Genomic DNA, 56,267 nt, shown 5'->3' with positions numbered 1-56,267 from the left:
GCTCCAGGCTTGGCGGGCCAACCAGAGTTCTGCGAGATCTCCAACAACCTTCAACCGATGCCCGGTGAGCTCTTCGGCGCGTCGAATACGATAGGCCAGGGTTTGCCGGTGAATTCCAAGTTGCTGCGCGGTTAGTTGCCAGTTGAGATCGTTGTCTAGCAGCAGGAACAACGAGTCCCGCAAGACTGAGATCGATTCCTTGGTTTCTCTGAGCGGACCAAGCACCGAACGAATAATCTCCATGGCTTCTGAGCGAGATCGCGCCAGCAGCGACACCCTTTCTCCCTGAAATTCAGACCAGGTTGAGCCGGATTTGAGTCCGGCATCCAGCGCGTTGACGGCCTCGGAAGCCGCCCCGGTGAGGTCTGCAAGGTCCAGGTGTTCGGAGGACAGGCCAGCTGCAACACCGAGTTCCCGATAGATTCTTTCGGCCAAACCAAGATTCCCGGTGGTGACCATCGTTAATGTCGCACCGTTCATTTTTCGCGAGAAAGGCTGCACACGGGAGAGGGCTAAGCCTAGAACCAGCCGCTGATGATCTTTGTCTTGCGAGGCAAGTACACGGTAGGTCCCGTTGGGCAACGCAGATTGTTGGGCAATCGACCGTGTGGCGAAGTCTTGGCGTCGCCGCTGAGCGGTGATGGCCGCTTCGCCGTTGGCGATAGCGGTCAGGGCTTCTTGAAGCACGGCATTCGCGTCCACGGTGAGTACCTGCTTGAGGTGGACCAAGGAGAGCGAGTCCAGATCCGCGCCTCGGGAAATCTGCAGGGTCGCCGGCCGAATGGTGCTCAGGGTGTGTGCGCGGAGGTGCGGTTGGGAGGCGATATGGTTTCCGATGACGACGCAGCCGGTCTCGGTATCCACCACGGCGGCATCGATATTAAAAAGTTCCTTGACCCATTGCCCGGCGCGGCGTTGTTCCGGCTCCTGCGCCCCGGCGACCTGGTAAATCCGGGAGAGGGCCAGGATGCTGCGCGACTGTTGGTTGCCGTTGGCCGCTGCCACCAATCGTGCGATGACAACAAACGGTGTATTTTCCCCGGTCATCAGGATCGGGAAGGACAGTCGATCCGCCTCGGCGAGCATCTCGGGCGTCAGGGGTGGTTGCATCCCATCCGCGCCGAAAGTAACTGCTGCGACCCCGGCGGCGTTGAGTTTGCTGATGTAACGACACTGTTCGGTGGGGTGCGCGGGGAAGGTAATCCCCATGGTCATCAGCAACTCGCCTTCACCGAGCCAGGTCCAGGGATCTGGCATTTCGCTGGTTTGGGCCCAGTCCAATACCCTGCCCAAACCTGCGGCACCTGCCAGCACACTGGTTTCAAGGCTTGGATCAAGTGTCAGGTCCCGTACGGTCACCGCTGAAGTCATGGCTTCATCATAGATGATAAAAGTTGCTTCAAATTCATCATGTATTACAGTATTTCAAGTCACATCTTGTTTGTACTCTATTTCACAACGAGACGAGTTCTAGGGCAACGGGGCCGATTGAACTTTCATACTTCAAGGAGGGGTAGCAATGTCTGAAGCTACTTCACGGCAGGACCTGGTTCTGCCGAAAACCACTCGCCGGCTGCGGCCCGAGGATTGTGTAGTTGCCGATCCCAAGGCCCTGCGCCAAGCTCAGATCGGTGCCGGTGTCGGCAACTTTATCGAGTGGTACGACATCGGAGTCTACGGCTACCTGGCGGTGACCATGACCAAGGTCTTCACCTCTGGCATGGATGAGACCTGGGGCCTGCTGGTCACCCTCTTCGGATTTGCGATCTCTTTTGTTGTGCGTCCCATTGGCGGCATGGTCTTAGGTCCGCTGGGGGATAGGATTGGCCGCAAGAAGGTCATGTTCTTCACCATCATGCTGATGGCCGTGGCCACTACGCTGATCGGCTGCTTGCCGAGTTCAAGCACCGTGGGCCTGTGGGTCATCATCCCGCTGTACTTGCTGAAGATGGCCCAGGGCTTCTCCACCGGCGGTGAATACTCCGGGGCTTCGACCTACATCGCCGAGTTCTCTCCGGATAAGAAGCGCGCGTTCATGACCTCCCTGCTGAACTCGGGTGCGATGCTCGGATTCGCCGTGGGTGCCGGCGTGGTTGCCGCCACCACCTTTATCACCGAAGCCAACTTCGGACCCGACGCCATGGTCAACGGCGGTTGGCGTATTCCGTTCCTGATCGCCTTGCCGCTGGGAATTATCGCGGTAGCCCTGCGCAGCCGCCTTCCGGAGTCGCCGGCTTTCGAGGCCGTCCACGAGATCCCGGACAAGGGCAACCCTGATTCAATTTTTGTCCGCCACTCGCTGGCCAAGGTCATCCGGATGTACTGGCCGCAGATCCTGATCGGCATCGCCATGATTGCCGCGGACGGCACCGCGTCCTATACCTTGACGAGCTACATTCCGACCTATCTGGAAACGAATGCCGGTGTCGCCGCGGCTCATACCGCAATGGCCTCCGTGCTGGTGCTTGTCATCCAGGCGATCCTGATCCCGCTGTTCGCCATTGTGGCCGACAGGTATGGCCGGCGACTGGTGTACCGGATCGCGACCATCGGCAACATCCTGCTGCTCTTCCCGGCCTTTATCATCATGCAGTCCGGAACCCTCGGTGCGTTGTACCTGGCGCTGACGCTGATCATGATTCCTTCGGCGGCGTTCTTGTCACTGACAGCTTGTTTTATGTGCGAGTTGTTCCCGACCGCGTCGCGGTACACCGGTGTTGGTTTTACCCACAACATCGCTATCTCGATCTTCGGCGGAACCACTCCTCTGGTGGCGCAGGCCCTGTTGGGTGCGACCGGCAATTCATACTCGCCGGCCATGTACGTGATGTTCTTCTCCGTGGTGGCATTGGCTGCGACCTTCTTCATGAAGGAAACCGCTCGCAAGCCGTTGCTTGGATCGGTTCCCGTGGTGGAGAGCTACGAGGAAGCGGTCGCCCTGTGCAAGGGCCAGGACCGGGACGACAATCTGGATACCAGCACCATGCTGCTGGCCCCGCTCTCTGCGGGTAAATAGTTAGGTTGCAGCGATTTCCCAATACTCTCGGGTGCTTCAGGCAAGGGGCTGGCGAGAGTTTTGGGAACCGGTAAAAACAGAACCGCCTCGGGCCATTGAAGTGCTCCCCAAAAGTTGGACTGTAAAAGTCAAAAACTTTTGGGGAGCATTTTTATGTGCACACGAAGCGCATCATTCAAGTATGGGCGGGAACACCTAGTTGAACTCTTAGAACCAGGTTCTGGATCTGGCGATTCGAGCCTTATGCCTGTGAGTTGCCGCCAGCATTGGCCGCTCGCGGTCACATCCGCTTCGTGTCGAACAGGCAGATCTGCCGTGGCTCGGTGCGGCGGGATTCCGCAAGCCTGTTCAGGGCGATGCTGCCTTGGATTGCTTGTCGCTGCGGGGTGTGTGCCGCAACGCGTCGTAGCCCCACCCGGTCGCACAGTTAGGTGCGGTGATTTGCGGATGTGCGTCACAGGTTCCCGATTGTCCAAGGCGCTTTCGTTTATCTGGGGTCACAATGCCGGGGGAGTCTCACCGACGTCATGCATGCTGCGTCGTTAGACAGCCGGCCATTCGGGCGGAAGGGGCAACTTGTTGGTTTTCGGTGGCTGCGCACTTCCTTGGACGCTGGCTCAAATAGTGCAATTGAGCCAGATTCGGCCCCGAGAAAATTCGTTTTCCATGCGGTCTGTCTCCAGGTTTCGAGTGATCTGCCGTGCTTTCCCGCATTGGCCTCGGCACGTGATCGGCCGCGCCCACGATGGCATTCGGAGCGCCTGTTTCTGAGCGGAAAAGCTGGCCTGATCCGGCACTGCGTACCCTGACGCCGCAGGTCGCTCAGACCCCTGCTGCGCGCCGGTGTTACGGCTTGGCCGCTGAACTAATTACTGCGCGAGTACTTCCAGGAAAACTACTGGAGCCAACGTACCGTCTCTGCGGCCACGGTGCAGCAATTGATGATTAGCCGGCGGGGTGAATACGCCGGTTGCGAGGCGATACGTTGGACTGCCCCGCCAACTTCTGCGTGCCCATTCGGCTGCGATGCAGGCGCCTGATCTGGCCATTTTTCAGTGGTGTGACGTGCAATCCACGCCCTAGTGATACAAATTTCATTTTCGGCTTGACGCTGTGGCTTGAAACACCATATGCTGTGATCACTAAATAAACACATAGTTCACCTAGTGAACGATAGTCCTAAGGAAATTGGCATGGCTAAGCAGATGCGCGTTTTCGCATTCGATTTCAACGGTCCAGCTCACCTGTCGGCTGGCACCTGGCGCCACCCGAAAGACCGCGGTCACGAGTACAAGAACCTGAAGTTCTGGACCGAGTACGCAAAGCTGCTTGAAAGTGCCAACTTCGACGGCATCTTCTTCGCCGACAACGACGGCTACCACGAGAACTACCGCGGTTCCGTCGCTGATTCCCTCAAGGACGCCGCGCAGATCCCGACCAACGACCCGGCCTACCTGATCCCGGCCATGGCCGCGGTGACCGAGAACCTCGGTTTTGGTGTCACCTCCTCCACCGCTTATGACATGCCGTACAAGCTGGCTCGGAAGTTCTCCACGTTGGATCACCTCACCGACGGCCGTATCGGCTGGAATGTTGTGACCTCCTATTCGACCGCCGCCGCCCGCAACCTGGCCAACCAGGAGCAGGTTGCCGCTCACGCCGATCGCTACAACCGAGCTGAGGAATTCATCGAGGTGTCCACCCGGCTGTGGGAAGGCTCCTGGGAGGACGACGCGGTAGTTGTCGACAAGGAAAACGGTGTGTATGTCGACCCGAGCAAGGTCCACGACATTAACTACGAAGGCACCCACTTCTCGGTCCCGGGCATCCACCAGTGTGAGCCATCCGCGCAGCGCACCCCGGTGATCTTCCAGGCTGGCGGCTCGCCGCGCGGTGTGGAACTGGCCGCAAAAACCGCCGAAGCGGTATTCATGAACGCCATCGACAAGCCAACCTTGAAGAAGCAGGTTGATGCACTGCGTGAGAAGGCCGTGGAATTCGGCCGCGACCCGGAACACATTGCCACCTTGCAGATGATCACCGTCATCTCCGCCGCCACGGATGAAGAGGCGCAGGCCAAGTACCAGGAGTACCTGGATCTGGTCTCCTATGACGGAGCCATGGCACGGTACTCGGGCTGGACCGGACTGGATATGTCCACCTTTGACCCGGACAAGCCGCTGAAGGATGTTGAGGCCAAGGGCACCGCCACGATGCTGACCTTCTTCCAGAAGGTCGACTCGGAAAAGGAATGGACCCCGCGTGATATCGCGGCCTACACCGGCATCGGCGGCACCTCCCCGGTGATCGTGGGCGGCCCGCAGACCGTGGCCGATGAACTGATTTCCTGGATGGAAGAAACCGGTGTCACCGGCTTCAACGTCGCCAACGCACTGAAGTTCCAAGACATCAAGGACTTCATCGATTTTGTGGTTCCCGAGCTGCAGCAGCGCGGGGTCATGCGCACCAGCTTCACCGGCTCGACCCTGCGCGAGCACCTGTTCGGAGAAGGTGTTGCCCGCCTGCCCGAGGACCACCCGGGTTCCACCTACCGCAAGCAGACCAGCGAAGTCCGTTAGGAGCACACACCATGTCAATCATCGTCACTCCGGAAACTCCGGATATCGATCCAGCCGAATACCGCAAGATTTTCGGCTCCCTCCCCACCGGCGTCACCGCCATCACCGGGATGACCGCCGACGGCAAGCCGATGGGCCTGGTGGTCGGAACCTTCATGTCCCTCTCGCTGGATCCGCCCCTGGTGACCTTCTGCGTGGACAAGGGCTCCAGCACCTGGCCGCAGCTGCGCTCATTGGGCCGGTTCACCGCCAACATCCTGTCCACCGAGCAGCTTCCGGTCTGCCGTGCCTTGGCCCGCAAGGGCGAAGACAAGTTTGCCGACATCGATTATGAAATCGGCGAGCACGGCACCCCGCACATCACCGGAACCACCGCGACCATCGACTGCGAGGTGCTCTCCGAGGTTGTCGCCGGAGACCACTACATGATCGTGGGCGGCGTGGATTCCATGAGCTCCTCCGACGCCGAAGCGCTGCTCTTCAGAGGCGGCAAGTTCGGTGATTTCAACCTGTGGCCAGCACCGGCCAACCCAGAGAAGAAGGGTTAACCCGCCATGTCTGCACTGTGCAACTCCATCCTCGATGCCTGGCAGCGTGCCTGGGGCAACGGCGAGGTCGAAGCCTTCACCGGCCTGGTCGCCGAGAACTACACCCGTCAGTCCAAATCCGGCCAGGAAACCCTGGATGAAGTGATCGATCAGATCAACTCCCAGCACAACGCCTTCAGCGACTACCACATGGACATCCTGCGTGCGGTGGAGGGCGAAACCGAGGTTGCCATCTACTGGCGCAGCATCGGTCGCCACACCGGCGAATACATGGGTGTTCCGCCAACCGGCCGCGAGGTCATCGTCACCGGTGCCTCATTCATCCGGGTCAAGGACGGGAAGATCACCGACGAAGACGTCGTGTGGGATCCGCGCGAGATGCTCTCCGCCATGAGCATCGTCCACCTCGGCGATACCCGCCGCAAGAAGTAGCCCGGCCGGCACGCCGGTGGTGCAGGGCCCAGAACCCTGCACCACCGGCGGCGGTCTTGAACCAGAAACTCTTTAAGGATTAACATGCCAATCAATATTGCCCACACCGCGCAGCGGCTCATCGAGGCCAAGTCCACCGGCACCCCGGTAGACCAGCTGATCACCGATGAGATGGGGCCAACCACCGAAGATGCCTTCAGGGTGCAGCAGGAATTGGTCCGCCGTGCGATTGAAGACGGCGACGCGGTGGCCGGCTTCAAGCTGGGCAACATCGCCAAGGCCATGCAGGACAAATTCGGTGTGGATGAGCCGGACTACGGTTATATCCTGGCCAGCCAGTTCTACCCGGAGAACCTTGCCATCAGCGAGTCCGAGTTCATTGAACCCTTTATCGAGCTGGAACCGGGTTTTGTCCTGAAAAAAGACCTGTATGGGAAACATGTCAACGCCGCCGACGTGATCGCCGCGACCGACTTTGTGGTTCCGTCCTTGGAAATCATTGATTCGCGGGTCAAGAACTGGAACATCAGCCTCTTTGACACCCTGGCCGACAACGGGTCGATCGGTGGAATCCTGATCGGCGGGCAGCCCCGCAAGCTCAGCGAAGTGAACCTGGCCGATACCGCCGGCGTGATCGAATACGACGGCCGGGAAGTAGCCCGGGGCAACACCAACGCCGTCTACGGCAACCCCATTGGCGCCATCGCCTGGCTGGTCCGCCGCATCTCCGCCTACGGCGTGGGCCTGAAAGCGGGGCAGTTCATCCTGCCTGGCAGCTGCCTGGCTGCCGAGAAAATGATTCCGGGCACCTCGATCACCGGCCGTTTTGAAGGCTGGGGCGAGATCTCCTTCGACTACACCGCCGCCGTATAAAGGATGGAAACCATGGTTGAAAACACCACCGCGCAGCAGATTGAAACCTACCTCGGCGCCGCCGATGCGGCCTTTGCTGCCTGGTCGGCAACCCCGGCCGGGGTGCGGGCCGACGTGTTGGACGTCGTCGCCGACGCCTTGGATGCGGCCTCCGGTGAACTGGTGCCGATCGCAATGGCCGAAACCAACCTGCCCGAAGCCCGGCTGACCGGCGAGCTGAAGCGCACCACCTTCCAGCTGCGCCTATTCGGCCAGGTCCTGCGCGACGGCACCTGGTACGACGCCCGCATCGATCACGCGGATGCTGAATGGCCCATGGGCGCCCCGCGCCCGGATCTGCGCCGCACCCACATCCCATTGGGGCCGATCCTGGTCTTCTCCGCCTCCAACTTCCCGTTTGCGTTTTCGGTAGCCGGCGGCGACACCGCCTCGGCGCTGGCCGGCGGCAACCCGGTGATCGTCAAGGCGCACTCGGGCCACCTGGAACTGTCCCGGGCAACCGGTGAAGTGGTGACCCGCGCGTTGGCTGAGGCCGGAGCGCCGGAAGGCCTTTTCCACGTTGTGTACGGAACCGAAGCGGGGAAAACCGCGCTGCTTGATCCCCGGGTCAAGGGCTCCGGATTCACCGGGTCCATCCCTGGCGGACGCGCCCTGTTCAACCTGGCGACTTCCCGCGAGGAGCCCATCCCGTTCTACGGCGAGCTGGGCAGCAACAACCCGGTTTTTGTCACCAGACAGGCCGCCGCGCTGCGTGGCGAGAGCATCGCAGCGGAGTTCGTCGCCTCCTTCACCATGGGCGCGGGCCAGTTCTGCACCAAACCAGGCACGCTGTTCATCCCACGCGGTTCGGGTATGCGTGAGGCGCTCGCTTCCGCGGCGCTGCCCAACGGCGCCAAACTGCTCAACGACCGTATCCAGGCCGGCTACCTTGAGGTGCTGCAGCAGCTCTCGGGACATGCGGCAACCGAGGTCCTGGTCCAGGGCTCGGACCCGCTGGCCGATCCTCCATCTCCCACCTTGCTGGTGACCGGAGTCGAAGACCTGCTGGCCGATCCGTCGGCACTGCAGACCGAATGCTTCGGACCGACCGCCATGGTGGTTGAATACGACGACGAGGCGCAACTGGTCCAGGCGGCCAAGACCTTTGAAGGCCAGCTCACCGCCACCTTGCAGGCGCAAGATGACGACGATGTCGCCGAGCTGGTGCGCATCGCGGCGGGCAAGGCCGGCCGTGTGTTGTGGAACCAGTGGCCCACCGGGGTCTCGGTGACCTACGCGCAGCAGCATGGCGGCCCGTACCCGGCAACCACTGCGGCCGGTTCAACCTCCGTTGGAACCGCGGCAATTGCCCGCTTCATCCGTCCGGTATCGTTCCAGAACTTCCCGCAGCACCTGCTTCCGGCAGAACTGCAGGATGCCAACCCGCTGTCGAACCCTCGTTTGGTCGACGGCAAACCTGTGGCCTGATGAGTGTGGCGGCTGCACCGGCCCGCACTGCGCCGCCCGCGTGGGCGGTGCAGCGGGTCAGCACCGTGCTTGAACGTCAGGGCGAGCGGGTGGGAAACGACCCCAAGGTGATCGCCCAGAAGGCCGGACTGAGCAAGTCCCTGGCCAAAAGCTGCATGTTTTTTATCTCCAAGGGCGGCTAGCTTCCACGCCGCAACGAAAGGAACACCCCATGAGCGCTGAGACCAGCACCATGCCGCAGGTTCAGATTCTGAGTTCGGTTGGCACCGCACTGCTGGCCGACCTGGTGCTGAAACCCACGGCCCTGAATGGCACCACGCCCTCGGATGCCACCGACAATGCGATTACCTTGAACGCAGGCACCGTCGACATCGGTTTTTGGGCCTGTTCGCCGGGGACCTTTAAAACCGCCCGCAACGGGGTCAATGAAGTCATCTTGGTTCTTGAAGGATCGGGCACGCTGGTGGCCGATACCGGTGAGCGTGTTGACCACGCGGTTGGTGACATGGTGTTGATTCCCAACGGCTGGTCCGGCGTGTGGGAAATCCACGAGCAGTTCAAGAAGCAGTACATCACGCTGAGCGTGTAATGGCGTTGTAGATCTTGCCCGCTCCCCAAAGGAGCGGGCTTGATCTATTTAAGAGGCAATGATCAGTCTGGAGGGCAGATCCAAGCGGTGACTGATGCGATGCTGGGCTCGGCGTTATTCTGAACAAATTTTTTGGTCAAGTTCCCAACCCCGGTGGCAGCCCGCCGCATCGGTGTGCGCCGCCATCAGCGTGCGGATCTGTTTTCAACAATAGGCCCAGAGGTGAGCAGCGTTCGCCCTGCTGTTCAGTGCAACCTCTTCCATCAGCTCTCTTGCGGTGGCCGTGGCTTTGGCCCTGAGCGGAGGGTAATTACCTTTGTGCATAAAGCAGTGCCTTCAAGCATGGAAACTGATCTGCCTGGGGCACCCAACCGGCATGGAACAGCCGGGTCGGGTAAAGAGCGGTCGGCTAAAGACCAATAGGGGAGCGCTGCACAGGATGAGTTGTGTCGGTTAACGCCGCTATCCTTGGTGCCATGGATGTCCACTTGGCAGCAGGCGTTTATGAAATCACCACCGCAACGGGATCACTGTATGAGCTCATTGTGGCTGAGCGGAGCACTCTTCGCAGACTGCCGCGAGCCGTGACACCGGAAGCTAGCCACGCTGATCTATCTACTGCGCTGCGTCGAGACAACGAGCCGATTTCTGTCCTTAAAATTCTCCGTCTTGAGGTTGGCGCAAAGGCGGGGTTCCTTCTTGATCTGCGAGGCGATGGAATCATCACCGTGCGTGAGACCAGTGAGGTTCTAAGGATTCAACGAACCGCAGATGCTCCAGCCAACGTCACGTCGTTTAACTGAGCGAATTCTGAGATTTGCTCTGGGCGAAGCGGTCGCCATGGCCTCTTGGAGTCCAATTTTGAGGACTTGTGTCAACGCGGCAACTGCGCACCGATTCGTCCTGGGTATGTTGGCGAAACCTCGCGCGTGAGCCCAAACCTTGTAACCAATCGCCGGCACAACAGTCAAGCCGTGTAACGCAAAAACTATCCACATGGGCCGACGCTGGACAGGCTTTCAGTGTCTCGTGTGGTGATCGAGCAACTGGCGGATGCCAAGCGAGCCACCGATATGTGGCCGACGCACTTCACTGGCTATGCCCGGGCTGACGGATTGAATCTTTGGTAGGTGCGGCGGGCAGTGCCGCCGTACCTCGGAGCCGTTTCTTGTCAGATCATTGCTGTGGAGTTGTCCCGCGACAGGTTGCCCCTGCCGAGTTGGCCTCACCGTGTGAAATGTGAGCCTTGACACGCAGTAATGAATGGCGTTCTAATAGTTGAGGGTCTTTATTGGTATGAACACCAATAGTTGACGGGCTGGCAGTTGGACAATGTGGTCCTGCTGCTCTCAGGGAAGGAACAGGCTAGTGGGCAAGACCGAGAACACTGCTGCGGCGGGGGAATTGGCGACGCACGTTGAAGTGCGTGGCATTGAATTCATTGCCGCTGAAAACAGGCATGGCAAACCCCGGGAACTCTTTGCGGTCTGGGCCGCACCAAATATCAGCGTGCTCAGCTTTACCATCGGAGCGACGCTCACCATGGTGTTGGGGCTTGAAATCTGGCAGTCAATCGCCGTGATCCTAGCCAGCAGCCTGCTGTGGATACTTCCAGGCATCGTAGCCATTTCCGGCCCGTCGGCTGGCACCAGCGGTTCGGTGATTACCCGCGCCGTCTACGGGATTCGTGGCAACCGATTCATCATCGCCATTTACGGCTGGTTCGTCTCCGGGATCTTTTTGGCCCTGAACTGGGTGGCTTCCACCTTTATGGGAGCGGAGCTGCTGCGCCGGCTTGGTCTGGGCAATGAGACCGTGGGCAAGGCGGTGGTCACCGTGGCGATCTCCACCATCACGGTGTTGGTGGCCGTTTACGGGCACGGCCTGATCCTGAAGAGCTACACCGCGGTTACGGCGGCATTGCTGGTGATATTTGTGCTGGTCACTGCTTATATCCTGCCCCAGGTGAATCTGGGTTTTGTGCAACCTGAGCCGTTGGCCGGCGCCGAGGTGTGGATCTCGGTGAGCATCGGCTTTGCGATCCTGTCGTCCACACCGTTGTCCTATTCCAACAGTGCCGACTTGGCTCGCTACCTGCCGCATGAAACCAAGCCATGGCGCATCGTCGCGGCGACGGCCTTAGGTGGTGCAGTTCCCGGCATCATCTTCACCACCGTGGGAGTGCTGCTGGGTACCGTGCTCTCGGGGGCGGCCTTGGACGTTGGCATCGACTTCGCACTGATGGACATGTTGCCAAACTGGCTAGGTATTCTCCTGGTGGCTGGGGTGGTGCTGAACACCGTGGCGCTGAATGGCATGACCACTTACTCCGCGAGCATGGTCTTCCAGTCAATCGGCGTCCCGATAAAACGTATTCCCTCGGCCATCCTGATCGGCGTGCTCGGCACCATCTTCACCTTCGCGCTTGCCATGTCCACCTCGCTGATTTCCGCGGTGAACTTGATGCTGCAGTTCTTGCTGATCATCTCGGTGCCGACCATGGCGATCTTTGTTGCAGACATTGTGTTGCGGCGCAATCGTTATGATTCCCTGCAGCTGTTCGAGCAGTTCCCCTCGGGCAAGTACTGGTACACGAACGGCTTCAGCGTGGCAGGTCTTGGCGCGGTGGTGGCGGGCGGCGCCGCCACCGCCCTGTTCCTCTCCACCGATGTGTGGGCAGGTCCCTTTGCGGTCATGATGGGCGGCATCGACGTGTCGGTGCCTGTCGGATTGGCAGTTTCCATTCTGGCCTATGCGGTGCTGGTGCGCTTGAGAGGGGTGCAACTGGAATTGGTCCCGGTTAGGGCCAAGAGCTAGTTGGGCAGCGTCAAAGACGTCGTTGATAGCGGGTTCACCAATTTCTAGTCGAAGGCTGGACGCCACCGCTTCAGATTCGGCCACCAGAACGAAGCGGGGCTGGATAGCCGGAGTAAACTCTTCGTGGAAGGCCTCCAGGTCTCGATGCAAAACGTATTAAGGACCAAGCCGCGTCCAATTTCTACGGTCCCCTGCGATTAAAGCCGGTAAAGAGAAGTCGGGCCGGTGAACAACCCATCCGGTGGATGCGGCAGTCTTCGCCTTTTGGGGATCAGAATGATTCGCGGCGTTCTGTGGATAACTGATGTCCGATTCCAGTTCGAAATTTAGACTGGAGGAATGCAGTTACCACTCAACCGGTTGATCTACATAGATGATTCCGGGCACCCGAAAAGTGGGTTGGTTGTGTACGGGTGGATCGATATTCCGCCCGATCGCTGGTCTACGGTGCTCAGAAACTGGCTGGACCTGCGAAGAAAACTTTGGCGTGAATACCGGATCCCTGTAACGAGCGAGCTCCATGCAACTGACTACGTCAATGGGCGTGGTCGAGTATCTACGAGAGTTCCAGACGCATTTGTCCATCATGGCGTTGAGTATTGGAAAGATTTCGGAAGGGCCGTAGCTTGTGAATGTTTAGATTCTCTGAGAAGTACCGAAGGGTTGAGTCTTGGCGCAGTCTACAGTCGTGGAGCACCGAGGGACCTGGCTCGCACGAAAGAGAAAACTTACCGGGCACTTGTTAATAGATTCGAACGGGAACTGGAATCTTCGCGGTCATTGGCGATGATCATTATGGATGGAGATGGTAGTGATAGTTCGTATCGGGATATCCATCGAAGCCTCGCACTGAGTAAGAGACATGTGATCGAGGATGCTATCTATCTAGATTCCAAGCACTCGCAGTTGGTTCAAATGGCAGACCTCGTGGCATGGACCGCCAACGCTTTTGTAGACCAAAACCCGAAAAATGAATTCGCAAAAGAATGGTATCCGCAGTACCCATCGGAACGGGACAGGCACAGGTACCCTCAGGAAATCTGAAGTCTTAAACAGCGAGACCCCCTGGATCTCAAGTGTATGAGGGAGGTCTGCACGTCCCATGTTACCAGCGTGCGTTAGGGTGTGGAAATTTTTCGTGCTGCACTTTTTGGGGAGTTGTTTGGAACCTGGAGAATGAGCATTCTGATTGCTGACGTGGGGTACATGGCGTCGGTCAGCTAACCGTAGCCAAAAGGTACGTAGAATTCCTTGTAGGCCTCGACTCCGTGAACGTCGAGGCTTGAAATCACCGTACGAGGAGGAATTTTATGGCCATCTTCGCAAAAAAGGGCGATGACGCGGTAGCCGCAAAGCTCGAATCTGCCAGCGCCCCCTACCGGGAAATCGGGTTGCGCCTGCATGAAATCATCAAGGAAGAGGCTCCCTCGCTGCAGCCGGTATTGCGCTGGGGGATCCCGTTTTACACCCGTGGCAAAGAGGACGTCTGCTACATCAAATCCGGGGACGACTATCTGGTTTTCGGGTTCGGTGAAACTATCAATCCGGCCTACAGCGAGGGTGCTGCACTGCACCCGGTGGTGTGGAGCATTACCAGCCTCGACGATGCGGCGGAACAACAGCTTCGTGCCTTGATCTCCAAGGCGGTGGCCTGATCTCTTGCTTCACGGTGTGGTGCGCCCCGGTCAAGGGGCGCACCGCACCGTACGCTAATGGGCGCCGAGCTCATACCAAGGACGCAGCTGGCCTTCGGCCGGGGTGCCGTCCAACACCCGGGCGGTTCCGGCCGCCGGGTCCATGATCACGGTGGCCAGGCTGGCCCAGCGCTGGCCCATGGGAAGCGTCATGTCCGGGATGCAGGTCACCGCAGGCTCGCCGGTGGCGGTGCACATCGAGGCGACGGCTTCTTCCGGGGTGTCGGGCAGGTCCGCCCCCAGCCGTTTGGCCAAAAAGTCGAAACGCTGAGAGGAATCGGGCTGGTAGAGCCAGTTCTTCTCCTGGGCCTTCGGCGTTTCGGTCAGGAAATGGTTGGTGCGCAGGTGCAGCCCTTCGGCCAGTTGTGGAACTTCAAAAACGCCGACCGGGGTGATTTCCAGCAGGGCGGTGGACTGCCTATCAAACAAGGCGAAGGAGCCGGAGGAGGCAATGGGGCAGCTGCGCATCAGCTCGATTGCCTCGGCCACGCTGCCGGCGTTTTGCAGCACGTAGGCGGAGAGCACGTGCATCGGGATGCCGCCGACACCGTCTTGTTGGTGGCCCAGGATGTTGAAGTGCAAGGCAAGACCGGCGTCATTGATGCCGATCTTGCTCAAGATCCCGTGTTCGGTGATCCCTGCGAAGTTGTGTTTGGCGCCGCGCACCTGCTGGGTGTGCCAGAACTCGGCCAATTCCACATGCCAGTCCCAGGTCTGGGCACCGAAAATCCGCGGGTTACTCCCGCCGGTGTTGCGCACAATGGTGGAGCATTCGCCCGGGCCGGTGACCTTGGAAGCTGCCAGGATCTCGGTGCGGGCGTTCAGCGCCGCCAGTTGCCAGTGCTCCACGCCGGCGCCCACTGCCGTGCCCACAATTTCCTGGGCGAGGGCGGGGGAGAAGGTGTTGATGTCTTCCAAGGCGCGTTCTGCCATGGAACGCACCTGGGTTTCGCTGATCCCGCCCAGGGTGAAAAAACGCTGATAGGTTTCAAAGGCGCGCACCAAGCCGTCACCGAGCTGCTCGGCGCGCTGTGCGCCGCGTTGCGCGGGGTCGGTGGAGTTGATCTGCAGGGCCAGACGGTGGGCCGGGCGTGCTGCGGGGAATGAAGTCATGGGTTTTCCTATGCGGGGTAGTGATGCAGCTGGCCGGTGACGACGGTCGCCAGCACCGGATTGGCGGCTTGTTCTTCTGGCGTGAGGGACAACGGATTATTGGCGAAGATGCTTAGATTCGCGGGGGAGCCGGTGGCAACCTGGCCGCCGGCGGGGTTGCCGGTGACCAGCGCCGGGATACGGGTCATCGCGTAGTAGGCTTCGGCGGAGCTGATGGCCTGTTCGGTGTGCAGGGCGGCCCGGCCGGTTTCCTCCACCGGGCGGCGCAGCTGGGCGTCGGCCAGCGCCACACGGGGATCTGCCACGCCGATAGGCCAGTCGGAACCCAATGCCAGCGGTGCCCCGGCGTCCAGCAGGTCGCGGGTGCGCCAGCCGTGGCGTGCCCGTTCGGCGCCCAGCCGGGTGGACCAGTTGTCATCACCGTGCGGGCTGATCAAACGTGTGCCGTGCACCGGCTGCACCGAAGCCACCACGTTCAGTTGCGCAAAACGATCCAGCAACTCATCGCCAATGGACTCTAGGTGCTCGATGCGGTGGGCTCCGCCGGTGGCCGGGCCGGCTGCTTCGATGGCATCCAGGGCAAAGGCCACCGCGGCGTCTCCGATTGCATGGGTGGCGGTCGGCACCCCATGGGCGGTGAAAAAGGTGACCGCCTGCGCATAGGCCCGCGGATTGCGCCACAGGCTGTGTGCGTTTTCGCCCAGGCAGTCCGGGGATTGGAACCAGGCCGAACCGTTGTCCGCGGTGCCGTCCAGCATGAACTTCACCCCGGACACCTTCCAGCGTGTGCCGCCCAGCTTTTGCTGCTCCAGCGCCTGCTGCCAGATCTGAGGTGTCGAATCGGCCGGGATCAGCGGCGAGGCGTGCACGAACAGCGGCAGCAGGTTGCGTTCATCCAGGTATTCGTAGACTTCCTGGGACGGATCGGCGAAGTCCAGCGCGTGCACGCCGGTTAATCCGCTGGCGGCCAGGGTGCGCAACTCGGCGAGCACGTAGTTGGCGGCCTGCGCAATGGATGGCACTGGGTACTGGCTCATGACCAGGTCCATAGCTTGTAATTCCAGGATATATCCGGTGGGTGCGCCGGTGCGGTCAACCACAATCTGCGAGGCATCGGCGAATTCTTCGGTGCCGGTCAGCCCCAGCTGGGCCACCACCGCCGGGCTGATCACCAGGGCATGCGCGTCCGCGGTCAGGTAGCTGATCTTGATTCCGGGGAAGTGCTCTTCAAAAAATCTTCCGTCGACCTCGGAACCAAAGACATTGAGATCCAGATTGAATCCGGTGATCCATTCGGCCCCCGCCAGCTGGCTGATGCGTGCGGCGGTGGCGGAGATCAGTTGCTCGCGGGTCTTCACTTCAGCCAGATCCAACGAGGTGCCCCGTTCAATGGAACCCCAGATCGGGTGGGTGTGGATGTCAACCAGTCCGGGCAGGATCACCCCGTCGAGTTCGATGACCCGGGTGGACTCACCGGCCTGCGCGCGCAGTTCCGGTCCGCCGACGGCGCTGATGATTCCGTCGCTGATGGCCACGGTGGTTTCCGAGGTTTCTTTGGCCAGCGGGTTGATGATGGCCCGTGCCGAAATGATCAGGTCCGCGTTCACTTGGCTTCTCCAACGTATCCGTTATTGGTGTTGACACCAATAGACTCTGCATCCCAAATCTAATAGGGTTGCCGCATGAGGTCAAGCACGGCAAAGCCGCGAGTACGAAAAAATCCCGACGACCGGCGCCATGAAATTCTCACCACCGCCTCCCAGCTGGCGCTGCGGCTGGGACTGGAAAAAGTGACCATGAAATTGGTGGCTGAGCACCTTGAGGTTCGCCCGGGATTGATCAGCCATTACTTCCGCACCATCGATGAGCTGTTGTGCGCCGCCTTTGAACAGGCCGCCACCACCGAGCGGGAGGTGCTTTTCGCGCGGGATGAGGACATGGCCCCCGGGCTTGTGCCGCTAGCCGCCTTCCTGCAGCGGGTGAATGCCCCGGAGTTCGTGGACTTGGGCAAACTCTGGCTTGATGCACGCCACCAGTCGCGCTACCGCCCCGCCCTGCGTCAGGTGGTATCCGAGCAGGAGCAGCTCACCCAGCAGAAGCTGACGGACGTGATTGAAGAAGCCATGGAGCACAAGGACATTCCGCGCGGCGACGCTTTCGGGGTGGCCACCCAGATTCTTTTGGTGGTGGACGGGGCGGGAAGCTACGTCAACACCTCCGAACCCCAAGCGCTCGCCGAACTGGCACCGATCATGCAGCGCATGGCCGAACAAGCCCTGGGTCTGCCGGAAGGAAGCCTGGGCTAAGGGCCTGCATATGGCTTTCGGGCGAGCTCGACCAGGGTGGAAAGCACCCGCCGCACCGCCACCCGATGCAGGGCTTCGGGCCGGGATAGCGCGTCGATTTCGCGCGCCAAAGGCAAATCGTGCAGCGGCAACAACACAATTCCATCCAAGCTCGCGGCACTCATGGTGTGCCGCGGCATCAGCCCCACGGCCTGACCGGTGCGGATGATTGTGGCGGCGACAAAAAATTCGTTAACCCGATGGGCGATATCCAGCGGTTGGCCATGGCGTACCGCGATTGGTGCCAGCAACTGGGACAGCGGGAAACCATCATGCACGCAGATCCAACGTTCGCTGGCCAAATCGAGGGTGCTGATGCTCTGTCGCGAGGCCAGCGGGTGGTTCCTGGCCACGGCGACATCTAGTGGCTCGCTCACCAAATGGGTGGGGACCACGCGCCCGGGCGGCCACGGGTCATCATGGGGCAGGCGATGGGCAATCACAATATCGTGGTTCAAGGTCAGCGCCGGGAAATCCGCCCGCGGCACGTCTTCATCGGAAAGCCGGAGGCTGGGAGTGCCGCAGGTGGCTTCCAGCAAGGGTGCGAACCAGGCAAGCCCGGCACTATGAAAAGCCGAAACGCTGACGGGCTCAGATGGATCTGCAAGGAAGTTGTCCACCGCGCTTGCGGCGTCGGCCATGGCGGTGGCGACCTTCGTTCCGGCCGTCGCCAAGGCCCGCCCGGCTTCGGTCAGTTCCAAGCGGCGTCCGCGGCGGACGGTCAGCGGGGTCCTGAAACCTCGTTGCAGGGACGTGAGTTGCTGGGAAATCGCCGATGGCGTGACCATGAGAGCCTCTGCGACAGCCGCGACGCTGCCGCGCTCGCCGAGTTCACGCAGGACACGAAGCTCATAGAGTTGCATTAGATAATTCTAAATATTTAGTTCAGTAAGTAAAGATTGTTCTTTATTCTTGGTGCCGGAAGCATGGTAGGTATGCAAGAAAAATCACCGTTGACTTCTTTGGCTCCCGACCTGTTGCTGATTGCCGTTGCCGTCACCTGGGGCGCAAGTTATCTTTCCGCGAAGAACCTCGTAGCGGCCACCGACGTCACAACCGCGCTGACGCTTCGATATGCGGTGGCCTTCGCCGGTATGCTGTTTTTCCTTCTCTGCCGGCGCGGCTGGCGGATGACTCGGCGAACCACCGCGGTGGGCGTGGTTTTGGGACTCAGCCAAGCTGCCGTCCTGTGGCTGGAAACCGCAGGTGTGGGCATGACCAGTGCCAGCAATGCGGGGCTTCTCATCAGCCTGAGCTTGATCTTCACCCCGTTGCTGGAAGTGTTGGTCTTGCGGCGCGTATTGCCGGTCGCCTTTTACGCCATGGCCCTGGTGGCCATGCTCGGCGCGCTGCTGCTGGCATCCGGGCAGGGTTTGCGGCTCCCCGGCACAGGGGACTTGTTGGTGCTGGCGGCGGCGGTCATCAGGGCGGTTCACGTCATCGCTACCGCCAAATTCCTCAAGCCCACCGATGATCTACCGTTGATTGTTGGTCTTCAACTCTTCGCCGGGCTGCTGATTTTCCTTTTTCTCGGCGCTCCGAATCTGGGTCAAGGGCTCGGCTCAATGGGGCCGGCGGCCTGGGTTGACGCAGTGTTCCTCGGCTTGGCCTGCAGTGTCTTCGCATTCCTAGTCCAAGCTTGGGCGGTACGCCGCAGTTCGGCGGCGCGTGCCAGCCTTTTAATGGGCACTGAACCGGTTTGGGCTGTGGCGATCGGGGTGACGTTGGGTGGGGATCACATTGCGCCCGTGCAGGCAGCGGGGATGGTGTTGATCGTGCTGGCGACACTGGTTGGTGCCCGGATTGAACGTCGGGCGAGGGAAAGACGGAATTCCGCGTTCGAGGCGGATCAAGGGCGGCGCGATGAGCAACTTATGATGGAATCATGAACCTCCAGCAGCTGCTGCAAGAACTTGCAGGCAAAGCCAGCGAGAAGCACAAAGCCAATGTGGTTCGGTTGGGAATCCCGGAAGCCAACAGCCTCGGTGTTCCGGTCCCCGCCATTCGGGCACTGGCGCGCAGTACATCGAAGTCGAATGACCTTGCCTGGGAGCTGTGGGGCACCGGGTTCCACGAGGCTCGCCTGCTGGCCTGCCTCATTTTTGAACCGGCGACGCTGAGCCATGAGCAGCTGCAGTTGCTGGTGAACGACGTGCGTTCCTGGGATTTATGCGACCACCTGTGCGGGTCGGTTTTCCTGCACGACCGGCACTACCCGGAGCTGATTTCCCGCTGGGCGGACGCCGAGGCAACCTATGAAAAACGCGCGGCCTTCGCCCTGATCGCCACCGCGTCCACGCATGCGCGCAACCTCGATAATTCCCTGGTGACCCAGTGGCTTGAACTCATCGAACAACAAGGCGCCGATGACCGGCTGCACGTCAAGAAGGCGGTTTCCTGGGCTTTGCGCGAAGTGGCGCATCTGGATCTTCGAACCCGGGACACCGCGCTGGCCGTGGCCACGCGGATGCTTGGTGGACCGGGCAAGGCCGGACAGTGGATCGGCAGGGACGCGCTCAAGGAAATCAAGGATCTGGTGTCTGTGCCGGGGCGCCGCCGGCTGGTCTCGGCGCAGTCAAAAGCCGCGCAGGCTGCCGGTTTCTAGGCGGAGGCGGCGGGCGCCACACGGAACTCGTTGCCATCGGGATCGGCACTAAGCGCGCCATGCCGCCCTGCGCGACTGCGCACCCGTGCTCCCAGGTCCACCAGCTGCGTTGTTTGAGCATCCAAGTTGCCAGGAGGTTCTGCGCCCACAAGCTGCACAGTGCCTTCGGGCTGGCCGCAAGAAAGCTCACGGCACTCAATGTTGAAATCATCGGTATGATCTGCAGATGCAAGAGATTTTTGTGGTGACCCATCCTGAATCAACCCATCATGTGCAAGGTCTGGTCGGCGGGTGGTACGACAGCTCGCTGACCGAGCTCGGGCAGCTTGATGCGCAACTGATTGCCAGGGAACTGGCCAGCAGGGTGGATGGCACGGCAGCGCTCTTCAGTTCCGATCTCACCCGGACCTTGCAAACCGCGAAGCCCATTTCCGCGCGGCTGGACCTCGCGGTCCAGCCGCTACCGGGCTTGCGCGAAAAATCCTACGGGATCGCAGGAGGCAAACCCGACCGGTGGCTGCGTGAACACTTCATTGCCCCGCCGCGCGATGGTGAACGGCTCAAACATGACGAAGGGATTCCCGGGGCCGAAACCAAATGGGCTGGGTGCAACGAATTTATGCCTCGATGGACAGCATTCTCCAGGACCCCGCGCGCCACAAGATCATCGTGACCCACGGCGGAACTGCGCAGGTAGTGATCGCTTATTGGCTGGGCATCCCGGCCAAGTCCCTCACCCATGCGGCATTCCACCTGGAATCCGGCAGTATTTCGCACCTGATCCAGGACGATTACTTCCATAACCGCTCGATCCGCACACTCAATTCGGTCAAGCACTTGGCCACGAGCTAGCAACAACGGATCAAACCCGGTCAGAACACCGGGCGGCCGCGTCATAGAGCATTTTATGTGAAATGCAGGCACCGCGGGCCGTGCTGGTGGCCGTGCTGCAGGTCGGCCGGATCTTCGGCAATGGGGCATGCTCCCGCCGGTTTTCGCCCATTCGCGGCAGGTGGTGTCTGTCGTCGGGAAACCTGGACTTCGGTGCGAGCCGAATCGACGCTATGTCCCTGATTCCACCAGCACCGCGAGTTTTGCCGCGGCTTGCTGGAGCCGGTTGACGTAATCCACCCCGCTCTTCGTCATTCTCAAGGACAGCCCCGAGACGGACAACGAGGCTACGACTTCACCGGAGCCGTTGCGGACCGGAACCGCGATGACATAGAGCCCCTCTTCCAGTTCGCCGTCCAGCACGGCAAAACCAGCTTTTTTGATCTCCTGAAGCTGTTCCAGGAGCACTGGGCGGCTGGTGACAGTGTTTTCGGTCAGCGCCTCCAGCTCTAGGGGCAATGCGGCCGCTAAGGCGGCGGTATCCTGTTCTGCCAGCAATACCTTGCCGGTGGCCGAGGCATGTAGCGGAAAGCTGCGCCCGACGTATTGGTGGGACGGTGCGAGCAGCCGGTTGCCCGAGGCCTGGGCGATTGTTTCCTGCGTTGAGTTGCTTGTGAACATCACAAATTCAACCGATTCGTTGAAGGTGTTCGCAAGCTCGTCCAAGAAAGGCTGGAGACGGGGTGCCAAGTCCCTCCAGGGGTCAGCTAGCCGCCCCAGGGCACCGGTTCGCCAGCCGAGCCGGAAATTCCCGCCCTCGCGGCTTAATAAACCGGTGTGAGCCAGACTCAACAGGATGCGGAATGCGGTGGGCCGCGGGATGTTGGTCTGTTCCGCGAGCACCGCCGCGCTGGCCCCGCCCGGGTGCTCGCCGGCGGCGATCAGTAGTTCTGCCGCGCGCAGCGCTGAGCGGTTGAGCTGTTCGAGGTCGTGGTCCATATCCCGCCTTGGGTGAAGCTGTCACTTTTCAGTCATCTTATCGGTGCCCTTGCGTGAAGTGCGAGTCGACGTGTATAAAAATGAACATAATGTCCATCAATTGAACAAGGGAGATCGACTCATGGCATTACCTCAAACAATGGAAGCGGTGCTGCTGACCGGCCACGGAGGCTTGGAGAAGCTTGAATTCCGCACAGATGTACCCGTTCCGACACCTCAGGCGGGCGAGGTTTTGATCCAGGTTCAAGCCGCCGGGGTGAATAACACGGATATCAACACACGTATCGGCTGGTACTCCAAGGCCGTCAGTTCGGATACCAACACCATGGCTTCGAGCGAACACACACAAGCAGATGAGGACGACGCCTCCTGGGCCGGGGTGCCGCTGTCCTTTCCGCGGATCCAGGGTGGGGACGTTTACGGACGCATTGTCGCCTTGGGCGACGGGGTGGCGGATTCGCGCCTGGGGGAAGCTGTTATTGTCCGCAACCTGATGCGCCACTACGTCCAGCGCCGCCCCTATGAATGCTGGACCTATGGCAGTGACTGCGATGGCGGATTCGCCCAATATGCGGTGGCGCCGGACAGCGAGTCGTGGGCCGTGGATTCCACAAAACTGTCACCCGTGGAATTCGGGGCCTTGTCCATCGCTTACTCAACTGCCGAGGGTTTGCTGCATCGCACCGGCGTGGGCGCAGAGAAGATTGTGATCACCGGGGCTTCGGGTGGTGTGGGAATGGCAGCCGTCCAGCTGGCCAAGCTGCGCGGAGCCGAAGTTATTGCTATCTGCTCGGCCTCGAAATTTCCTGAGGTACGTGCCGCAGGCGCTGACCGCGTGGTGGAGCGCGGCGCGGATCTCGCCGTGGAAATCGGTGCTTCCGGAATTGATGTGGTGATCGATGTGGTGGGTGGAGACGGTGTGGGTGAGCTGCTGAACTTGCTGCGTCGTGGTGGACGGTACGGGATTGCCGGGGCTATTGGCGGGCCGCTGGCCCAACTGGATCTGCGGACCATTTACCTCAACGACCTATCGCTTTTCGGCTGCACCTTCCAAGAAGATGAGGTCTTCACCAACCTGGTGCGTTACGTCAACGCTGGTCAGCTTAAACCCTTGGTGTCCAAAACCTATCCGCTGCACGCTATTCGCGAAGCCCAGCAGGACTTCATCAACAAAACGTACCCGGGCAAGCTTGTGCTTGTTCCGTCGGCACCTAACGCTTAGGGGTTCAAATGAAAATCAGCAGCATTGCCATTTATGCCCACGAACTACCGGTGCACAACGGGCCGTATCGGATGTCCCACGGAGAGGTGTATTCCCTTGACACGACGCTGGTGAAAATCACGACCGATACTGGCCTGGTCGGCTGGGGAGAAGCCTGCCCGGTGGGGCCGGTGTACGAGCAGCACCACGCGGCCGGCAACCGGGCGGCCCTGAGCGAACTCGCCCCACGGCTGATCGGCACCGATCCGACGAACATGGTGCTGTTGCACCGGAAAATGGACACCGTGCTTTTCGGGCACAACTATGCCAAGGCTGCGATCGACATCGCCGCCCACGACATCGCCGGAAAACACCTGGGAGTACGTGTGGCGGACCTGCTCGGTGGTGTTGCGACCGAGCCGGTCCCGTCCTACTATGCGTTGGCGGTTGATGAGCCTGAAGTGGTTGCGCAACGTGCGGCCGCGAAGGTGGCCGAAGGGTATCCTCGCCTGCAATTGAAGGTCGGCGGCCGTCCGGTCGCCCAGGACATCGCCACGGTGCGCGCGGTGTGGAAGCGTATTGGTGGGCACGGGATCAAGCTGGCAATCGACGCCAACCGGGGGTTGAACACCAGGGACGCCCTGCGGTTGAGCCGGGAATGCCAGGACATTCCATTTATCATGGAGCAGCCATGCCATACGGCGGAGGAGACAGCTTCGGTGCGTGAACGGAGCAATCACGCGATCTACCTGGACGAAATCACAACGGACCTCTCCAAGGCCGTCGCCCCGGTGGTCCGCCGCGAATGCGACGGGCTGGGGCTGAAAGTCACCCGGCTTGGCGGATTGCATCCAATGAGCGTCCTCAGGGATGTCTGCGAGGCGTTTTCGACCCCGCACACCACCGATGACTCCTGGGGCGGGGATATCATTGCCGCAGCCTGCACGCATCTGGGAGCCACCGTGGCACCTGACCTCAATGAGGGAGTGTGGATCGCCGCCCCGTATATCGACGGCCACTATGACCGTCACGGCGGAATCCGTGTGGTTGATGGCCACATCCAGCTTCCTGCCGGTCCGGGGCTGGGCCTGGACATCGATGAAGAAATGTTCGGTGAACCGGTGGCGGTATACACCGCCTAGGGCCGCCTCAGGCCAGCTCGTGATTAAAACCTTGGAGGCCAGCTCATCATCGAGCTGGCCTCCAAGGGGCTTGGGCAGTGTTACTCCGTCGGGGTTATTTGGAGTCAGCCTTCGCGAAAATCGGGAAGGTATTGGTGTCGATGTCAGGATTTGAATCCTGGGTACCAGCCAGCACCTTGGCCTCCTCGAAGGTGGAAACGACCGGGAATGAGCCAAGCAGCGGCTTGCGGGCGGTTTCCCTCAGGAAGAAGGTGGCAATGAAGGCCACCAGTGAGAAGAACATGACATACAGGGCCGGGACATACCAGAGGCCGCCGGTTGCCTGAAGCAATGCCTGGGAGACCAGCGGGGTGGTTCCGCCGAAAATCGAGATGGCGATGTTGTGGGTGAAGCCCACGCCGGTGTACCGCGATGCGGTGGGGAACAGCTCTGACATGGCGACCGCGGTCAGCGACAAGAAGGCGGAGCTTGGTACGGCGACGAGGAACAGGGCCAGGTACAGCGCACCCATGGTGCCCGACTGCATGATCCAGAATGCCGGGATCAGCAGGACCAGGTTGCCAATGGTCGCCATGAAGTAGACCTTCTTGCGTCCCCATTTGTCGGCAATCAGCGCGAAGAGCGGAATCATCGCGGCCTGCACAAACAGGATGACCACGGCGGCCAAGGCGGTGTGCGCGGCGGCGACTCCCACCTCGGTCTCCAGATACGTTGGCATGTAGCTGGTCAGGGTGTAGGACGCGGTGCCGTCCGCGGCAATCAGTGCGACACCAACCAGGATGTAAGGCCAGTAGAGCTTCAGGACCTTGGGCAGTGAGTGACGGATGAAGATCGAGTCGGGATTTCCCGGATCCGGGATTTCCTGGGTGACTTCAAACGCGGGGGATTCCGGCAGGCGGCTGCGCAGGCTGATGGCCACGATGCCCAACGGCAGCGCCAGCAGGAATGGGATACGCCAGCCGCCGTCGACCATGGCGGTCTCGCCCCACTGCGACTCAACGATAAATGTTGTCAGTGCCACCACGCCGGCGCCGACGGCGAAGCCCAGCTGGGAGCCGACGTTCAGCAGGGAGGTCATGAACGCGCGCTTTTTATCCGGCGAGAACTCGGCGATGTAGGTGGAGGCGCCGGAGTATTCGCCGCCGGTGGAGAAGCCCTGGGCCATCTTCAGCAGGTACAGCGGGATGATGACCCACAACCCGACGGTGTTGGCACTGGGCAGGCAGCCGATCAGGGTGGTTGCGATCGCCATGAGCATGATGGTGAAGAACATGACCTTCTTGCGGCCGATCTTGTCTCCCAGCGGACCCAAGACCATGCCGCCGATGGGGCGGACCACAAAGGAGACCGCGAAGCCGAGCAAGGTCACCAGCAAACCCCAGCTCTCATCCATGCCGGCGGTGAAAACCTTGGTCATGGTCACGGCCAGGTAGCCGTACACCCCGATGTCGTACCACTCGATGAAGTTGCCGACACCGGCACCGATCTGAGCTTGGCGCAGGGCCTTGGGATCTGCGACGATGCAGTCTTCGGCGCGCAGGCGCCGGCTGCCGCCGGTGATCCTGTTGCGATTAGTTGGATTCTGGGACATGTTTCCGCCTTATGGAGGGTTGCTGAAGCGACAGGCTCTGGTGTGCACCAGGTGCCGCGGCACGGCCTGAGGGGCCGGATTTCCAATGCTTCGGGTGCGAGGGATGGATCTGAGCTACGGTCATTGGCCAACCCCCACTTCTTTTTGATGTTCATTAGATGAACGACTTGTTTACTGACTGATCAATAGAATAAGCTCGGAATGTGAGCCAGTCAACTCTCGGGTGTAATGAGGCACTCATTTTGTTTCAAGGCTCTATAACTGTGACTATTGCGAATCCCTAGGGGAGTGAAAATGAAGATCTATGGCACCAGCGGGCGAACCAGCGGACACGTCTTGCCCAATTTCGAGCTGGATAGTGAAAATCCGTTGTTCGGTTTATGGAGCATCTTCCGTGACCCGGCCATCGTCGAGGTCGGCGCGGCCGAAGGTTTTGACTGGGTGTGCATCGATGGACAGCACGGCCACGCCGAACTGGCCGATTACAAAACGATTTTTGAAGCCGCCCACAACTTCGGTGTCCCTGCGGGGGTGAGGGTTCCCAGCCACGAGGTGGGCCACATTGGCCGGGCCATGGATGCCGGGGCCAGGCTGATCATTGTGCCCACCGTGGAAGACGGGGAGCAGGCTACAACGTTGGTGGAAACCTGCCGCTACGCACCGCGCGGAAAACGCAGCTACGGCCCGACCCGTACCATCCCGCGGTACCCCAGCGGTGTGGTGGGCGAGGTGGATACCGATCCGAAGGTCGCCTTGATGATTGAGAGCGTCAAGGGATATGAAAACCTCGACGAGATCCTGGCCGCCGGCCCCGACGCGATTTTTGTTGGCCCCTACGACCTGGCAATTTCCCACGGCTGGTCGCTGGAAGAGCTGACCCGCGGGGACAAGCAGCATGTCCTGCGGGATATCGCTTCCCGTGCCACCGAGGCCGGAGTAGTCCCCGGGCTCTACGCCGGTGACATTTCCCTGGCGAAGGAGATGGTTCAGCTCGGTTTCAAATTCATGCCAATCTGCACCGACGGTGCCCTGATCACCACCGCAGCCCGCCGCCTGCTCGACGCCCGCTAAGGAAAAACAGTGCGTATAACTGAGATCGCGATTTACTCGCACAACCTGCCGGTAGCCAACGGCCCCTACGTCATGTCCCATGGCGAATTCAGTGATGTGGACACCACCCTGGTCAAGATCACCACCGACACCGGACTGGTCGGCTGGGGAGAAACCTGCCCCATTGGTCCCGTGTACCAGCCGCACCACGCAACCGGAGCCCGTGCGGCCCTGGAAGCCATGGCGCCAGGGCTGATCGGTGAGGATCCGAGCGAAATCAAAAAGCTGCACCGGAGGATGGATTCCTTGCTCGCCGGGCACCGCTACGCCAAGGCCGCCATCGATATTGCCGCCTATGACCTGACGGGCAAGCACTTCGGGGTGAGTGTGGCTCAACTGCTGGGCGGGGCTACCGTGGACCGGGTGCCGTCCTACTACGCGCTGAGTGTTGGCGAGCCTGAGGTGATCGCGCAGACCGCGGCGGAGCGTGTGGCCCAAGGGTACCCGCGACTGCAGATGAAGGTCGGTGCCCGCCCGGTGGAGCTGGATATCGAGACGGTGCGCAAGGTGTATGAAAAGGTGGGCAATCGTGTCAAGCTCGCGGTGGATGCCAACCGCAGCCTGAACAGCCGGGACCTGTTGCGACTGAGCCGTGAATGCCAAGACGTTCCGGTGATCATTGAGCAACCCACCAACACCATTGAAGAGATCGCCCGGGTGCGCCCCATGCTGCATCATGCGGTGTACATGGACGAGGCGGCCGATTCGCTGTCCACCGTCATGCGGGTGATCGGTGACGGCCTGGTGGACGGTTTCGGCATGAAGGTGACCCGTTTGGGCGGGATCCAGCCGATGACCGCTTTCCGTGATGTGTGCGAGGCGGTCAACCTGCCGCACACCGTGGACGATGCCTGGGGCGGGGACATCATCAACGCCGCCTGTGTTCAGGTAGGCGCCACGGTGAATCCGAAAAACCTTGAAGCGGTCTGGATTGCCGAGCCGTATCTTGCCGAACACTACGACGAGCTGAACCCGGTGAAGGTCATCGACGGGCACATCAAGGTCCCCACCGGACCCGGCCTGGGGGTAGTTCCGGACGAAGCGAAGTTCGCCGCCCCACTAGCTGTGATCGGGTAGTTTCCACGCCCCGCCGCCTTCTTGATCCGAAGGCAGCGGGGCGACAGTCTTTTAAAGACAAATCTTAGAGGCCCAGCATTCGCCAGGCGTTGCAGGCCAGATGGAAATCGGAAATATCCGCCACCTTGCGCACGCTGCGGCCGGTGCTGGCCTCCACCTGCCGGATGCGGTAGGCCAGCGTTTGACGGTGGATGCCCAGCGCGGTGGCGGTCTGCTGCCACTGCAGGTCATGCTCCAGCAGGGCGAAGAGCGTCTGGCGGTACATCTTCGCCTGCTCGGTCTGGGTGGTCAGTGGTCCGAGCACCCGGGTGACAATAGCTTGCGCCTCACTGGCCGAGCGGGCCAGCAGCGACACTTGCAGACCCGAAAACTCATGGATCCCCGGGGTGTTCCCGGCGGACTCCGCCAACGCGCTCAGCGCTTCATCGGCGGCCCCGGGCAGGTCGGCCAGGTTGTGCTGCACCGGGCTTGAACCGAGGGTGATCTCCAACGCGGCGGCGATCTGCCGCACGGCGGGAAGATCCGCTTCGCGTACCGCGGCAACGGCATGCCGTTTCCAGCTGGCAACAAGCGGCAGCAACCCGTGCAGCGCCAGGGACATGGCCAGGCGATCCCGGTGTTTATCGGCGGTGGCGAGCACCCGATACCCCTCGGCTTCCTTCAGCCAGGTGCCCCCGGAAAGCTGCGCTGGTTCCAGCCGCCCGGCCAGTCCCAGCTGCAGTGTTGCTTCCCCGTCGGTGATGGCACCGTGCGCCACCTGCAGCAGGGAGTTGGCATCCACCGAAAGGATTAGCTTCAGGTGCACCAGCAGCAACGAGTCGATCGGAGGCTCGGCCGGGACCAGCAGCTGCGTTGCACGCAGGGTGGACAGCGAATGCCGGCGCAACGCGCCCTGAGGGGTCTGCCCGATCACCACGCAGCCCGTGGCGGTATCTTCCACCGCCACCTGCACCCCGAGCAGCTTGTGCGCCCAGTCGCCGTTGCGTTTAGCCGCCCTGGATTGCGAGCCGGCCTCCTGATACAGCCGGGACAGCACCAGCACCCCGCGGTTGAGCTGATTGGTGGTGACCGCCGCGACGGTGCGGGCAATCACCACAAAGGGAGTGCTCGTGCCGGTGGAGAGCAGGGGCAAATCCAGCTCATCGGCCTGGGTTTTCATGGCCTCGGTGATAGCCGGAGCCAACCCGTCCGCGCCGATGGTGATCCCCGGAATGCCAGCCGCATGGACCCGACGGACGTACTCGGCCTGGGCGTGGGCCTCGGCGGGAAGATTCAGTCCCAGGGTCATAAGCAGTTCCTCAGAACCCAACCACAGCCAGGGCTCGGCCGACTCGCTGGTCTGCGCCCAGCGTACGGTTCGACCCAGCCCGCCGGCACCGGCCACCACGCTGGTATCCAAGGTGGGGTCGGCTATCAGGTCGCCCACGGTCAGCAGTGAAGACATCATTATCCCTCTGTATAAAAATCCTTCAATTATCATACAAACGAATGACTGCAACGTGCATCAAATGCTCCTAGGCTGAAAACAAGAAAAAAAGAACTCCCATTGTTCCCCAGGAAGCAGGCAATCATGAGTGAGAATTTTGACACCGACGTCATCATCATCGGCGCAGGCCTAGCCGGCGCCACCGCAGCGCGTGAGCTGGGAGCTCGCGGGGTGGACACCATAGTCCTTGAAGCCCGGGATCGTTTGGGCGGGCGCCTGTTCACCGAGAAGCGTTTCGGCAAGTACCTGGAACTCGGCGGCAACTGGATGCACTGGACCCAGCCTCACGTCTGGGCCGAGATCACCCGCTACGGGCTGGAAGCCGACCGGCTGGCCCGCGCCGAAGAGACCTTCTGGTTTGCCAACGGCCAGGTGCAGAAGGGCGATCTTCCAGGGTTCATGGAATTGATCGACCCCGGGATGGAAGCCCTGGTGGGCAACTCCGGCAAATTGCTGCCGCGCCCGGACCAGCTTGCCGACAGCGAGGAATTCAAGGCGGCCGACCAGCTGACCTTGCAGCAGGCCCTGGACGCACTGGACCTGAGCGACGACGAACGCCAGGCCAACGAGGCAGCTTGGATCGGGCACTGCAACGGCCCGCTGGACCAGGTAGGTTTCAGCGCCGCCATCCGCTGGACCGCGGCAACCTCCGGTGCCTGGAAGGTCATGCACGAGGCAAGCTCCGTGTACCGCCTGAAGGACGGCAACGACCAGCTGGTGAAATCCATTGCGGGGGATATCAAGGGAGAAATCCGCCTGAACACTCCGGTGACCAAAATCGAGCACGATGAAACCGGCGTGAGTGTCACCGTGGACGGCGGGCAGCAGCTGCGCGCCCGCAAGGTGATCCTGACCGCCCCGCTGAACATCCTGCACGAACTGGACATCACCCCGGCACTCTCCGCGGTGAAACTCGAAGCCTCCCAGGCCGGCACCGCCTCCCAGGGAGTCAAGCTCTGGATTCGCGTGAAGGGCCCCATCAAGCCATTTTTCGCCTACTCCACCAAGGACCACCCGCTCTCGGTGGTGCGCACCGAATTTGTGGGTGAAGAGGACGCGGTCCTGGTGTCCTTCGGCGGCGACGCCTCCCGTATCGACGTGACCAACATTCAGGAAGTCCAAAAGGCCCTCAGCGTCTGGCGCGACGACCTGGAAATCCTGGAAGTGGCGGCACACGACTGGAATGCAGACCCCTACGCCAAGGAAACCTGGCTCATCCACCGCCCGCAGGCCTACACCACCAGCCAAGCCGAGCTGCAGCGCCCGGAAGGGCACCTGCACCTGGCCGGGGGAGATATTGCCAACCTCTGGGCTGGTTTCTTCGACGGCGCCATTGAAAGCGGCCTCGTGGTGGCCCGTGAAGTCGCGGAAAAACTGACCAGCGAAGCGGCCCAAGCGCTCGCCGTCAAGTAGATCACGCCAGGCAGCAGTGGCGGGGCACCAGATGCGCCCGCCGCTGACTAGTGACGTAATTGCACAGGTGATAAACATTACTGTCGAGAATTTGCGCTACTGAAAACATTGCTCTGACTAGTACTGTTATTGGTTTTGAGCAGCTTGGGCCAATTTTTGATTTTTGCCCGGATCTGCGTATGATTATCTACGTTGCAAAGACCGGTTCAAAAAATAACTAGTCAGAGTGAAGTTAGCGCCTCTAGCTCAATTGGCAGAGCAAATGACTCTTAATCATTAGGTTCCGGGTTCAAGTCCCGGGGGGCGCACGGTAGATCCGGTCTGATTCGTCAGGCCGGATTTTTTGTACAGCAACGAAACGAGGTTAACCGATGAGCACCGCCGCACCATCAACCGCTCGACTCTCTGTCGGAGATCAGGCCCCGAGCTTCACCCTGAACGACGCGCACGGGAAAAGCGTCTCACTCTCGGACTACCTGGGCAAAAAGACCATTGTGTACTTCTACCCTGCTGCCTCCACCCCGGGCTGCACCAAGCAGGCTTGCGATTTCCGCGACTCCATCGAGTCGCTGATGGGACATGGCTACCAAGTCCTGGGAATTTCCCCGGATGCCGTGGCGAAGCTCGAAAAGTTCACCACCAATCAAGAGCTGAACTTCCCGTTGCTTTCCGACGAGGACCACGCTGTTGCCGAATCCTATGGCGCCTGGGGCGAAAAGAAGAATTATGGACGCACGTACGAGGGCCTGATCCGCTCAACGATTGTTGTTGATGAAGAAGGAAAAGTGCAGGTTGCCCAGTACAACGTGCGCGCTACCGGGCATGTTGCCAAGCTCCGCCGTGACTTGGGCATTGACCCCAAGTAACAACACCATTGGTCGATTTCTTATCGGCCTAATCTTCCGCTACACTAAATGAGGTCGCACTTCGGGAAGCCACTTTCCGGTGTAGCGCGAGCGAGTATGGCGGAATTGGTAGACGCGCTGGATTTAGGTTCCAGTGTCTTCGGACGTGAGAGTTCAAGTCTCTCTACTCGCACCAAGAAAAACCCTGCGAACCACCCACGGTCGCAGGGTTTTTGTTGTCTTAAAGTAAGCCGAGGCGTAACGCCTTGCATCAAGGGTTTAGTATCAAAGAATCGTCCTGTGAGCGGGCGGGTGTTTGCAGTGGTGCCGGAACTGATCCGGGAGAGGGGCAGTGGTGAACGAGCGAAAGCTACCCACAATGTATGGTTTGGCCGAATCCGATCCGGAGCAGAACCTCATCAAACCCGAGGGACTGAGCCCCACTGCGCTGGAGCAAATCGACCGGATCATGGCCGAGATGGGCCGAATGCGGCAGCTGGAACGCCAGATCATGCGCAATTCGCAGAACTTCATGAAACTGAACGAAACGGACATGCGCGCCCTGCGCATGCTGATCTCTGCCAAACATGCTGGCACCGCGGTCACCCCTGGACAGTTGGCCCGCTACCTCGGGATCTCCAGCGCTTCGGTGACCAAAATGATCGACCGCCTGATCGACGGTGAACACGTTGCCCGCCGGCCGCATCCCACCGACCGGCGTTCCTGGTGCATCGAGATCACCGAGCAAACCCACCTGATGGCTCGGGACCAGGTGGGACGCCACCACGCCAAGCGCTTTGAGGTCGCTCACGAATTCACCGATTCAGAGCGAGAGGTCATCATCAGGTTCCTGGCCCGCACCTCGGACGCCATGGAGAACAGTCTTAATGGTGTCGCCTCGGCAGATCAGCCGAGCGCAACGGCGGGGGACTAACTCACCTGAGATCCTGTTTTTCGGCCTGCTGGGCAATGCTTTTGAGCATGCCGGAGAAGATGAACGAATGAAACGGGCTCACCGACCACCAGTAACAACGCCCGGCCAAACCCCGCGGGATAAAAATCGCCCGCTGGGTGAGGCGCACGTGATGCGCCGTCGGTGATTCCAGCCGGAACTCCAGCCAAGCCTGGCCCGGAACCCGCATCTCGGCGCGCAACCGCAGCAGCTGCTTAGGTTCCAATGCCTCAACACGCCACCAGTCAACGACGTCACCCAGTGCCAAACTGTTGCGTGAGCGCCGGCCGCGCAACAAGCCCACCCCGCCGCTGAGTTTGTCCATGAGTCCGCGAAGCCGCCAGAGACTGGGCAGCACAAAGTATCCGGATTCTCCGCCGATCCGACCGATCACGTCGAAAACAGCGGTGGAATCCGCATGGATAAGCATGGACCGCTGGTCAACGAAGATTTTGCGCCCGGACCACTGCGGGTCCGAGGGGAGCGGTTGGGCCGGGGCCAGCACGGGGTGGGCCGTGGCCCAGCTGGTTTCCACCGAATCCGCGGCGATTTTTTCCAACGCCAAACGCACCGCCTCGGGGTAGTCGGTCAGCCCGCCGGCGGGCGGGGCAATCAACTCACCGATATCCGGGGGACTCACCAGGCAGTCGTGCTGCAGCGAGCCCACCAGGGCGGTAGCAAGCGTGTGGGGCAGGGGAGTGACCAGATTGACCCAGTGCGCCGCCAACTGCGGTGTGAGCACCGGAAGCGCCCAAATGCGCGGCTCGCGTAATCCCGCCACCCTGGCGTAGCAGCGCATCAACTCCGCGTAGCTGTAGGCGCGCGGCCCGCCGATGTCATAGGTTGCGTTGACCGGCTGATCCAGGTCCGCGCAGGCCGCCAGGTAGTGCAGGGCGTCGCGGACCGCGATCGGCTGGACCTGATTTGTCACCCAGCGGGGCGCCGGCATGACCGGCAGCACGTCGCTGAGGTGACGGATCATCTCAAAACTGGCTGAACCGGATCCGATCACCAGCCCGGCCTGCAAAATCAAGGTGTGCACCCCGGCCGCACGGGATTTTTCGGAGTCCAGGATTTCTCCCACCTTCACCCGGGATGCCAAATGCTCGCTGAGTTCACCGTCTGGGTGCAAGCCGGAAAGGTACACCAGTTGGGCCACCGATTGATCCTGGGCGCAGGCCGCCATGATCTGGGCGCATTTCTCCTCTTGAGCCATGAAGTTTTTGCTGCCAGACATCGAGTGCACCAGGTAGTAGGCGGTGTCCACGCCGCGCAGGAACTTGGCCACCTGCTCGGCATCCTGCAAACTTCCCTCGATGACCTCGACGTTTCCGCGCCAGGGCACATCTCGCAGGCGTTGGGCATCCCGAGCTAGCACCCTGACGCGGTGTCCGCGCCGCAACAGCAGCGGGACCAGTCTCCCGCCGATGTATCCGGTGGCTCCGGTGACTGCAATCAGCGCCATGACGTGCTCCGTGTCTTGCGGTGGTACACCGTGACGGCGAGCGCCGCCGCGAGCAGGAGCCCTGCGGTGATCAGTGCCCAGGTCCCCACGAGCGTGGATTGGTTGGGTCCGGTGAGCCTGCTGATTCCGATCCAGGCCAGTCCCCAGCTGATGGCGGCTGCCGGGCTGAGTTGTCCTTTGCTGTAGATGCTCAGGGCCAGGCCCAGGCCTGCGGCGGCGATCAGCAAGATGACTGCCGTGGTTGCGGTCATCGTGGTATGTTCTGCCACTCCCAGTGAGCTGATCCAGGCGGCGGTGTTGGCCACGCTGGCCACGCAGACCCAGCCCAGGTAGGTGCCGAAGGTGACCCAGAGGATCCACCGTTCGGTGCGTGTGGTGCTGCCGTGTTCGCGCAGCAGCATGAGGAGCCAGATGAGCGAGGCGAGCAGGGTGAAAATGACCAGGACGCTCAGGCCGAGCCAGCCGCGTTGGGCGGTGAAGATCCACAGCGCGTTCAGTAGGGCGGATGCGCTGGCCGGGGTGCGCAGTGTCCGCAGGGTCGCCGAGTGCGCGCCGGCGGGGATGAATTGGTAGATGGCGAAGACTGCCAGGCCGAGGTAGATCAGTGTCCAGATGGCGAAGGCCGGCCCAGCGGGGGCGAGCAGGGTGGCGTCCGCGCTGAGGTATCCGTCGGAGGCGTCCTGGATGGGTGTTCCGCCCAAGGCGCCGCTGCCGATGGCTGAACCGATGATGGCCAGGGTGATGGCGCAGGCGGTTGTGAGTTGGGCCATCAGCGGGGTTCTGCTCTGGTGCTCTGGTGGTTGTTTCATGGGTGCTGTCCTTGGGAGGTGAAAACTTTCTGGCAAGAGTCGACAAATGAGAATACTTAAACCATGATGTATCTAGATAGGCTAAATATCAACCAAGCGAGATAATATGCCAGTAAACTCAGATCCATCCTCCGGTGACACTCTCACCGCCGCGGAGCTTTTCCGCCTGACCCAAGAGTTGTTCCTCGCCTACGACGTGGCTCAAAACCACTACCGCGCCGAGTTGGACATCAACGATTCGGACTTGCGCGCCCTGAACGTTGTGCGAGCGGTCAGCGAACTGAGTCCCGGGGTGTTGGGACGCTATTTGGGTCTCTCCTCGGCCGGCTGCACCACCATGCTGGACCGGCTGGAAACCGCCGGATTCATCTGCCGCCACCCGCATCCTGCAGACCGCCGCCGGACCTTGGTGGTGCCCGGACCAAGCTTTCCCCGCACCATGGGCCCGGGCCTGCAACTGGTCCGAATCATCTGCGGACTGTGGCAGCAACTCGACCAACAGACCCGGGCAGCAACCGCCGAGATGCTGCGCCAAGCCACCACCGAGCTCATCACCAGTTCCCAATCCACCGTAAAACCCGAGAAGTAGGACCCCATGACCACACATGCAAACCGCTCGGACCCCCAGTCGGTACAACACACCCTCACCTTTGCCGACGCGCAGACACAGGCAGAGATTTATCGGCATCTAGAGAAACTCACCACCGCGGCCCAGGAACGAACCGCCGCCTACTCCGGCCTCGGTGCGCAGCTGTGGGAACAGCTCGCCCAACGGATTGCCGGCGGAAAACTGGCCCGCCCCGGACTGGTGATGCTCGCCTTTGAGGCGTTCGGCGGACAGCACCGACGCCAAGCCTTGGACCTGGCGTGCGCTTTCGAGCTACTGCACAACGCGCTGGTCATCCACGACGACATCATCGATCGAGATTTTGTGCGCCGCGGGCAACCAACCATCTCTGCGCTGTACCGCGAAAAGGCACTGAGCTGCGGGAGCAGCCCACAAGACGCCGAGCATCGCGGCAATAGCGCCGCGCTGATTGCAGGGGACCTGCTATTGAGCGAAGCGATCAAGATTGCCGGACGGGCAGCCTCCGGGTTGGATCACGAAACACAGATCGAGGCCTGCTTTTTCCAGGCCATCGAACAAGCCGGCGCCGGAGAACTGGAAGACCTGTTGTATTCCCTCTACCCGAACCCGGTCACCACGGCCGAGGTGCTGCACATGGAGGAACTCAAAACGGCCGCCTATTCCTTCCAGCTCCCGCTGCAAGCCGGCGCGCTGTTGGCCGGCGCCGACACACTGCAAGCGCAGCTGCTTGGCACCGTCGGCTCCAAACTCGGGGTCGCCTACCAGATCATCGATGACGTCTTGGGAACCTTCGGCAACCCGCAACACACCGGCAAACCGGTCGACTCGGACCTGCGCGAATTCAAAAACACCATCTTGCTGTCCCTGGCCTCCGAGAACGCGGACTTCATGAGCTTGCTGCACAAATTCCGGACCGGGCAGGTGCCCGCCCAAGCGGTCCGCCAAGCACTGGCCGCGCAGGACGCTGAATCCTTCGCGCGCCAGCTGGCCCACCAATTGTGCCTCTCGGCCACCGGCTCCGCGGCCTTCCTCCGGCTGCCGGATCTGGCGCAACGCAGGCTGCAAAAATGCACCGAACTGATCCTTGAAAGGAGCTGGTAAGCAATGGAATCCGCCCAGCGAACCGCCTTGCAAACCTATTCCCGTACCGCCGCCCGCAGCTCACGGCTGGTGCTCGGGCAATACTCCACCTCCTTCTCCCTGGCCTGCCGGATGCTGGATGCCGCCAGCGCGGCGCACATTGCAAATATTTACGCCCTGGTCCGGCTCGCCGACGAGGTGGTGGACGGAGTTGCCAGCCAGGCAGGGCTGAACCCGCAGGATGTCGGCGACTGCCTGGATGAATTGCAGGTCCAGACGGCCAAGGCCCTGCGCTGCGGCTACAGCACCAACCTCGTGGTGCACGCCTTTGCCCAGACTGCCCGGCACAATGCCATCACCAGCGAATTGACCGACCCGTTTTTCGACTCCATGCGCGCAGACCTGACAATCCAGCACCACAACGAGCAGAGCCTGCGAGACTACATCTACGGTTCGGCCGAAGTGGTGGGACTGATGTGCCTGCAGGTTTTTCGTTCAATGCCAGCGGCTCCCGCGGAAAACGCCCAGCAGGCGGAACTGTTGGACAATGCCGCGCGCAGCCTGGGTGCGGCATTCCAAAAAGTGAACTTCCTGCGCGATCTTGCCGCCGACAGCCAGCAGCTGCACCGGGTGTATTTCCCGAATGTGGATCCCGAGCACTTCACCGAATCCCAGAAACTGGCATTGGTGGCGGAAATCAACACCGACCTGGCACACGCCCGGGCAGGAATCCCGTATTTGGCCCCGCCCGCCGCCCGCGCGGTACTTATGGCCCATGAGATTTTTGCCCAGTTGAACCGGCAGCTGGCCAAGGTTCCCGCAGCGCAGCTGCTGCGCCGGAGAATCTCGGTCTCCACCCCGCGCAAGGCGTTAATCGCCACCAGGATTCTGGTGATGAGATCCCATGAACGGACACCGGCACCGGCGCAAGAACAGCAAACAGGGGGAACCCATGCAGCCTAAAGCCAAACGCGTGGTGGTCATTGGTGCCGGATTCTCCGGTTTGGCCAGCGCCGGCATCCTCGCCGCCCGCGGGCACCAGGTCACCGTGATAGAACGCCAGCAGCAGGTGGGTGGACGCTCGGGGAGGATTGAACGTGCAGGATTCCGTTTTGATACCGGCCCCTCGTGGTACCTGATGCCCGAAGTATTTGAACGCTACTACAACCTCATGGGGACCTCGGCCAGTGAGCAGCTCAGCTTGCGCCGGTTGCCGGTGGGCTACCGGACCTTTTTTGAACAGCTCACCGAACCGGTAGACGTGAGTCCCGGCGTTCAGGCACGTGAGCTGTTCGAGCGGCTGGAGCCAGGCAGCGCCGCAACGCTTGAAAAATATCTTGAGCGCGCCAAAACCAGCTACGTCCTGGCCTTGGAAAACTTTCTTTACACCGACTTCCACAGCCCCGGTTCCTTCCTGAAGCCCGGCTTGCTCAAACACCTGCCCCAACTGATCCCGCTGCTCGGAGGCAACCTGCACAACTACGTCGCCAAACGTTTCTCTCGAACACCCACACGGCAGATCCTGGGCTATCCGGCGGTGTTCCTCGGCTCCAGCCCTAGGCGGACCCCGGCCCTGTATCAACTGATGAGCCACCTCGACCTCACCGAAGGGGTGCTCTACCCCATGGGAGGATTCGCCGCCGTGGCGGATTCCATGGCGCAGCTGGCGCAAGGCTACGGGGCGCAGATCCACCTGGGCGCATCGGCCACCGGGATCATCACCGGCCAGTGCGCGGAGAGAAGTACTGCACGCGGTGGCGGACGCAAACCCGCGGTGCAAGCGGTTCGTTGGACCGATCGCCACGGAGAGGAGAAATTCACCAAGGCCGATTCGGTGATCGGCGCGGCAGACGCCCGGCACCTGGATTCAACCTTGCTCCCGGAAAGTTTGCACACCCACACCGCCACAAAGTTTTCCGCGGTGGACCCCGGCCCCAGCGCCGTGCTGGTGTGCCTCGGGATCGCCGGCACGTTGCCGCAACTTGAACACCACAACCTGCTGTTCACCGAGAACTGGGAGGAGAACTTCACCCGGATCGAGTTGGGCAAGCCGTTGGCCGAGGAAACCAGCATCTATGTCTGCAAACCCAGCGCCACCGACCCCCAGGTAGCACCCGAAGGGTGCGAGAACCTGTTCATCCTCATCCCGGCACCCGCCGCCGCGGCCTGGGGCAAGGGAGGGGCCGACCGCGAGGGGGATGAAGTTGTGGAGCGGATTGCCGACGCGGCCATCAAGCAACTGGCGAGCTGGGCGAAAATCGAGGACCTGCATTCACGAATCCTGGTGCGGCACACCATCGGGCCACAGGACTTCGCACACCTCTACGGAGCATCCCAAGGCGGCGCCCTGGGTCTGGCGCACACCCTGCGCCAAAGCGCCATGTTCCGACCCGCCAATCGCAGCACCACCGTCAGCGGGCTCTACTATGCCGGCAGCACCGTCCGCCCCGGGGTCGGGGTGCCGATGTGCCTGATCAGCGGCGAGCTGGCAGCCCAGGCCGTCGAGGGGAGCGGCAGCTTCGAGGCCCGGACTTCAACCAACAAAAACTCACAGTGGGCTGCCTCATGATCTACCTCCTCGTGTTGTTAGTGCTGCTTGGCTGCATGGTGTTGTGCGATGCCCGGGGCAAGCTGATGATTTTTCGGCACCCCGTGCGTGCACTGATCTGCCTGACGCTCGGTACCGGATTTTTTGTTCTCTGGGACGTGGTGGCGATTCGCCAGGGAATTTTTCTCCACCGGGACTCGCCATTGATGACCGGAGTGATGCTCGGAGACCAATTCCCGCTCGAAGAGCTCTTTTTTCTGCTCTTCCTGTGTTACTCGTCAATGATCGTTGTCACCGGAACCCCGGTTCTCGCAGCGTGGCTGCGCACCACCCGGTCGGGAAAGGGGAGTACCCATGTTTCTTAACTTAGGACTGATCTTTACCGCCGCCGCAGTGCTGGTGTTGGGTGCCGCCCTGCTCATCCGCAGGATTCCGCTGCGCCGGGTTGTTCTCCAGCTCGGTGTGGCCCTGGTTCTCATGCTGGGACTCACCGCCATCTTTGACAACGTCATGATTGCGGTGGGCCTCTTCGATTACGGCAAACACACCCTCTCGGGGCTGTATATCGGGTTGGCGCCCATTGAAGACTTTTTATATCCACTGTGCGCGGTGGTGTTGATGTCGGGACTGTGGTGGCTATGTGGTGCGGCACCCACTGCGTCTGAGCAGAAAACCACTGCATCCGCGGAGGAGTCCCATGATTAAAGAATTGTTGCTGACCTCTCGACCCATTTCCTGGGTGAACACCGCTTACCCCTTCGCGGTAGCTTACCTGCTCTCCGGCGGCGGGTTTGACTGGAAGCTGGTTCTCGGAACGATCTTTTTCCTGATTCCCTATAACTTGTTGATGTATGGGGTCAATGATGTATTCGACTATGAATCCGACCTGCGCAACCCGCGCAAGGGCGGGGTGGAAGGCGCCCTGCTCGATAGAAATTCACATATCCTGGTGCTGCGTTGCTCGCTGCTGCTGACCCTTCCGTTTGCGCTGGTGCTGTTTGTTGCCGGTTCCGCCGTCTCTGCGGTGGTTTTTGCCGTCAGCCTGTTCGCGGTTCTGGCCTACAGCGCTCCCAAACTGCGATTCAAGGAACGCCCTGGACTGGATTCGGTGACCAGCGCGGTGCATTTTGTCTCCCCAGCGGTGTACGGCTGGGTCCTGGGAGGTGCTGAACTTCAGGCGACTTCGTGGCTGGTGTTTGCCGCGTTTTTGCTGTGGGGGATGGCCAGCCATGCGCTGGGCGCAATCCAGGACATCATCCCGGACCGCGAAGCAGGGTTGGGCTCCATTGCCACCGTCTGCTCGGCGCGGGTGAGCCTTTACCTGGTGCTCGGAGCCTATATCCTGGCCGGGGTCGTGCTGTGGGTATCGCTGGACGGAGTGGCCGCGGCCACCGGGTTGCTGGCGCTTCCCTACATACTGAATGTGCTGCCGTACCTCGGCGTCACCGATGAAACATCGGGGAAGCTAAACACGGCCTGGAAGAGGTTTTTGTGGATCAACTACGTCTGCGGTTTCTTGCTGACGATGCTGTTGCTGCTGATGTGGTGGAACGGAGGAGCAATTGGGTTTTAGAACACTCAAGATCGATGGCGAGCCCGAAGCAGTGGCTGGCAACGCCTCGGGTACGGTGGAGAGCATGGACGTAATCCTGCTTTCCGAGACCGGGCAACCTATCGGCACATGTCCCAAAGAGCTTGTACACACCACCGACACCGCACTGCACCAGGCATTCTCCTGCCATGTCCACAATGCGCAGGGCCAGGTGTTGGTGACCCGCCGGTCACTGGATAAAAAAACCTGGCCAGGGGTATGGACCAATTCATTTTGCGGTCACCCACAGCCAGGCGAATCCTTCGAGCAGGCAATCAACCGGCACGCACAACGGGAACTGGGAATCCACGTCAGCAACCTGAAGCTGGTGCTGCCCGACTACCGGTACCGTGCCACGGACGCCTCGGGCATCGTGGAGAACGAATACTGCCCGGTGTTCACCGCCTTATTTGACGGCGAGCTGAACCCTGCACCGGATGAAGTGATGGACTTCGAATGGGTGGAACCTCTGGCGTTGGGCCGCTCGCTCGCGCAGACACCGTGGGCCTTCAGCCCATGGCTGGTCACGCAATCCGCGCAGATGGAGCTGTACGGACCGAGAAGCTGAGAACACCGCTGAGTTCAGGGAAAAAACGGGCAGGCTGCGGAAAACTTGAGGTTTTCCGCAGCCTGCCCGTTGCCTGTTCCTGGTTAATGCTGCGAGAGATACTCCAACGCGTCCTCACGGTCAGTGAAGTAGCGCGCGTTGATGGTTTCATCGAGTTCTGCCAGGGTGAACCCTGAAATCACTTCATCAACGAGGCTTTCGCCAAGGAACGCCAACCGGGTTGGACGCGCCTTGGTGGAGAGTACCTCCGCCACGCTGGGACAGACGTTACTCAGCCCCGAAATGTTAACCAACACACGGGCCGTATGGGCCCCTCCGCGGTGTTGGATGCTTTGCACAATCTTTTTGGTGTCCTCCGCATCAAGCCTGACGCCCGAGGCAAAGGTTACTTCGTATAATTGAGCGCGCAAACGTGTAATAGTCCACGTCTGAGCGGTGGAAGCGCCGATGCGTTCCTGAGCCACTAGATTCATATATCCCCATATGCTGAATTCGTCCGGGGGCCTCCGCCGATGATCACGAGTGCGAGTCAGAAAACCGGTGGAGTGCTCCCGAGTACCCCTAGTCTACTCATAACTGCTGTGGGATTGTGTCTGTTTCACTGAGCCGTTGATGTGATGTCCCCGCGCTTGGCTCACCCCCAGTGCCCGCAGCGTCTGCAATTGCGACTCCGAGGTGACCTGCACCGCGACACATTCAAGGTTCAGCGTGGCGGCCATGTCGGTGATGGCGCGCAATACCGCAATATTGGTGGGGTTTATCCCGATGTCCTCGGTCAGCGAGGAATCAAGGATCAATCCGCTCAGCGGAAGCCGCGAGAGATATCCCAGGGACGAATATCCCGCGCCAAACTGATCCAGATACAGCTCGATGCCAAGCTCGCGCAGCTGCTGCAGGCTGGGCAGCCCGCCTTCGTGGTCGGCTACGGACTGCGCCTCGGTCACTTCAAGGACTAACAGGGTCGGCGGAAACTCAAGCCTTTCAAGTTCCGCGGCAAGATCTGAGGCAAAACCAGCCGCGCTTAACTCCTGGTAGCTGACGCTCAGATGCAGCTTGCTGGTGTGCGCAATCTGTGCGCTGCGCCTGCGGTCGACAAAACTGTCCAAGGAACCGCGAAACATGCTGCTGCGTACCGCCGCAAGCAGGCCGGCCTGCTGAGCCAGGGAAATCACCGCTTCGGCCGGCAGGTTTTTATGGTGCGGGTGGTTCCAACGAACCTGCGCCTTGTAAGCCACCGGCTGATCGGTGGACAGCTGCGCAATGGGCAGAAACTCAGGGCAAAGTTCCTGTGTGCCCACGGCGTGGCGAAGCTCGGCGATCAGCCTCGATTTGGCCAGGCGTTCATCCAACAAGTGAGGTTCAAACGGTTGAGCCTTCTGCGTTCGTGAACGTTTCGCCGCATACATGGCGGTATCTGCCTGCTGCACCCAGAGATCCGCGTCCATGGTGGAATCCGCCTGCGCATACCCGATGCTCACCCCGGGATTGATCACAATGGAACCCAATAGCATCGGCTGGTTCAGTTCGGTTAAAAGACGTGCGGCAAACACCGGGGCATCGTCACCGGCCAGGTGAACCAGCAGCGCAAACTCATCGCCGCCCAAACGCGCCACGACGTCGGTATCACGCACCACCTGGTTCATCCGCCTGGTGAGTTCTTGCAACACCTGATCGCCCAGGTGATGGCCGTGGGTATCGTTGATGAGCTTAAAAGAATCCAGATCCAAGACAAAAAGCGTGCACGCCGGTTCTCCGCGGGAAATCGCGGCCAGCTGCGCGTCCAGCTGCCGCCGAAGCTCGGCCCGATTGGCCAAAGACGTCAGCGGATCGCTGTAGGCCAGCACCCGAAGCTGTTCGCTGGCGGACTCCAGCAACTCGGTGCGCCGGGCCACCTGCTCATCAAGCTGCCCGTACAGCTCCGAAAGACGCACCGACATCGCGTTGAATCCAACAATGATCGCGTCAATGCCATCACGTTGGGTGCTCGGTGCCAGATAGCTGCCGAAATCTCCGGACGCTGTTCGAAGGATCGCGTGAATGAGGTCTTTGATCCGTGGATCATCGGCCGAACCGCTCACTGGATTTTCCCTTCGTCCAACGGCCTGTGTCCAAGCCAACTCGAGTTTTAGCATAAATTGTTTGGAGATTACTGCAAACTGTCAGTAGCTTGAGAATACAGAGCTTGACCGGGAGGGAAATGCACGACCCGGGATAGAGTACGAGAATGTTCACTGCAATGGGGATTGCAGTTTGGCTCAATGGGGACTGTGAGCAGAAAAAAATTTAATGCCGACTCCCAGCACGCCCGGGCGCGGCCAACAGGAGAAGTGTTGAAACAAAAATCCCTCGTCCCTCTTTTAGGCGCCGCGCTATTTTTAGGCTTAACACCGGCAGCTCCGGCGCTGGCCGATGAGACCGTGACGGTCAGCCAGCCAGCGTCCACCAGCGACACCGGAGCCTGGGCTACCGTCTCGGTACCCGTTGCCAAGGGACTGACCCCGAGCGCACTGACCGGGCGCATCTCAACCACCGCAAGCGACGGGCAGCTGCAACTGCGTGTTGGCCAAAACACCATCAAAACCCTGCCGGTCAGCCAGGCTGGCACCTTTGAGGTGCCGTTGACCGGGAAAGAACCGGTAGAACAGGGAGCCCTGAACGTTTCGGTGCGTTGGCAGCCCGAAACCCGGCAGGGTCAATGCCTGAGCAGCGAACCCCAAGAGGTTCAGCTCTCCGAGGTTGCCGTGGACCTCAAGGGCCAGGCGACCGCCCCGCAATCGATCGCCGAGTTTTTCGCCGGCTCCCCGAAAACCGTTTCCGTCCACGCCGCGGACGAGGCAGCCGCCGCCGCATTGAGCGCCGTGCCGGCCCTCGCCGCGGCCTTCCCCAACTCCGAGGTTTCCTGGAACACCAAGGGGGCCGATTACACCATCGAGGTGGCGCTGGCCGACGAAGGCATGCAGCTGGCCCTGGATCAGGGCGGAACCGCCCTGCGCCTGAGCGGCAGCGCCGAGCAGCTTGCCAACCTGGACACCGTGATCCGCAGCCAAGCGGTCACCCTGGCCACCGGTCGCCAGGTCGACGCGCTGGCCACGCCGGCCACCGACGAACGCTGGGCCCCGGCGCAGGTGCTCAGCCTGGCCGACCTGGGCTCACCGGAACCAAAACTTGAAGGGTACGGTCAATCATCCGTCTACATCGGTGTGGATGAAGCCAACCTCGGCTCCAGCCTGGAAGGTGCGCAACTCCACCTCTCCGGAACCCATAGCGCCATCCCGGAAAACACCGCCGCCGCGCTGAATGTGTACTGGAACGACACCCTGGTTGATTCATTTGTGCTGGGTGAGGACACCACCGTGGACGCCGACATCCAGATCCCGGACTCACTGGTCAATTCCCGCAACGGCTTGCGCCTCCAGCTGGACGCCGCGGCGCAGGGAGCCAACTGCGCGGTTCCCGGCGCGCTTCCCGTCCAGCTGCACCTGGATGGCGCCAAAAGCACCCTGACCCCGCAGTATGGGGCGGGCAACACCTCCGGCTTCCAATTGCTCCCGCAGCGTGCCGGGGGAGAACTGGGCCTGGCGCTGGGGCAGAATGTTTCCGCCGCTACCGCAAACGAACTAGCTACCAGCGTTTTGGCCGCGCTGCAGCAGTCCAGCGCCGTGCCGCTGAAGGTGGAGAACCTTCAGATCGCCGACGTGGCCAGCTCGCCGTTGAGCACCGTGGTGATCGGCGCGGAGGCGTCGCTGGCCGATGAGCTTGGCGCGCCGTTGCGCTTGGAACGTTTTCGCACCATCGAATCCTCGGTGCTTGAAGCCGGGGTGGGCTCGGATACACCCTACGCGGCCCTGGAAGCCTTTGAGCATGAGGGACGCACCGTCCTGCTGGCCGGAAGCTGGTCGCCGGATGGCACCAGCCCGGATGAGCTCTACCAAGACCTCGCCACCCAGGTGACTCCCCAGGCCGGCGGCTGGGCGGCGCTCTCCCGCAACCTGCTGATTGCCCAAGACTCGGCGAAGCCGGTGCTGCTGGAAAGCAACGCGCTGATCCCGCAAAAATCTGTCACCGACGACTACCGGGCCTACGCCTGGTGGGCCGTGGGAGGCGTGATCGCCGTGATCCTGGCCGGGGTGGCCGGAACACTTGCTTACCGCCGGAGAAACGCCCGGGCCAAGGCGCAAGCAACCGCTGAAGCCCAGGCCGCCAACGGATCAACCGACGCGTCCTCCAGCACCCTAGATGAGCACTAAACTCAGACCTGCCCCGCGCGGCGCTGCCCCCACCGTGCTGCGCCGCGCCTGGCGGCTGCTGGATGTGCCGCCACAGGTGCGCCAGGTTCCCGGCTCCGTGCTGGTTGCGGTGATCGCCGGGCTCGTGGGGTTGGCCGCCAGCTGCGTCACCGTACCCCAGGGCTGGGCCCTGGCCTACTCCGATGCCCAAAGCCACCTGACCATTGCCCGGCGTGTGATTGACTCCATGGCCCCGGGTTTCGAACAGCTTGGCACCGTGTGGTTGCCGGTGCCGCACCTGTTGCTGATCCCGCTGGTGGCCATCGACCCGCTGTTCCACACCGGGTGGGCCGCGGCCCTGCTGGGAAGCGCCGCACTGGCCGGAACAGCGGCCGGGCTGTACCGCATCGCCGCCAGGCTCGGTGTCGGCCGGGCCGGGCGGCTGGCTTTACTGGTGCTGCTGCTGGCTAACCCCAGCGTGCTGTACCTGTACACCACCGCGCTGACCGAACCGGTGCTGCTGTTGTTCCTGGTCGCGGCGCTGGCCGGGCTGAGCCGCTGGGCCCTGGAATCACGGCGGATGAGTGCCGGAGAATTGGCGGTTTTCGCCGGCATTCCCACCGCCGCCGCCATGCTCTCCCGCTACGAGGGCTGGATGCTGGCGCTGACCGGCACCATCTTTGTCTGCGTGGTGACCGCACGCCGAACCCGTTCGCTGCGCCAGGTGATCATCATGGCCGCCGGCTACGCCTGGATCCCGGCCGTGGCGGTGTTCTGGTGGCTTGCCTACAACTGGGGAATCTACGGGAACCCGCTGGAATTCATGTTCGGCCCCTACTCGGCCAGCGCCCAGCAGTCATCCATCAGCACCAGCGGCCTGCTGCCCACCAAGGGAAATCTTGGACTCACCCTGGTGACCTTCCATTCCTCGGTGTTCGGAACCGCTGGCCTGCTCATGATCATCCTGGCCGCCGCCGGCATGCTGATCGCCGCCTACCGGTGGCGGTTGCAGACACCTGGTTTGGTGCTCTGGCTGACCAGTAGCGCCTACGCCTTTGCGGTGCTGAGCATGTACCTGGGGCAAACGGCCATCAACAACGCCAACTCGCTGCCCAGCACCTGGTGGAACAACCGTTTCGCCATGACGGCGCTGCCCTTTTTCCTGCTGGCGGCCTCCCTGAGTGTTGATGCCGTGGCAAGCTGGCTGACCCGCAGCACAACGCACGGCCGCATCCCCACTACCACGCTGCGCGCCGGTGCGGCCGCGGCCTTGGGCGTCGCGGTGGTGCTTCAAGCCGGATGGTGGGCTACCGGTCCGGTAGACCGTGCCCCGGTGCTGGCCGAGGCGGTGATGAGCGCCGAATCAACCACCTACTCCAGCGAGGCCGCCCGCTGGCTGGCCGAACACTATGACGGCGGCGGATTGCTGATAGACGAAAGCGCCCGCGGCAACGCCATCATCCCCTTGCTGGGAATGGATATTTCCCAGATCTACCTCAGGGCCTCCGGCGAACGGTTTACCCAAGCCTTGAAGAACCCGGCGGCCAACGCCCGGTGGGTCCTGCTGAACGTCGAGGAGGAAGGTGCGCCCATCAACTCCGGCCCCGTGGACCTGGTAGACCAAGCGTTCACCGCTCATCCCTCGGCGCGGGCCAGTTACCGTACCGTCTACACCTCCCCGACACACGCGGTGCTGCAAAGGATTGACCGATGAATGTGCCACACAAACCGCTCGGACAGCTCCTGGTTGAACAGCAGCTGGTGGACCAGGCAGATGTTGAGCAGGCGCTGGAAGACCAAGCGCGCGAGGGCGGGCTGCTCGGTCGCCACCTGCTGCTTGCCGGAGCGGTGAAACGCCGTGACATGTACCGCGCGCTCGCCGATCAGTGGGGCACCAGCCTGGTGGACTTGGTGGAGGACCCGCCGCAACCGGACCTGTTGGCGGGACTCGACCATGAATGGGCGCTGTCATCCGGTTGGTTGCCCTACCGGCAGGCCGCCGGGCACACGGTGATCGCCACCAGCGTCACCCCGACCAGCGAGCTGCTTCAGGAGGCGCGGACGATGCTGGGCACCCCGGTGCAGGTGGTGGCCACCACCGACTGGGATATTCAACAGGCCTTGCAGGCATCATTCCGCCGCGAGATGCTGTACGACGCGGCGGACAAACTCTCGGTGGAGGACCCGGCGCAGTCCGCCAAGGTGGCGCTGACCCCGTGGCAGATGATTGTGCCGCTGATCCTTGCCGCGGTGTGCGTGGCCGGACTGATCATCAACCTCCGGCTGACCCTGATTGTGGTGCTGTGTGTGGCGAACATCAGTTTCGCCACCAGTATCCTGTTCAAGACCCTTGCCAGTGTCAACGCCCCCATCCAGCGCGCGCGGCGCGCCTTGGCCGCCCAAAGCCTGCAACGGTGGCGTGAACGTTTAGGCGTGCAGATTCCAGCACGCGGGCGGATCCCGGATGAAGACCTCCCGGTCTACACCATCTTGATCCCGGCCTTCCACGAGGCGAATATCATCGGCAAGCTCATCGAGAACATCGGTTCATTGGATTACCCGATGTCCAAACTCGAGGTGCTGTTGCTATTGGAGGAAGACGACCAGGAAACCATTGCCGCGGCCAAGGCCGCGGCGCCGCCGGCGAATGTGCGGATCCTGGTGGTTCCGCGAGGAGTCCCGCAGACCAAACCACGCGCGTGCAACTACGGATTGGCCATGTCCAACGGTGAATTTGTGGTTATTTTTGATGCGGAGGACCGCCCGGAACCCGACCAGCTGCGCAAGGCCATCGATGCATTCCGTGAAGATGAACGAATGCGTAACCAGGTCGATCCGAACGCTCGGCCGCTGATCTGTGTACAGGCGGCGCTGAACTACTTTAATGCCGAGCACAACGTGCTCACCCGGATGTTCGCCGTGGAGTATTCACACTGGTTCGATTCGATGCTTCCGGGCCTTGAAGGAACCGGGATTCCGTTGCCGTTGGGCGGCACCTCCAATCACTTCCGGGCCCGGGAACTGCGCGAGCTCGGCGGCTGGGACCCATGGAACGTCACCGAGGACGCGGATCTGGGGCTTCGGGCCAGCGTGCGCGGCTACCGGGTGGGAATCATCAACTCCACCACCTGGGAAGAGGCCTGCTCAAAGGTTCCGGCCTGGATCCGGCAGCGAACCCGCTGGATCAAGGGTTATATGGTGACCGCGGCGGTGAACATGCGTCACCCGTGGCGTTTTGTGAAACGCACCGGACTGGGCGGGGCCGTGGGCATGATCGGATTGATTGCCGGAACCCCGCTGGCTTTCCTTTCGTATCCGTTGGTGCTGGCTTTCACCCTGGTGACCTATGTCGGCGTTCAATTCATCGGGCTTGATCTTCCCGGATGGTTGCTGACGGTGGGGTGGGTGACCATGATATTTGGCAACGCGATGATGATTGTGGTCTCCGCGGTGGTGTCCTGGAAACGTTATGGCCTGCGAGTAGCGGCCTTCGCGTTGTTGAATCCCGCCTACTGGGTGCTGCACTCGATTGCCGCCTGGCGGGCGGCCTATCAGATGGTCCGCACACCACATGTGTGGGAGAAAACCCCGCACGGTTTGGATGAGGACGAAGAATTTCTGGCCGGCTGAGGCCCCGGAAAACTCGAGCGGGAACACCAAGACCCCATCGGCTGCGCAGTGTCCGTAAACGGACGTGCGGTGAGCCGGTGGGGTCTTGGGTGTTATTCAGGGGTGCCGGATGACGGTTACACGAAACTTTCGGTGCCTTCGATGGTGTTCATGAAGTGATCCATGAAGTCGGCGAAGTCGTTGGCATCAATTTCCTGGTCGATCACGGCGGCCACCGACACGGCATCATCAAGCTGCAGATCAATGGTGGGGCGCAACGGGATGGAGAAACGGAAGACCCGACCGGTGGAGGTTGCCACCTCGTACTCGCCGTCGTTGAGCAAGGCGAGCTGATTGACGTTGGTGTTATTGATGGTGATGGCGTTTTCGGAAGCGGTCAGGTTGCTGGAGTTGACCGGGGCTAGGACCAGCTCGGCAGGCTGCCGTCGATAACCGATCACCTTCAGGCCCCCGGAACCGGCGACGCCGGTTCCCGCTACCAGGTTGTAACTGGCGAAATTAGGGATCTGAGAGTCGAAAACGCGGTGCAGTCGCGCTTTAACGTGCTCGGTCGGATTCTCGGCTGGGCTTGTGTCCATAGCTCTTACTCTACTAAGGATTACCTACAATCTGGGTATAGAAAGTGCTTGACCACACGAAACTCTCAGGTGAACGACTCGAAACTGAAACGTAGTGGTCGGTAGCGATACGAAATGTTTCCTTCTGTTTATTCGTCGTTGTGACTTCTCCGTGCAACGGTGAAGGTCCATGGAATAGGGCTCAGGATGTGGCGTTGCACCGCGGCTGCAGACGCTTAGTGGGAGGTGCCCCGCGGATGTCTCTGGTAGTAGTGCCGCTGAGATTGAATCGGTGCGACTTCACGGACTGAGAACTACCCAAAACAGCTTTCGTTGGCTTGTTCAGTTCGGTCGCGTGGCACAGTACCGCGCTTCTTGGGTGCATTTGAACAATCTGATCAGTGCCTTCGGCAACAATTTTGTGTCACCGGCTTGTCACGGGTTACCCAATTGGTCATATTGACTCCTAGAATGGGGTTTTATGAGCCAAGATTCCAGCCCGGACATTAAGCCACGGTCTCGTGCAGTGACCGATGGCATCCACGCTGCTCCGTCGCGCGGCATGCTGCGCGCGGTTGGCATGGGGGATGAGGATTTCGCCAAGCCGCAGATTGGCATTGCCAGTTCGTGGAACGAAATCACCCCCTGCAACCTCTCGCTGAATCGTTTAGCGCAGGGCGCCAAGGAAGGTGTCCACGCCGGCGGCGGGTTTCCCATGCAATTTGGCACGATCTCCGTCTCGGACGGCATCTCCATGGGCCATGAGGGAATGCATTTCTCCCTGGTGTCCCGCGAGGTGATTGCCGACTCGGTGGAAACCGTGATGATGGCCGAGCGGCTTGACGGTTCGGTCCTGCTGGCCGGCTGCGATAAGTCGCTGCCTGGCATGCTGATGGCAGCCGCGCGGCTGAACCTGTCTTCGGTGTTCCTCTACGCCGGGTCCATCATGCCCGGATGGGTGAAGCTTGAAGACGGCACGGAAAAAGACGTCACCCTCATTGATGCTTTTGAAGCGGTCGGCGCGTGCGCGGCCGGCAAGATGAGCGAAGGCGACTTGGAACGTATTGAAAAGGCCATCTGCCCGGGCGAGGGAGCCTGCGGCGGAATGTATACCGCGAACACCATGGCTTCCATTGGAGAAGCGCTGGGTATGAGCCTTCCCGGGTCCGCCGCGCCACCCTCGCCGGATCGCCGGCGTGATTCGTTCGCCCACCGTTCGGGCGAAGCGGTAGTCGAGCTGTTGCGTCGCGGAATCCGCGCCCGCGACATCATGACCCGAGAAGCTTTTGAAAACGCGATCGCGGTGCTGATGGCGTTCGGCGGCTCAACCAACGCCGTTCTTCACTTGCTGGCCATTGCCCGCGAGGCCGAGGTGGAACTGAGCCTGGATGACTTCAACCGCATTGGGGATAAGGTGCCGCACCTGGCGGACCTGAAACCCTTTGGCCGCTACGTGATGAATGATCTGGACCGCATCGGCGGGGTCCCGGTGGTCATGAAGGCCTTGTTGGATGCCGGGTTGCTGCACGGAGACTGCCTGACCGTGTCGGGGAAAACCGTGGCGGAGAACCTGGCGGAGATCGCTCCGCCGGATCCGGATGGGAAGATCCTGCGCGCCATGCAAGATCCAATCCATCAAACCGGCGGTATCACCATCCTGCACGGTTCGCTGGCTCCGGAAGGCGCCGTGGTGAAATCCGCGGGATTCGATGCGGATGTTTTTGAAGGCACCGCGCGGGTTTTTGAACGCGAACAGGGTGCCTTGGACGCGCTGGACCGCGGTGAACTGCAGGCCGGGGACGTGGTGGTGATTCGCTACGAAGGCCCCAAGGGCGGTCCGGGAATGCGCGAGATGCTGGCCATTACCGGTGCCATCAAGGGCGCAGGTTTGGGCAAGGACGTGTTGCTGCTGACCGATGGCCGCTTCTCCGGAGGCACCACGGGATTGTGTATCGGGCACGTGGCCCCGGAAGCGGTGGACGGCGGACCGATTGCATTTGTTGAAAATGGGGACAGGATCCGGGTGGATATCCAGGCGCGCACCTTTGACCTGTTGGTCGACGAGGCCGACCTGGAAGCCCGCAAGGTCGGGTGGAAGCCGTTGTCGGCCAAATTCACCTCCGGTGTGCTGGCCAAATATGCCAAGTTGGTGAATTCGGCGTCGACCGGCGCTTACTGTGGGTAAACACTAGAAGCAGTGGATTTGTCCGTGTGTGGGCGTGTCATGCGTCCACACCATGGACATCCATCTCATATAATGAGATGGCACGGGGTGCAAGTTGATCTTTGCCGTGAGGTGGAGAAAGATAAGTTACATGCAAATATTTATCGATGTTCTACTAGTTATCGGGCGCGGAGCCTGAGACTTGCTCTGGAAACAGGCAGAGCATCGGTGACGCGCAGCCCCCTTTCGTCAGAAGTGACGGCCGTGGGGCGTTTTTTATGCGCAGATGAAGAGATAGAAATGGAAAGGATCCAGATGAGCAACTCCTCACCCGCCAATCCGGCGTCGGTTGCGAAGTCAATCAGTCGACCCAAGGATGCCGCCGCCGCTGTCTCTTCCGTTGTGGAAGCTTCGAACCCGGTCCAGGGTCCGAACAACATCGTTGCTCCCACACAGATGACGGGCTCACAAGCCATCGTCCGCTCGCTGGAAGAATTGGGCGTCAAGGACGTCTTCGGATTACCAGGTGGGGCCATCCTTCCCACCTATGATCCACTCATGGACTCGACCAAGGTTAATCACATCCTGGTCCGTCATGAACAGGGTGCCGGCCATGCCGCACAGGGTTACGCCATGGTCAGCGGAGAAGTTGGCGTCTGCATCGCTACCTCCGGGCCGGGCGCAACCAACCTCGTCACCGCACTGGCGGATGCCAACATGGACTCAGTGCCCATGGTGGCAATCACCGGCCAGGTCAACAGCGCCTTCATCGGCTCTGACGCGTTCCAGGAAGCCGACATTGTCGGCATCACCATGCCGATCACCAAGCACGCTTTTTTGGTGACCGACCCCGAGGATATTCCACGGGTCATGGCCAGCGCGTTTTACCTGGCCCAGACCGGCCGTCCCGGCCCGGTGCTGGTGGACATCACCAAGGATGCCCAGACCTCGCAGATGACCTTCTCGTGGCCTCCCAAGGTCGAATTGCCTGGTTACCGTGTGGTGACCCGTGGGCACAACAAGCAGTTGCGAGAAGCTGCCAAACTGATCGCCGGCGCAACCCGTCCGGTGCTCTATGTGGGCGGCGGCGTCATCAAGGCCGACGCACACGAAGAACTCAAGGCATTTGCCGAGTTCATCAACGCCCCGGTGGTCACCACCCTGACCGCTCGCGGCGCGTTCCCGGATTCACACCCGCAGCATGTGGGTATGCCCGGTATGCACGGGGCCGTGTCCGCGGTGACCGCCTTGCAGCAGTCCGACCTGTTGATCACCCTGGGTGCGCGCTTTGATGACCGAGTCACCGGTGTGCTCTCCTCGTTCGCTCCGAACGCCAAGGTGATCCATGCGGATATCGACCCCGCGGAAATCTCCAAAAACCGCGTGGCTGATGTCCCCATTGTGGGCTCGCTGGATGAGATCATTCCTCAGCTCTTCGAGGCCTGCGAGGCACGGTTTGAAACCGAACCGCAGCAGGATCTGTCGAACTGGTGGTCGCTGCTTAGCCGCCTGCGCGAAACCTACCCGATTGGCTACACCGAGACCCATGACGGCCTCTCCGCCCCGCAGCACGTCATCCAGCGGATCGGTGAACTCACCGGTCCGGAGGGTGTCTACGTTGCCGGTGTGGGACAGCACCAGATGTGGGCCGCGCAGTTCGTGAAGTACGAGCGCCCGCGTTCCTGGCTGAACTCTGCCGGTCTTGGCACCATGGGGTACTCGGTACCCGCCGCCATGGGCGCCAAGGTTGCCCAGCCGGAGCGTGCAGTGTGGGCCATTGACGGAGACGGCTGTTTCCAGATGACCAACCAGGAGCTTGCCACCTGCGTCATCAACAACATCCCCATCAAGGTCGCGGTCATCAACAACTCTTCGCTGGGCATGGTCCGCCAGTGGCAGACCCTGTTCTACGACGCACGCTACTCGAACACGGATCTGAACACGGGCCACGGCACCGCGCGCGTTCCGGACTTCGTGAAGCTGGCGGATGCCTACGGCTGCGTGGGGCTGCGCTGCGAACGCGACGAGGACATTGACGCGACCATCCAGAAGGCGTTGGAAATCAACGACCGTCCGGTGGTTATCGACTTTGTGGTCTCCGCCGACTCCATGGTGTGGCCAATGGTCCCCGCCGGAGTGAGCAACGACCAGATCCAGATTGCCCGGGGCATGACCCCGGAGTGGGAAGAGGAAGACTAGAACATGGCAAAACACACGCTGTCCGTACTGGTCGAAGACGTACCGGGTGTCCTCACCCGAGTTGCAAGCCTCTTCGCCCGCCGTGCGTTCAACATCCACTCGTTGGCCGTGGGTCCCACGGAGATCGAGGGAATCAGCCGGATGACCGTGGTGGTCGACGCCGAGGGGGACTCCCTGGAGCAGGTCACCAAGCAGCTGAATAAACTGATCAACGTCATCAAGATCGTGGAACTGCTGCCGGATACGTCCGTGCAGCGCGACCACATCATGGTCAAGGTCCGCGCGGATGCCAGCACCCGCTTGCAGGTCACCCAGGCGGCGGAGCTTTTCCGTGCCTCGGTGATCGACGTGGCCACCGACTCGCTGGTCATCGAGGCCACCGGCAACGCGGCCAAGATTGAAGCGCTGCTGGCGGTTCTTGAACCGTTCGGCATTCGCGAGATCGTTCAGGCCGGCACCCTGGCCGTGGGCCGCGGCGCCAAGTCGATGAGCGACCGGGCGCTGAAAACCCTTTCGGCCTAGCGCCGATTCGTGTCCGAAGCAGCCTAGTTCATGACTTCTTCGGACACGAACATCACATTTCATAAAACATGGCACCACACTTAAAGTAACTGCTGGTGCCTGAACCAGAATTTCCTTTTTCGAAACACACAAGGAGCAACTCACATGGCTGATTTGTACTATGACGACGACGCAGATCTCTCGATCATCCAGGGCAAGAAGGTAGCCATCATTGGTTACGGTTCCCAGGGCCACGCGCACGCACTGAGCCTGCGCGACTCGGGTGTCGACGTAACCGTGGGCCTGGCCGAGGGCTCCAAGTCCCGCGCCAAGGCTGAGGCCGAAGGCCTGAAGGTTGCCACCGTATCCGAGGCCGCCAAGTGGGCCGACGTCATCATGATCCTGACCCCGGATCAGGTCCAGGCCAAGGTTTACGCTGACTCGATCGCTGAGAACCTGGAAGCAGGCAATGCCCTGTTCTTCGGTCACGGCTTCAACATCCGCTTCGGCTTCATCCAGCCGCCAGCCAACGTCGACGTTGCACTGGTTGCTCCAAAGGCTCCGGGCCACACCGTGCGCCGCGAGTTCGAAGCCGGCCGTGGCATCCCTGACCTGATCGCTGTGGAGCAGAACTTCTCCGGCGCCGCCAAGGAACTGGCACTGTCCTACGCAGCAGGCATCGGTGGCACCCGCGCAGGTGTCATCGAGACCACCTTTACTGAAGAGACCGAAACCGACCTGTTCGGTGAGCAGGCTGTACTGTGCGGAGGCACCTCGCAGCTGGTTCAGTACGGCTTCGAGGTTCTGACCGAAGCTGGCTACAAGCCAGAGATCGCTTACTTCGAGGTTCTTCACGAGCTGAAGCTGATCGTTGACCTGATGTGGGAAGGCGGCATCGCCAAGCAGCGTTGGTCGATCTCCGACACCGCTGAGTACGGCGACTACGTCTCCGGCCCACGCGTGATCACCCCAGAGGTGAAGGAAAACATGAAGGCCGTTCTGGCTGACATCCAGTCCGGCGCTTTCGCTCAGCGTTTCATGGATGACCAGGCCAACGGCGCCAAGGAATTCCTGGAACTGCGTGCCAAGGGTGAAGCACACCCAATCGAGACCACCGGTCGCGAGCTGCGCTCGCTGTTCTCGTGGATCTCCGATTCCTCCAGCGATGACTACGTTGACGGTTCGGTAGCCCGCTAAGCGGTTCTAGAAATCGTATAAATTACGTCAGTGACGCTATACCCCAGGGTTTATCGTCACTGACGTTTTTATTTTGATCGTATGCAACAATCCATCAGGGAATCCGATGGTGGTTCAGAAGTTCAGCTACTAACCAGCAGCTGCCATGAGCTTGACGTGAAAAACTGAAATCCTGCTGGAGCATTGCAGCTTAGTTTCGCCGATAGTCGCATATGCCATGGCACGTTTGGACCATTGACAGCTTCTGCCGTGCAGGACAAGTTTTCCAGGCCGAGAAGAGTCAAATCTTCGGTAAGGAAGTCAGGCATGTAGCCCAGTGGGATACCTGTTGCATCCGCTACGAGAATTGCTTGGGTGTTGACGGGGTTTTGCGGTTCGGTAAGCAGGCGCAACTCGTCACCTGGACGCAGTGAGCGGA

52 protein-coding genes and 2 tRNA genes (2 of these 54 only partly in view) are annotated in these 56,267 nt (G+C 61.0%); 40 read left to right on the top strand and 14 right to left on the bottom strand.

Annotation, left to right across the window (positions count from 1 at the left end; translation table 11 throughout):
* On the bottom strand, nt 1–1,371 hold the 5' portion of the coding sequence (locus tag ACIOWL_RS01475) for a PucR family transcriptional regulator (protein ID WP_400380772.1). 33 nt of this gene lie to the left of the window's left edge; 1,371 of the gene's 1,404 nt are visible here — the first part of the coding sequence; its start codon is at nt 1,369–1,371; its stop codon lies beyond the left edge, outside the window.
* A 148-nt stretch (nt 1,372–1,519) separates the two neighbouring features.
* Here ACIOWL_RS01475 and ACIOWL_RS01470 point away from each other — a divergent pair, with 148 nt between their 5' ends.
* The 11 genes from ACIOWL_RS01470 (at nt 1,520) to ACIOWL_RS01420 (ending at nt 13,976) form a co-directional block, all read left to right on the top strand.
* A complete protein-coding gene (locus ACIOWL_RS01470) occupies nt 1,520–3,016 on the top strand; it encodes an MFS transporter (RefSeq protein ID WP_400380769.1) in 1,497 nt (498 codons plus the stop codon).
* 1,193 nt (nt 3,017–4,209) lie between these two features.
* Nucleotides 4,210–5,595, top strand: a complete 1,386-nt coding sequence (locus tag ACIOWL_RS01465; protein WP_400380766.1) for an LLM class flavin-dependent oxidoreductase — start codon at nt 4,210–4,212, stop codon at nt 5,593–5,595.
* Between the two features lie 11 nt (nt 5,596–5,606).
* On the top strand, nt 5,607–6,143 hold the full coding sequence (locus tag ACIOWL_RS01460) for a flavin reductase family protein (RefSeq protein WP_400380763.1): 537 nt from the start codon (nt 5,607–5,609) through the stop codon (nt 6,141–6,143).
* A 6-nt stretch (nt 6,144–6,149) separates the two neighbouring features.
* A complete protein-coding gene (locus tag ACIOWL_RS01455) occupies nt 6,150–6,575 on the top strand; it encodes an ester cyclase (RefSeq protein WP_400380760.1) in 426 nt (141 codons plus the stop codon).
* An 84-nt stretch (nt 6,576–6,659) separates the two neighbouring features.
* Nucleotides 6,660–7,448 (top strand): 2-keto-4-pentenoate hydratase, encoded by a 789-nt coding sequence (locus ACIOWL_RS01450; protein ID WP_400380758.1) that lies wholly within the window; start codon nt 6,660–6,662, stop codon nt 7,446–7,448.
* A gap of 12 nt (nt 7,449–7,460) precedes the next feature.
* Nucleotides 7,461–8,915, top strand: a complete 1,455-nt coding sequence (locus ACIOWL_RS01445; RefSeq protein WP_400380756.1) for an aldehyde dehydrogenase (NADP(+)) — start codon at nt 7,461–7,463, stop codon at nt 8,913–8,915.
* Nucleotides 8,915–9,097 (top strand): hypothetical protein, encoded by a 183-nt coding sequence (locus tag ACIOWL_RS01440; protein ID WP_400380754.1) that lies wholly within the window; start codon nt 8,915–8,917, stop codon nt 9,095–9,097. The genes ACIOWL_RS01445 and ACIOWL_RS01440 overlap by 1 nt, the downstream gene beginning before the upstream one ends.
* A gap of 29 nt (nt 9,098–9,126) precedes the next feature.
* A complete protein-coding gene (locus ACIOWL_RS01435; RefSeq protein WP_400380751.1) occupies nt 9,127–9,504 on the top strand; it encodes a cupin domain-containing protein in 378 nt (125 codons plus the stop codon).
* 1,368 nt (nt 9,505–10,872) lie between these two features.
* Entirely contained in the window at nt 10,873–12,321 is a 1,449-nt protein-coding gene (locus ACIOWL_RS01430) for a purine-cytosine permease family protein (RefSeq protein WP_400380748.1), read from the top strand.
* A 339-nt stretch (nt 12,322–12,660) separates the two neighbouring features.
* Complete coding sequence (locus tag ACIOWL_RS01425) at nt 12,661–13,365, top strand: DUF3800 domain-containing protein (RefSeq protein WP_400380746.1); 705 nt, start codon at nt 12,661–12,663, stop codon at nt 13,363–13,365.
* Between the two features lie 266 nt (nt 13,366–13,631).
* Nucleotides 13,632–13,976, top strand: coding sequence for a DUF1801 domain-containing protein (locus ACIOWL_RS01420; protein WP_400380743.1), 345 nt, complete (start codon nt 13,632–13,634; stop codon nt 13,974–13,976).
* 54 nt (nt 13,977–14,030) lie between these two features.
* On the opposite strand, the gene ACIOWL_RS01415 is transcribed toward ACIOWL_RS01420, so the two are convergent.
* On the bottom strand, nt 14,031–15,128 hold the full coding sequence (locus ACIOWL_RS01415) for a C45 family autoproteolytic acyltransferase/hydolase (protein WP_400380740.1): 1,098 nt from the start codon (nt 15,126–15,128) through the stop codon (nt 14,031–14,033).
* A gap of 8 nt (nt 15,129–15,136) precedes the next feature.
* Nucleotides 15,137–16,735 (bottom strand): amidohydrolase, encoded by a 1,599-nt coding sequence (locus ACIOWL_RS01410; protein ID WP_400380737.1) that lies wholly within the window; start codon nt 16,733–16,735, stop codon nt 15,137–15,139.
* A 75-nt stretch (nt 16,736–16,810) separates the two neighbouring features.
* On the opposite strand from ACIOWL_RS01410, the gene ACIOWL_RS01405 reads away from it, so the two are divergent.
* A complete protein-coding gene (locus tag ACIOWL_RS01405) occupies nt 16,811–17,434 on the top strand; it encodes a TetR/AcrR family transcriptional regulator (protein WP_400380734.1) in 624 nt (207 codons plus the stop codon).
* Here the strand turns inward: ACIOWL_RS01405 and ACIOWL_RS01400 are convergent.
* Nucleotides 17,431–18,336, bottom strand: a complete 906-nt coding sequence (locus ACIOWL_RS01400) for a LysR family transcriptional regulator (RefSeq protein ID WP_400380731.1) — start codon at nt 18,334–18,336, stop codon at nt 17,431–17,433. The two genes, ACIOWL_RS01405 and ACIOWL_RS01400, sit on opposite strands and share 4 nt — an antisense overlap.
* Before the next feature lie 72 nt (nt 18,337–18,408).
* On the opposite strand from ACIOWL_RS01400, the gene ACIOWL_RS01395 reads away from it, so the two are divergent.
* The gene (locus tag ACIOWL_RS01395) at nt 18,409–19,362 is read left to right on the top strand and encodes a DMT family transporter (protein ID WP_400380728.1); all 954 of its coding nucleotides are present in this window, start codon (nt 18,409–18,411) and stop codon (nt 19,360–19,362) included.
* Complete coding sequence (locus ACIOWL_RS01390; RefSeq protein ID WP_400380725.1) at nt 19,359–20,078, top strand: DNA alkylation repair protein; 720 nt, start codon at nt 19,359–19,361, stop codon at nt 20,076–20,078. Before ACIOWL_RS01395 ends, ACIOWL_RS01390 begins: the two co-directional genes overlap by 4 nt.
* Here the strand turns inward: ACIOWL_RS01390 and ACIOWL_RS01385 are convergent.
* The gene (locus ACIOWL_RS01385) at nt 20,075–20,227 is read right to left on the bottom strand and encodes a VOC family protein (protein ID WP_400380722.1); all 153 of its coding nucleotides are present in this window, start codon (nt 20,225–20,227) and stop codon (nt 20,075–20,077) included. The genes ACIOWL_RS01390 and ACIOWL_RS01385 overlap by 4 nt on opposite strands.
* A gap of 77 nt (nt 20,228–20,304) precedes the next feature.
* Here ACIOWL_RS01385 and ACIOWL_RS01380 point away from each other — a divergent pair, with 77 nt between their 5' ends.
* Complete coding sequence (locus ACIOWL_RS01380) at nt 20,305–20,751, top strand: histidine phosphatase family protein (RefSeq protein WP_400380719.1); 447 nt, start codon at nt 20,305–20,307, stop codon at nt 20,749–20,751.
* A complete protein-coding gene (locus ACIOWL_RS01375) occupies nt 20,706–20,930 on the top strand; it encodes a histidine phosphatase family protein (RefSeq protein WP_400380716.1) in 225 nt (74 codons plus the stop codon). Before ACIOWL_RS01380 ends, ACIOWL_RS01375 begins: the two co-directional genes overlap by 46 nt.
* Nucleotides 20,931–21,140: 210 nt before the next feature.
* On the opposite strand, the gene ACIOWL_RS01370 is transcribed toward ACIOWL_RS01375, so the two are convergent.
* Entirely contained in the window at nt 21,141–21,908 is a 768-nt protein-coding gene (locus ACIOWL_RS01370; protein ID WP_400380714.1) for an IclR family transcriptional regulator, read from the bottom strand.
* 121 nt (nt 21,909–22,029) lie between these two features.
* On the opposite strand from ACIOWL_RS01370, the gene ACIOWL_RS01365 reads away from it, so the two are divergent.
* Both ACIOWL_RS01365 and ACIOWL_RS01360 read left to right on the top strand, forming a co-directional pair.
* Nucleotides 22,030–23,130 (top strand): alcohol dehydrogenase family protein, encoded by a 1,101-nt coding sequence (locus ACIOWL_RS01365; RefSeq protein WP_400380711.1) that lies wholly within the window; start codon nt 22,030–22,032, stop codon nt 23,128–23,130.
* Between the two features lie 8 nt (nt 23,131–23,138).
* Nucleotides 23,139–24,251, top strand: coding sequence for a mandelate racemase/muconate lactonizing enzyme family protein (locus tag ACIOWL_RS01360; RefSeq protein ID WP_400380708.1), 1,113 nt, complete (start codon nt 23,139–23,141; stop codon nt 24,249–24,251).
* 94 nt (nt 24,252–24,345) lie between these two features.
* Here the strand turns inward: ACIOWL_RS01360 and ACIOWL_RS01355 are convergent, their stop codons facing one another.
* Nucleotides 24,346–25,842, bottom strand: coding sequence for an MFS transporter (locus ACIOWL_RS01355; protein ID WP_400380705.1), 1,497 nt, complete (start codon nt 25,840–25,842; stop codon nt 24,346–24,348).
* A 294-nt stretch (nt 25,843–26,136) separates the two neighbouring features.
* Here ACIOWL_RS01355 and ACIOWL_RS01350 point away from each other — a divergent pair, with 294 nt between their 5' ends.
* Both ACIOWL_RS01350 and ACIOWL_RS01345 read left to right on the top strand, forming a co-directional pair.
* Nucleotides 26,137–26,913: an HpcH/HpaI aldolase/citrate lyase family protein gene (locus ACIOWL_RS01350; RefSeq protein WP_400380702.1), complete on the top strand. Its 777-nt coding sequence runs from the start codon at nt 26,137–26,139 to the stop codon at nt 26,911–26,913.
* Between the two features lie 9 nt (nt 26,914–26,922).
* Nucleotides 26,923–28,029 (top strand): mandelate racemase/muconate lactonizing enzyme family protein, encoded by a 1,107-nt coding sequence (locus ACIOWL_RS01345; RefSeq protein ID WP_400380700.1) that lies wholly within the window; start codon nt 26,923–26,925, stop codon nt 28,027–28,029.
* A 64-nt stretch (nt 28,030–28,093) separates the two neighbouring features.
* Here the strand turns inward: ACIOWL_RS01345 and ACIOWL_RS01340 are convergent, their stop codons facing one another.
* Nucleotides 28,094–29,476 (bottom strand): PucR family transcriptional regulator, encoded by a 1,383-nt coding sequence (locus ACIOWL_RS01340; RefSeq protein WP_400380698.1) that lies wholly within the window; start codon nt 29,474–29,476, stop codon nt 28,094–28,096.
* A gap of 123 nt (nt 29,477–29,599) precedes the next feature.
* Between ACIOWL_RS01340 and ACIOWL_RS01335 the strand changes: the two genes are divergently transcribed.
* The 5 genes from ACIOWL_RS01335 to ACIOWL_RS01315 all read left to right on the top strand — a co-directional run bounded on the left by ACIOWL_RS01335 (nt 29,600) and on the right by ACIOWL_RS01315 (nt 32,707).
* Nucleotides 29,600–30,928, top strand: a complete 1,329-nt coding sequence (locus ACIOWL_RS01335) for a flavin monoamine oxidase family protein (protein WP_400380695.1) — start codon at nt 29,600–29,602, stop codon at nt 30,926–30,928.
* 235 nt (nt 30,929–31,163) lie between these two features.
* Nucleotides 31,164–31,236 (top strand) — tRNA-Lys (locus tag ACIOWL_RS01330).
* Nucleotides 31,237–31,299: 63 nt separating this feature from the next.
* Nucleotides 31,300–31,794 (top strand): thioredoxin-dependent thiol peroxidase, encoded by a 495-nt coding sequence (gene bcp, locus ACIOWL_RS01325; RefSeq protein ID WP_400380692.1) that lies wholly within the window; start codon nt 31,300–31,302, stop codon nt 31,792–31,794.
* A gap of 90 nt (nt 31,795–31,884) precedes the next feature.
* A tRNA-Leu gene (locus ACIOWL_RS01320) sits at nt 31,885–31,969 on the top strand.
* A 183-nt stretch (nt 31,970–32,152) separates the two neighbouring features.
* Nucleotides 32,153–32,707 carry a MarR family winged helix-turn-helix transcriptional regulator gene (locus ACIOWL_RS01315; RefSeq protein ID WP_400381527.1) on the top strand — a complete coding sequence of 185 codons (555 nt, stop codon included), beginning with the start codon at nt 32,153–32,155 and terminating at the stop codon, nt 32,705–32,707.
* A 1-nt stretch (nt 32,708) separates the two neighbouring features.
* Here ACIOWL_RS01315 and ACIOWL_RS01310 read toward each other — a convergent pair whose 3' ends face one another.
* Nucleotides 32,709–34,190: an SDR family oxidoreductase gene (locus ACIOWL_RS01310; RefSeq protein ID WP_400380691.1), complete on the bottom strand. Its 1,482-nt coding sequence runs from the start codon at nt 34,188–34,190 to the stop codon at nt 32,709–32,711.
* Nucleotides 34,181–34,999, bottom strand: a complete 819-nt coding sequence (locus tag ACIOWL_RS01305) for a tryptophan-rich sensory protein (RefSeq protein ID WP_400380688.1) — start codon at nt 34,997–34,999, stop codon at nt 34,181–34,183. The genes ACIOWL_RS01310 and ACIOWL_RS01305 overlap by 10 nt, the downstream gene beginning before the upstream one ends.
* 106 nt (nt 35,000–35,105) lie before the next feature.
* Here ACIOWL_RS01305 and ACIOWL_RS01300 point away from each other — a divergent pair, with 106 nt between their 5' ends.
* The 8 genes from ACIOWL_RS01300 to idi are packed head-to-tail and all read left to right on the top strand — an operon-like array spanning nt 35,106 to nt 41,375.
* Nucleotides 35,106–35,588 carry a MarR family winged helix-turn-helix transcriptional regulator gene (locus ACIOWL_RS01300; protein WP_400380686.1) on the top strand — a complete coding sequence of 161 codons (483 nt, stop codon included), beginning with the start codon at nt 35,106–35,108 and terminating at the stop codon, nt 35,586–35,588.
* Nucleotides 35,589–35,594: 6 nt separating this feature from the next.
* A complete protein-coding gene (locus ACIOWL_RS01295; RefSeq protein WP_400380683.1) occupies nt 35,595–36,689 on the top strand; it encodes a polyprenyl synthetase family protein in 1,095 nt (364 codons plus the stop codon).
* A gap of 3 nt (nt 36,690–36,692) precedes the next feature.
* The gene (locus tag ACIOWL_RS01290) at nt 36,693–37,631 is read left to right on the top strand and encodes a phytoene/squalene synthase family protein (protein ID WP_400380680.1); all 939 of its coding nucleotides are present in this window, start codon (nt 36,693–36,695) and stop codon (nt 37,629–37,631) included.
* Nucleotides 37,621–39,237, top strand: a complete 1,617-nt coding sequence (crtI, locus tag ACIOWL_RS01285; RefSeq protein ID WP_400380677.1) for a phytoene desaturase family protein — start codon at nt 37,621–37,623, stop codon at nt 39,235–39,237. Before ACIOWL_RS01290 ends, crtI begins: the two co-directional genes overlap by 11 nt.
* A complete protein-coding gene (locus ACIOWL_RS01280) occupies nt 39,234–39,581 on the top strand; it encodes a lycopene cyclase domain-containing protein (RefSeq protein WP_400380674.1) in 348 nt (115 codons plus the stop codon). Before crtI ends, ACIOWL_RS01280 begins: the two co-directional genes overlap by 4 nt.
* On the top strand, nt 39,571–39,921 hold the full coding sequence (locus ACIOWL_RS01275) for a lycopene cyclase domain-containing protein (protein ID WP_400380671.1): 351 nt from the start codon (nt 39,571–39,573) through the stop codon (nt 39,919–39,921). The genes ACIOWL_RS01280 and ACIOWL_RS01275 overlap by 11 nt, the downstream gene beginning before the upstream one ends.
* Nucleotides 39,914–40,789 carry a prenyltransferase gene (locus tag ACIOWL_RS01270; protein ID WP_400380668.1) on the top strand — a complete coding sequence of 292 codons (876 nt, stop codon included), beginning with the start codon at nt 39,914–39,916 and terminating at the stop codon, nt 40,787–40,789. Before ACIOWL_RS01275 ends, ACIOWL_RS01270 begins: the two co-directional genes overlap by 8 nt.
* Nucleotides 40,779–41,375, top strand: a complete 597-nt coding sequence (gene idi / locus ACIOWL_RS01265) for an isopentenyl-diphosphate Delta-isomerase (RefSeq protein WP_400380665.1) — start codon at nt 40,779–40,781, stop codon at nt 41,373–41,375. Before ACIOWL_RS01270 ends, idi begins: the two co-directional genes overlap by 11 nt.
* An 83-nt stretch (nt 41,376–41,458) precedes the next feature.
* Here idi and ACIOWL_RS01260 read toward each other — a convergent pair whose 3' ends face one another.
* On the bottom strand, nt 41,459–41,848 hold the full coding sequence (locus tag ACIOWL_RS01260) for a hypothetical protein (RefSeq protein WP_400380663.1): 390 nt from the start codon (nt 41,846–41,848) through the stop codon (nt 41,459–41,461).
* 93 nt (nt 41,849–41,941) lie between these two features.
* The gene (locus tag ACIOWL_RS01255) at nt 41,942–43,453 is read right to left on the bottom strand and encodes a putative bifunctional diguanylate cyclase/phosphodiesterase (protein WP_400380659.1); all 1,512 of its coding nucleotides are present in this window, start codon (nt 43,451–43,453) and stop codon (nt 41,942–41,944) included.
* Between the two features lie 252 nt (nt 43,454–43,705).
* Between ACIOWL_RS01255 and ACIOWL_RS01250 the strand changes: the two genes are divergently transcribed.
* From ACIOWL_RS01250 to ACIOWL_RS01240, 3 genes are read left to right on the top strand one after another with little or no spacing between them, the layout of a single operon-like run.
* Complete coding sequence (locus ACIOWL_RS01250; RefSeq protein WP_400380657.1) at nt 43,706–45,622, top strand: cellulose biosynthesis cyclic di-GMP-binding regulatory protein BcsB; 1,917 nt, start codon at nt 43,706–43,708, stop codon at nt 45,620–45,622.
* Entirely contained in the window at nt 45,612–47,315 is a 1,704-nt protein-coding gene (locus ACIOWL_RS01245; RefSeq protein ID WP_400380655.1) for a hypothetical protein, read from the top strand. Before ACIOWL_RS01250 ends, ACIOWL_RS01245 begins: the two co-directional genes overlap by 11 nt.
* Nucleotides 47,312–49,231 carry a glycosyltransferase gene (locus tag ACIOWL_RS01240; RefSeq protein ID WP_400380652.1) on the top strand — a complete coding sequence of 640 codons (1,920 nt, stop codon included), beginning with the start codon at nt 47,312–47,314 and terminating at the stop codon, nt 49,229–49,231. The genes ACIOWL_RS01245 and ACIOWL_RS01240 overlap by 4 nt, the downstream gene beginning before the upstream one ends.
* 116 nt (nt 49,232–49,347) lie before the next feature.
* Here the strand turns inward: ACIOWL_RS01240 and ACIOWL_RS01235 are convergent, their stop codons facing one another.
* A complete protein-coding gene (locus tag ACIOWL_RS01235; RefSeq protein WP_400380649.1) occupies nt 49,348–49,809 on the bottom strand; it encodes a hypothetical protein in 462 nt (153 codons plus the stop codon).
* Nucleotides 49,810–50,269: 460 nt separating this feature from the next.
* On the opposite strand from ACIOWL_RS01235, the gene ilvD reads away from it, so the two are divergent.
* The 4 genes from ilvD (at nt 50,270) to ilvC (ending at nt 55,849) form a co-directional block, all read left to right on the top strand.
* Nucleotides 50,270–51,973, top strand: coding sequence for a dihydroxy-acid dehydratase (gene ilvD, locus ACIOWL_RS01230; RefSeq protein ID WP_400380647.1), 1,704 nt, complete (start codon nt 50,270–50,272; stop codon nt 51,971–51,973).
* Between the two features lie 294 nt (nt 51,974–52,267).
* On the top strand, nt 52,268–54,151 hold the full coding sequence (locus tag ACIOWL_RS01225; RefSeq protein ID WP_400380644.1) for an acetolactate synthase large subunit: 1,884 nt from the start codon (nt 52,268–52,270) through the stop codon (nt 54,149–54,151).
* A 3-nt stretch (nt 54,152–54,154) separates the two neighbouring features.
* Nucleotides 54,155–54,673, top strand: a complete 519-nt coding sequence (gene ilvN / locus ACIOWL_RS01220; RefSeq protein WP_400380641.1) for an acetolactate synthase small subunit — start codon at nt 54,155–54,157, stop codon at nt 54,671–54,673.
* Nucleotides 54,674–54,817: 144 nt separating this feature from the next.
* Nucleotides 54,818–55,849, top strand: coding sequence for a ketol-acid reductoisomerase (gene ilvC, locus ACIOWL_RS01215; RefSeq protein ID WP_400380639.1), 1,032 nt, complete (start codon nt 54,818–54,820; stop codon nt 55,847–55,849).
* A gap of 122 nt (nt 55,850–55,971) precedes the next feature.
* On the opposite strand, the gene ACIOWL_RS01210 is transcribed toward ilvC, so the two are convergent.
* Nucleotides 55,972–56,267, bottom strand: partial view of a hypothetical protein gene (locus ACIOWL_RS01210; RefSeq protein ID WP_400380636.1) — the final stretch only. 535 nt of this gene lie beyond the right edge of the window; only the last 296 of its 831 coding nucleotides appear in the window; its start codon lies beyond the right edge, outside the window — the gene reads right to left on this strand; the stop codon is at nt 55,972–55,974.

Origin of the sequence: Glutamicibacter sp. NPDC087344, from assembly GCF_044744225.1 — a bacterium.
Classification (GTDB): Bacteria; Actinomycetota; Actinomycetes; order Actinomycetales; family Micrococcaceae; genus Glutamicibacter.
Note: the sequence above shows the minus strand (reverse complement) of the source record. Positions and strands in the feature narration are given on the sequence as shown.

Coding starts and splice junctions, on each gene's coding strand:
- ACIOWL_RS01470 (WP_400380769.1), top strand. CDS start 1,520: ATGTCTGAAGCTACTTCACGGCAGGACCTGGTTCTGCCGAAAACCACT.
- ACIOWL_RS01465 (WP_400380766.1), top strand. CDS start 4,210: ATGGCTAAGCAGATGCGCGTTTTCGCATTCGATTTCAACGGTCCAGCT.
- ACIOWL_RS01460 (WP_400380763.1), top strand. CDS start 5,607: ATGTCAATCATCGTCACTCCGGAAACTCCGGATATCGATCCAGCCGAA.
- ACIOWL_RS01455 (WP_400380760.1), top strand. CDS start 6,150: ATGTCTGCACTGTGCAACTCCATCCTCGATGCCTGGCAGCGTGCCTGG.
- ACIOWL_RS01450 (WP_400380758.1), top strand. CDS start 6,660: ATGCCAATCAATATTGCCCACACCGCGCAGCGGCTCATCGAGGCCAAG.
- ACIOWL_RS01445 (WP_400380756.1), top strand. CDS start 7,461: ATGGTTGAAAACACCACCGCGCAGCAGATTGAAACCTACCTCGGCGCC.
- ACIOWL_RS01440 (WP_400380754.1), top strand. CDS start 8,915: ATGAGTGTGGCGGCTGCACCGGCCCGCACTGCGCCGCCCGCGTGGGCG.
- ACIOWL_RS01435 (WP_400380751.1), top strand. CDS start 9,127: ATGAGCGCTGAGACCAGCACCATGCCGCAGGTTCAGATTCTGAGTTCG.
- ACIOWL_RS01425 (WP_400380746.1), top strand. CDS start 12,661: ATGCAGTTACCACTCAACCGGTTGATCTACATAGATGATTCCGGGCAC.
- ACIOWL_RS01420 (WP_400380743.1), top strand. CDS start 13,632: ATGGCCATCTTCGCAAAAAAGGGCGATGACGCGGTAGCCGCAAAGCTC.
- ACIOWL_RS01415 (WP_400380740.1), bottom strand. CDS start 15,128: ATGACTTCATTCCCCGCAGCACGCCCGGCCCACCGTCTGGCCCTGCAG.
- ACIOWL_RS01405 (WP_400380734.1), top strand. CDS start 16,811: ATGAGGTCAAGCACGGCAAAGCCGCGAGTACGAAAAAATCCCGACGAC.
- ACIOWL_RS01400 (WP_400380731.1), bottom strand. CDS start 18,336: ATGCAACTCTATGAGCTTCGTGTCCTGCGTGAACTCGGCGAGCGCGGC.
- ACIOWL_RS01395 (WP_400380728.1), top strand. CDS start 18,409: ATGCAAGAAAAATCACCGTTGACTTCTTTGGCTCCCGACCTGTTGCTG.
- ACIOWL_RS01390 (WP_400380725.1), top strand. CDS start 19,359: ATGAACCTCCAGCAGCTGCTGCAAGAACTTGCAGGCAAAGCCAGCGAG.
- ACIOWL_RS01380 (WP_400380719.1), top strand. CDS start 20,305: ATGCAAGAGATTTTTGTGGTGACCCATCCTGAATCAACCCATCATGTG.
- ACIOWL_RS01375 (WP_400380716.1), top strand. CDS start 20,706: ATGGACAGCATTCTCCAGGACCCCGCGCGCCACAAGATCATCGTGACC.
- ACIOWL_RS01370 (WP_400380714.1), bottom strand. CDS start 21,908: ATGGACCACGACCTCGAACAGCTCAACCGCTCAGCGCTGCGCGCGGCA.
- ACIOWL_RS01365 (WP_400380711.1), top strand. CDS start 22,030: ATGGCATTACCTCAAACAATGGAAGCGGTGCTGCTGACCGGCCACGGA.
- ACIOWL_RS01360 (WP_400380708.1), top strand. CDS start 23,139: ATGAAAATCAGCAGCATTGCCATTTATGCCCACGAACTACCGGTGCAC.
- ACIOWL_RS01355 (WP_400380705.1), bottom strand. CDS start 25,842: ATGTCCCAGAATCCAACTAATCGCAACAGGATCACCGGCGGCAGCCGG.
- ACIOWL_RS01350 (WP_400380702.1), top strand. CDS start 26,137: ATGAAGATCTATGGCACCAGCGGGCGAACCAGCGGACACGTCTTGCCC.
- ACIOWL_RS01340 (WP_400380698.1), bottom strand. CDS start 29,476: ATGATGTCTTCACTGCTGACCGTGGGCGACCTGATAGCCGACCCCACC.
- ACIOWL_RS01335 (WP_400380695.1), top strand. CDS start 29,600: ATGAGTGAGAATTTTGACACCGACGTCATCATCATCGGCGCAGGCCTA.
- bcp (WP_400380692.1), top strand. CDS start 31,300: ATGAGCACCGCCGCACCATCAACCGCTCGACTCTCTGTCGGAGATCAG.
- ACIOWL_RS01315 (WP_400381527.1), top strand. CDS start 32,153: ATGTATGGTTTGGCCGAATCCGATCCGGAGCAGAACCTCATCAAACCC.
- ACIOWL_RS01310 (WP_400380691.1), bottom strand. CDS start 34,190: ATGGCGCTGATTGCAGTCACCGGAGCCACCGGATACATCGGCGGGAGA.
- ACIOWL_RS01305 (WP_400380688.1), bottom strand. CDS start 34,999: ATGAAACAACCACCAGAGCACCAGAGCAGAACCCCGCTGATGGCCCAA.
- ACIOWL_RS01300 (WP_400380686.1), top strand. CDS start 35,106: ATGCCAGTAAACTCAGATCCATCCTCCGGTGACACTCTCACCGCCGCG.
- ACIOWL_RS01295 (WP_400380683.1), top strand. CDS start 35,595: ATGACCACACATGCAAACCGCTCGGACCCCCAGTCGGTACAACACACC.
- ACIOWL_RS01290 (WP_400380680.1), top strand. CDS start 36,693: ATGGAATCCGCCCAGCGAACCGCCTTGCAAACCTATTCCCGTACCGCC.
- crtI (WP_400380677.1), top strand. CDS start 37,621: ATGCAGCCTAAAGCCAAACGCGTGGTGGTCATTGGTGCCGGATTCTCC.
- ACIOWL_RS01280 (WP_400380674.1), top strand. CDS start 39,234: ATGATCTACCTCCTCGTGTTGTTAGTGCTGCTTGGCTGCATGGTGTTG.
- ACIOWL_RS01275 (WP_400380671.1), top strand. CDS start 39,571: ATGTTTCTTAACTTAGGACTGATCTTTACCGCCGCCGCAGTGCTGGTG.
- ACIOWL_RS01270 (WP_400380668.1), top strand. CDS start 39,914: ATGATTAAAGAATTGTTGCTGACCTCTCGACCCATTTCCTGGGTGAAC.
- ACIOWL_RS01260 (WP_400380663.1), bottom strand. CDS start 41,848: ATGAATCTAGTGGCTCAGGAACGCATCGGCGCTTCCACCGCTCAGACG.
- ACIOWL_RS01245 (WP_400380655.1), top strand. CDS start 45,612: ATGAGCACTAAACTCAGACCTGCCCCGCGCGGCGCTGCCCCCACCGTG.
- ACIOWL_RS01240 (WP_400380652.1), top strand. CDS start 47,312: ATGAATGTGCCACACAAACCGCTCGGACAGCTCCTGGTTGAACAGCAG.
- ACIOWL_RS01235 (WP_400380649.1), bottom strand. CDS start 49,809: ATGGACACAAGCCCAGCCGAGAATCCGACCGAGCACGTTAAAGCGCGA.
- ilvD (WP_400380647.1), top strand. CDS start 50,270: ATGAGCCAAGATTCCAGCCCGGACATTAAGCCACGGTCTCGTGCAGTG.
- ACIOWL_RS01225 (WP_400380644.1), top strand. CDS start 52,268: ATGAGCAACTCCTCACCCGCCAATCCGGCGTCGGTTGCGAAGTCAATC.
- ilvN (WP_400380641.1), top strand. CDS start 54,155: ATGGCAAAACACACGCTGTCCGTACTGGTCGAAGACGTACCGGGTGTC.
- ilvC (WP_400380639.1), top strand. CDS start 54,818: ATGGCTGATTTGTACTATGACGACGACGCAGATCTCTCGATCATCCAG.